The organism is Methylosinus sp. RM1 (assembly GCF_011378635.1).
Classification (GTDB): domain Bacteria; phylum Pseudomonadota; class Alphaproteobacteria; order Rhizobiales; family Beijerinckiaceae; genus Methylosinus; species Methylosinus sporium.
Genome location: NZ_WOVC01000018.1, coordinates 1 through 56477 on the forward strand (window position 1 = coordinate 1; position 56477 = coordinate 56477).

Annotated in this window: 51 protein-coding genes and 1 tRNA gene (1 of these 52 running past the window's edge); 20 read left to right on the forward strand and 32 right to left on the reverse strand. The window is 65.0% G+C overall.

All coding sequences use genetic code 11. The annotated features are described in order from the left end of the window. On the forward strand, positions 1 to 288 hold a 288-nt coding region (locus FMZ75_RS21340), incomplete at its 5' end, for a hypothetical protein (RefSeq protein ID WP_207783435.1). A 62-nt stretch (positions 289 to 350) separates the two neighbouring features. Further along, positions 351 to 581 carry a hypothetical protein gene (locus FMZ75_RS13240; RefSeq protein WP_166143427.1) on the forward strand — a complete coding sequence of 77 codons (231 nt, stop codon included), beginning with the start codon at positions 351 to 353 and terminating at the stop codon, positions 579 to 581. A 21-nt stretch (positions 582 to 602) separates the two neighbouring features. On the opposite strand, the gene FMZ75_RS13245 is transcribed toward FMZ75_RS13240, so the two are convergent. Further along, positions 603 to 968, reverse strand: coding sequence for a hypothetical protein (locus FMZ75_RS13245; RefSeq protein WP_166143429.1), 366 nt, complete (start codon positions 966 to 968; stop codon positions 603 to 605). A 193-nt stretch (positions 969 to 1161) separates the two neighbouring features. After that, positions 1162 to 1238 (reverse strand) — tRNA-His (locus tag FMZ75_RS13250). A gap of 160 nt (positions 1239 to 1398) precedes the next feature. Between FMZ75_RS13250 and FMZ75_RS13255 the strand changes: the two genes are divergently transcribed. Together FMZ75_RS13255 and FMZ75_RS13260 are read left to right on the forward strand one after the other, a co-directional pair. Next, the gene (locus FMZ75_RS13255) at positions 1399 to 2223 is read left to right on the forward strand and encodes a carbon-nitrogen hydrolase family protein (RefSeq protein WP_108916903.1); all 825 of its coding nucleotides are present in this window, start codon (positions 1399 to 1401) and stop codon (positions 2221 to 2223) included. Between the two features lie 228 nt (positions 2224 to 2451). After that, on the forward strand, positions 2452 to 2790 hold the full coding sequence (locus FMZ75_RS13260; RefSeq protein WP_108916904.1) for an integration host factor subunit alpha: 339 nt from the start codon (positions 2452 to 2454) through the stop codon (positions 2788 to 2790). Positions 2791 to 2848: 58 nt separating this feature from the next. Here FMZ75_RS13260 and FMZ75_RS13265 read toward each other — a convergent pair whose 3' ends face one another. Together FMZ75_RS13265 and FMZ75_RS13270 are read right to left on the reverse strand one after the other, a co-directional pair. Beyond that, positions 2849 to 3595, reverse strand: a complete 747-nt coding sequence (locus FMZ75_RS13265) for a YebC/PmpR family DNA-binding transcriptional regulator (protein WP_108916905.1) — start codon at positions 3593 to 3595, stop codon at positions 2849 to 2851. A 151-nt stretch (positions 3596 to 3746) separates the two neighbouring features. Continuing rightward, positions 3747 to 4241, reverse strand: a complete 495-nt coding sequence (locus FMZ75_RS13270; protein WP_166143431.1) for a DUF4265 domain-containing protein — start codon at positions 4239 to 4241, stop codon at positions 3747 to 3749. Positions 4242 to 4578: 337 nt separating this feature from the next. Here FMZ75_RS13270 and FMZ75_RS13275 point away from each other — a divergent pair, with 337 nt between their 5' ends. Then, entirely contained in the window at positions 4579 to 4920 is a 342-nt protein-coding gene (locus FMZ75_RS13275) for a YidB family protein (protein WP_108916907.1), read from the forward strand. A 49-nt stretch (positions 4921 to 4969) separates the two neighbouring features. On the opposite strand, the gene FMZ75_RS13280 is transcribed toward FMZ75_RS13275, so the two are convergent. From FMZ75_RS13280 to FMZ75_RS13290, 3 genes are all read right to left on the reverse strand, one after another. Next, entirely contained in the window at positions 4970 to 6034 is a 1065-nt protein-coding gene (locus FMZ75_RS13280) for a hypothetical protein (protein WP_246728966.1), read from the reverse strand. 155 nt (positions 6035 to 6189) lie between these two features. Then, entirely contained in the window at positions 6190 to 8040 is a 1851-nt protein-coding gene (gene mutL, locus FMZ75_RS13285; protein ID WP_166143433.1) for a DNA mismatch repair endonuclease MutL, read from the reverse strand. Between the two features lie 84 nt (positions 8041 to 8124). Beyond that, positions 8125 to 8835 carry an outer membrane protein gene (locus FMZ75_RS13290; RefSeq protein ID WP_108916909.1) on the reverse strand — a complete coding sequence of 237 codons (711 nt, stop codon included), beginning with the start codon at positions 8833 to 8835 and terminating at the stop codon, positions 8125 to 8127. 358 nt (positions 8836 to 9193) lie between these two features. On the opposite strand from FMZ75_RS13290, the gene FMZ75_RS13295 reads away from it, so the two are divergent. Both FMZ75_RS13295 and FMZ75_RS13300 read left to right on the forward strand, forming a co-directional pair. Then, the gene (locus tag FMZ75_RS13295) at positions 9194 to 9655 is read left to right on the forward strand and encodes a hypothetical protein (protein ID WP_142863635.1); all 462 of its coding nucleotides are present in this window, start codon (positions 9194 to 9196) and stop codon (positions 9653 to 9655) included. Between the two features lie 112 nt (positions 9656 to 9767). Further along, on the forward strand, positions 9768 to 10004 hold the full coding sequence (locus FMZ75_RS13300; protein ID WP_108916911.1) for a helix-turn-helix transcriptional regulator: 237 nt from the start codon (positions 9768 to 9770) through the stop codon (positions 10002 to 10004). A gap of 260 nt (positions 10005 to 10264) precedes the next feature. On the opposite strand, the gene FMZ75_RS13305 is transcribed toward FMZ75_RS13300, so the two are convergent. The 6 genes from FMZ75_RS13305 to FMZ75_RS13330 all read right to left on the reverse strand — a co-directional run bounded on the left by FMZ75_RS13305 (position 10265) and on the right by FMZ75_RS13330 (position 18554). Next, positions 10265 to 10966 (reverse strand): hypothetical protein, encoded by a 702-nt coding sequence (locus FMZ75_RS13305; protein ID WP_166143435.1) that lies wholly within the window; start codon positions 10964 to 10966, stop codon positions 10265 to 10267. An 821-nt stretch (positions 10967 to 11787) separates the two neighbouring features. Next, positions 11788 to 12384, reverse strand: a complete 597-nt coding sequence (locus tag FMZ75_RS13310; RefSeq protein ID WP_108916914.1) for a Yip1 family protein — start codon at positions 12382 to 12384, stop codon at positions 11788 to 11790. A 93-nt stretch (positions 12385 to 12477) separates the two neighbouring features. Beyond that, complete coding sequence (locus FMZ75_RS13315; protein ID WP_166143437.1) at positions 12478 to 13077, reverse strand: hypothetical protein; 600 nt, start codon at positions 13075 to 13077, stop codon at positions 12478 to 12480. Positions 13078 to 13202: 125 nt separating this feature from the next. Beyond that, the gene (gene fixJ, locus FMZ75_RS13320) at positions 13203 to 13856 is read right to left on the reverse strand and encodes a response regulator FixJ (protein WP_166143439.1); all 654 of its coding nucleotides are present in this window, start codon (positions 13854 to 13856) and stop codon (positions 13203 to 13205) included. Continuing rightward, positions 13853 to 16636, reverse strand: a complete 2784-nt coding sequence (locus FMZ75_RS13325) for a PAS domain S-box protein (RefSeq protein WP_166143441.1) — start codon at positions 16634 to 16636, stop codon at positions 13853 to 13855. Before FMZ75_RS13325 ends, fixJ begins: the two co-directional genes overlap by 4 nt. Positions 16637 to 16946: 310 nt before the next feature. Next, positions 16947 to 18554, reverse strand: coding sequence for a globin-coupled sensor protein (locus FMZ75_RS13330; protein ID WP_108916918.1), 1608 nt, complete (start codon positions 18552 to 18554; stop codon positions 16947 to 16949). 234 nt (positions 18555 to 18788) lie between these two features. Here FMZ75_RS13330 and FMZ75_RS13335 point away from each other — a divergent pair, with 234 nt between their 5' ends. Further along, positions 18789 to 21320, forward strand: a complete 2532-nt coding sequence (locus FMZ75_RS13335) for a DUF6165 family protein (protein WP_166143443.1) — start codon at positions 18789 to 18791, stop codon at positions 21318 to 21320. A 4-nt stretch (positions 21321 to 21324) separates the two neighbouring features. Here FMZ75_RS13335 and FMZ75_RS13340 read toward each other — a convergent pair whose 3' ends face one another. Then, positions 21325 to 22656: a TldD/PmbA family protein gene (locus FMZ75_RS13340; protein WP_166143445.1), complete on the reverse strand. Its 1332-nt coding sequence runs from the start codon at positions 22654 to 22656 to the stop codon at positions 21325 to 21327. Positions 22657 to 22863: 207 nt separating this feature from the next. Here FMZ75_RS13340 and FMZ75_RS13345 point away from each other — a divergent pair, with 207 nt between their 5' ends. The 4 genes from FMZ75_RS13345 (at position 22864) to FMZ75_RS13360 (ending at position 27743) form a co-directional block, all read left to right on the forward strand. Further along, the gene (locus FMZ75_RS13345; RefSeq protein ID WP_166143447.1) at positions 22864 to 23229 is read left to right on the forward strand and encodes a hypothetical protein; all 366 of its coding nucleotides are present in this window, start codon (positions 22864 to 22866) and stop codon (positions 23227 to 23229) included. Between the two features lie 90 nt (positions 23230 to 23319). Further along, positions 23320 to 23877 carry an RNA polymerase sigma factor gene (locus FMZ75_RS13350; protein WP_166143449.1) on the forward strand — a complete coding sequence of 186 codons (558 nt, stop codon included), beginning with the start codon at positions 23320 to 23322 and terminating at the stop codon, positions 23875 to 23877. An 85-nt stretch (positions 23878 to 23962) separates the two neighbouring features. After that, complete coding sequence (locus tag FMZ75_RS13355; protein WP_166143451.1) at positions 23963 to 24901, forward strand: FecR domain-containing protein; 939 nt, start codon at positions 23963 to 23965, stop codon at positions 24899 to 24901. Positions 24902 to 25028: 127 nt separating this feature from the next. Further along, on the forward strand, positions 25029 to 27743 hold the full coding sequence (locus tag FMZ75_RS13360) for a TonB-dependent receptor (protein WP_246659887.1): 2715 nt from the start codon (positions 25029 to 25031) through the stop codon (positions 27741 to 27743). 25 nt (positions 27744 to 27768) lie between these two features. Here FMZ75_RS13360 and FMZ75_RS13365 read toward each other — a convergent pair whose 3' ends face one another. Together FMZ75_RS13365 and modA are read right to left on the reverse strand one after the other, a co-directional pair. Then, positions 27769 to 29292: a TldD/PmbA family protein gene (locus FMZ75_RS13365; protein ID WP_166143453.1), complete on the reverse strand. Its 1524-nt coding sequence runs from the start codon at positions 29290 to 29292 to the stop codon at positions 27769 to 27771. A gap of 87 nt (positions 29293 to 29379) precedes the next feature. Next, positions 29380 to 30186 carry a molybdate ABC transporter substrate-binding protein gene (gene modA, locus FMZ75_RS13370; RefSeq protein WP_108916926.1) on the reverse strand — a complete coding sequence of 269 codons (807 nt, stop codon included), beginning with the start codon at positions 30184 to 30186 and terminating at the stop codon, positions 29380 to 29382. 284 nt (positions 30187 to 30470) lie between these two features. On the opposite strand from modA, the gene FMZ75_RS13375 reads away from it, so the two are divergent. Together FMZ75_RS13375 and FMZ75_RS13380 are read left to right on the forward strand one after the other, a co-directional pair. Beyond that, the gene (locus FMZ75_RS13375; RefSeq protein ID WP_166143455.1) at positions 30471 to 31349 is read left to right on the forward strand and encodes a helix-turn-helix transcriptional regulator; all 879 of its coding nucleotides are present in this window, start codon (positions 30471 to 30473) and stop codon (positions 31347 to 31349) included. Positions 31350 to 31415: 66 nt separating this feature from the next. Next, positions 31416 to 31838: a group III truncated hemoglobin gene (locus tag FMZ75_RS13380; RefSeq protein WP_166143457.1), complete on the forward strand. Its 423-nt coding sequence runs from the start codon at positions 31416 to 31418 to the stop codon at positions 31836 to 31838. Positions 31839 to 31860: 22 nt separating this feature from the next. On the opposite strand, the gene FMZ75_RS13385 is transcribed toward FMZ75_RS13380, so the two are convergent. Continuing rightward, the gene (locus FMZ75_RS13385) at positions 31861 to 32703 is read right to left on the reverse strand and encodes a hypothetical protein (RefSeq protein ID WP_108916929.1); all 843 of its coding nucleotides are present in this window, start codon (positions 32701 to 32703) and stop codon (positions 31861 to 31863) included. Between the two features lie 283 nt (positions 32704 to 32986). Between FMZ75_RS13385 and FMZ75_RS21345 the strand changes: the two genes are divergently transcribed. After that, a complete protein-coding gene (locus tag FMZ75_RS21345; RefSeq protein WP_207783436.1) occupies positions 32987 to 33304 on the forward strand; it encodes a hypothetical protein in 318 nt (105 codons plus the stop codon). Between the two features lie 135 nt (positions 33305 to 33439). Beyond that, entirely contained in the window at positions 33440 to 33928 is a 489-nt protein-coding gene (locus tag FMZ75_RS13395) for a TOBE domain-containing protein (protein ID WP_166143459.1), read from the forward strand. Here FMZ75_RS13395 and FMZ75_RS13400 read toward each other — a convergent pair. The 8 genes from FMZ75_RS13400 to FMZ75_RS13435 form a co-directional block, all read right to left on the reverse strand. Next, positions 33843 to 34259 carry a winged helix-turn-helix domain-containing protein gene (locus FMZ75_RS13400; RefSeq protein WP_166143461.1) on the reverse strand — a complete coding sequence of 139 codons (417 nt, stop codon included), beginning with the start codon at positions 34257 to 34259 and terminating at the stop codon, positions 33843 to 33845. The two genes, FMZ75_RS13395 and FMZ75_RS13400, sit on opposite strands and share 86 nt — an antisense overlap. 88 nt (positions 34260 to 34347) lie before the next feature. Continuing rightward, positions 34348 to 35217, reverse strand: a complete 870-nt coding sequence (locus FMZ75_RS13405) for a xanthine dehydrogenase (protein ID WP_166143463.1) — start codon at positions 35215 to 35217, stop codon at positions 34348 to 34350. 168 nt (positions 35218 to 35385) lie between these two features. After that, positions 35386 to 35721, reverse strand: coding sequence for a cupin domain-containing protein (locus tag FMZ75_RS13410; RefSeq protein WP_108916933.1), 336 nt, complete (start codon positions 35719 to 35721; stop codon positions 35386 to 35388). Positions 35722 to 35766: 45 nt separating this feature from the next. Continuing rightward, positions 35767 to 36951, reverse strand: a complete 1185-nt coding sequence (locus FMZ75_RS13415; protein WP_305075991.1) for a site-specific DNA-methyltransferase — start codon at positions 36949 to 36951, stop codon at positions 35767 to 35769. Between the two features lie 142 nt (positions 36952 to 37093). Continuing rightward, positions 37094 to 37720 carry a ribonuclease HII gene (locus FMZ75_RS13420; RefSeq protein WP_166143467.1) on the reverse strand — a complete coding sequence of 209 codons (627 nt, stop codon included), beginning with the start codon at positions 37718 to 37720 and terminating at the stop codon, positions 37094 to 37096. Between the two features lie 81 nt (positions 37721 to 37801). Beyond that, positions 37802 to 38983 (reverse strand): PA0069 family radical SAM protein, encoded by a 1182-nt coding sequence (locus tag FMZ75_RS13425; protein WP_166143469.1) that lies wholly within the window; start codon positions 38981 to 38983, stop codon positions 37802 to 37804. Between the two features lie 270 nt (positions 38984 to 39253). Beyond that, positions 39254 to 40702 carry a HAMP domain-containing sensor histidine kinase gene (locus tag FMZ75_RS21930; RefSeq protein WP_166143471.1) on the reverse strand — a complete coding sequence of 483 codons (1449 nt, stop codon included), beginning with the start codon at positions 40700 to 40702 and terminating at the stop codon, positions 39254 to 39256. Then, positions 40699 to 41376 carry a response regulator transcription factor gene (locus FMZ75_RS13435; protein ID WP_142863364.1) on the reverse strand — a complete coding sequence of 226 codons (678 nt, stop codon included), beginning with the start codon at positions 41374 to 41376 and terminating at the stop codon, positions 40699 to 40701. Before FMZ75_RS13435 ends, FMZ75_RS21930 begins: the two co-directional genes overlap by 4 nt. A 254-nt stretch (positions 41377 to 41630) precedes the next feature. Here FMZ75_RS13435 and FMZ75_RS13440 point away from each other — a divergent pair, with 254 nt between their 5' ends. Beyond that, a complete protein-coding gene (locus FMZ75_RS13440) occupies positions 41631 to 43877 on the forward strand; it encodes a TonB-dependent siderophore receptor (RefSeq protein WP_166143473.1) in 2247 nt (748 codons plus the stop codon). Between the two features lie 8 nt (positions 43878 to 43885). Continuing rightward, a complete protein-coding gene (locus FMZ75_RS13445; protein WP_370464718.1) occupies positions 43886 to 44734 on the forward strand; it encodes a DJ-1/PfpI family protein in 849 nt (282 codons plus the stop codon). 12 nt (positions 44735 to 44746) lie between these two features. Here the strand turns inward: FMZ75_RS13445 and FMZ75_RS13450 are convergent, their stop codons facing one another. Then, a complete protein-coding gene (locus FMZ75_RS13450) occupies positions 44747 to 45193 on the reverse strand; it encodes a cytochrome c (RefSeq protein ID WP_166143475.1) in 447 nt (148 codons plus the stop codon). A 192-nt stretch (positions 45194 to 45385) separates the two neighbouring features. Between FMZ75_RS13450 and FMZ75_RS13455 the strand changes: the two genes are divergently transcribed. Then, positions 45386 to 46900 carry an ATP-binding protein gene (locus FMZ75_RS13455; RefSeq protein WP_166143477.1) on the forward strand — a complete coding sequence of 505 codons (1515 nt, stop codon included), beginning with the start codon at positions 45386 to 45388 and terminating at the stop codon, positions 46898 to 46900. A 28-nt stretch (positions 46901 to 46928) separates the two neighbouring features. Here FMZ75_RS13455 and scpA read toward each other — a convergent pair whose 3' ends face one another. The 3 genes from scpA to FMZ75_RS13470 form a co-directional block, all read right to left on the reverse strand. Further along, positions 46929 to 49094, reverse strand: coding sequence for a methylmalonyl-CoA mutase (scpA, locus tag FMZ75_RS13460; protein WP_166143479.1), 2166 nt, complete (start codon positions 49092 to 49094; stop codon positions 46929 to 46931). 170 nt (positions 49095 to 49264) lie between these two features. Further along, complete coding sequence (locus FMZ75_RS13465; RefSeq protein ID WP_166143481.1) at positions 49265 to 50938, reverse strand: ATP-dependent endonuclease; 1674 nt, start codon at positions 50936 to 50938, stop codon at positions 49265 to 49267. Between the two features lie 145 nt (positions 50939 to 51083). Then, positions 51084 to 51977: a retropepsin-like aspartic protease gene (locus FMZ75_RS13470; protein ID WP_166143483.1), complete on the reverse strand. Its 894-nt coding sequence runs from the start codon at positions 51975 to 51977 to the stop codon at positions 51084 to 51086. A gap of 168 nt (positions 51978 to 52145) precedes the next feature. On the opposite strand from FMZ75_RS13470, the gene FMZ75_RS13475 reads away from it, so the two are divergent. Continuing rightward, entirely contained in the window at positions 52146 to 52727 is a 582-nt protein-coding gene (locus FMZ75_RS13475) for an EF-hand domain-containing protein (protein ID WP_166143425.1), read from the forward strand. Positions 52728 to 52791: 64 nt separating this feature from the next. On the opposite strand, the gene FMZ75_RS13480 is transcribed toward FMZ75_RS13475, so the two are convergent. The 3 genes from FMZ75_RS13480 to FMZ75_RS13490 all read right to left on the reverse strand — a co-directional run. Next, positions 52792 to 54684: a methyl-accepting chemotaxis protein gene (locus FMZ75_RS13480; protein WP_166143485.1), complete on the reverse strand. Its 1893-nt coding sequence runs from the start codon at positions 54682 to 54684 to the stop codon at positions 52792 to 52794. Between the two features lie 240 nt (positions 54685 to 54924). Beyond that, on the reverse strand, positions 54925 to 55266 hold the full coding sequence (locus FMZ75_RS13485) for a cytochrome c (protein ID WP_166143487.1): 342 nt from the start codon (positions 55264 to 55266) through the stop codon (positions 54925 to 54927). 38 nt (positions 55267 to 55304) lie between these two features. Next, positions 55305 to 56477: the 3' portion of an LL-diaminopimelate aminotransferase gene (locus FMZ75_RS13490; RefSeq protein WP_142863374.1), read on the reverse strand. Its footprint extends 45 nt past the window's final position; 1173 of the gene's 1218 nt are visible here — the last part of the coding sequence; its start codon lies off the right edge, out of view — the gene reads right to left on this strand; the stop codon is at positions 55305 to 55307.

A 56477-nucleotide genomic window follows, 5' to 3' on the forward strand; every position in this document is an offset into this window, starting at 1 on the left:
CTGAACCAATCGCTGGCAAAGCTTTGCGCCAAAGGCTTGCAATGCCTTGTCGCAACGAATTGCAAGCTGCTCTTCCATTCCAGCGGCAATGGGACGGAAACGGCGCTTACGTTCATGACTTTCGCACAACGTAAGTCACTGACGAATCGCGGTCAACGCATTTGTGCGAAAGTTAGGAGTTTCGTTCAGGCTGCGGCGCTGCGTCTCGCACGTCCGGCCGGAGCATTGATCGCCCGCGAGAATTTGACAGGGGCCTACCCGGTGCCCCAAAATTCGCCCTGCGACTGAACATAATCCCCTTCGCAGCCCGAAATATAAATTTTCCGAAATTCCGAAGGCGCGGCTAAATCATGGACCCTGCGACAGCCTTTGTCCTCGGAGTCGTGGTTTGTGCGCTATACAATTGGTATAGCCGAACAATCGAGGAGGAAGACCGCCAGCGACGCATCGAACGGCAGGAAGCCTATGAACGCCGCGAGCGCGAATGGATTAAAAGCGAACTTCCAAAGATTGAAGAAGCGGAACGCCTGCAAAAGCTAAAGGACGAGAAACTTTGGCGCGAGCTGTTTCCCGACGACTGACGAAAAGCCTTAAGGTGCGAACTACCGCCGGGATGCCGACTTAGCCGGCTGCCGACAGCGATCGGTTGCAAGCACGGTTAGGAACTGTTGGCGCGCTTGTAATGCCGTGACTTCTTTTCCGGCGGCGTCTTTGAAATCCATGCCGAACCAAACCGGCCAGATTACGACGCCCACAACGCCCGCCGCGACGTTCTGAGCTACCTTCAAGCCTTCTTCGTCCGCGAGTTGATTCGCCCGCATGTTGTTGGCTTCGATTTCCGCCCGAATCATGGTGCAGTCGGAATAAGCGTCCTGCGCTTGCACGCTTGATACAGGTGCAGGATCACGCCCGGCGCAAGCTCCCAAAAACAGCGCCAGCCCCGTAGCAACAAGAACTCCAAAACGCATTGTGCGCCCCTCAAGCGTGAACGCTGCTATTATGTTGCGAGCCGGCCTAAATGCAACCGACGCTTACGCCGAGCGAGACGCCTTCCGCGCCCGACGAATCGACGCGCCGCTTAGACGCTTCGCCGTGGTTGCTAATAGGTAGCCAAGCGGGATGGTCCGGGAGGGGCAGAGCCATCTAAGCTCTTGAATTAAATGGTACCGCCACCCCGACTTGAACGGGGGACCCCCAGATCCACAATCTGGTGCTCTAACCAACTGAGCTATGGCGGCACGTCGGCGGGGCGGAAACTAGAAGCATCGCCGCGCCAATGCAATGCGGAAATGCAGGAAGGGAAGCGAAAATTTCCGCGTTTCGTCGCCGCCGCGCCGGTCTAGAATGCCGCTCCCATGGCGGCGGCGCCGCCCCTTCCAGCCCGTGAGACGTGAAGCGATGAAAGTCACCCTGGTCCAGATGAATTCGGTCAGCGACAAGGCCGCCAATCTCGCCGCCGCCCGGGCGCTCATCGACCAGGCCGTTCGCGAGGAGCGCCCGGACTGGATCTGTCTGCCGGAGGTTTTCGACTTCATCGGCGGCAATCGCGCCGACAAGGCCGCCGCCGCCGAGGAACTGCCCGGCGGCCCCGCCTATTCGCTCTGCAGCGCCCTCGCCCGCGAATATGGCGTCTTCATCCACGCCGGCTCGATCCTGGAAAAAGTCCCCGGCGAGGAGCGCCTCCACAACACCACGGTGGCCTTCGATCGCAGCGGCGCGGAAGTGGCGCGCTACCGCAAGATTCACATGTTCGACATCACCGCCCCGGATGGCGCACAATATCGCGAGAGCGCCGCCTTCAAGCCCGGCGACGCAGTCGTCACCTATGATTGCGAGGGCGTCACCATAGGCTGCGCCATTTGCTACGATTTGCGCTTTCCCTATCTGTTCCAGGCGCTCGCCGACAAGGGCGCGGATATCGTCGCCCTGCCCTCCGCCTTCACCCTCGTCACCGGCAAGGATCATTGGGAAGTGCTGGCCCGCGCCCGGGCGATCGAGATCCAGGCCTATTTCTGCGCCCCGAATCAGACCGGCGCGCATAAGGCCGGGCATGAGACCCGCGCCAGCTATGGCAATTCGCTGATCGCCGACCCTTGGGGCCATGTGGTCGCCCGCGCTTCGGAGGGCGTCGGCCTCGTCTCGACGCGAATCGACCGCGAGCGCATCCGTAAGGTCCGCGCGATGATTCCGGTCGCGAGCCATCGGGTGAGCCTGCCCGGCTGAGCTGGCCGCGGCGCTGCGTTTACGATCTAACCAGCGGAGCCGTCAGGGGAAATCCCAGGCGCTCTTGCGCCGCTCGGCAAAGTGTGGCTACATTATTGTTTAGACTGCCGACAATCCGCAAAACAGGATAGCGCCGCCAAAAGGCGCCGGCAGAAGGGGGGAGCAAAAAATAATGGCCTCGCGAACCAAAAGCCGCGAAGCGGGCAGGCTTGCGCCCGCGTTCGTAGCATGACGAAGAAAATCGAGCCAGGGCGCACTTTGACGCGGGCGTCCCTGCGCGAGGCCGTGTACAGCTGTTGTCCAACGCTGTCGCGCGCCGAAGCCCGCCAAATCCTCGACGCCACATTCGAGGAGATCAGCGAAGCCCTGGTGCGGGGGGAATCGGTCAAGCTGCGCTCATTCGGCAGCTTCAACGTCCGCGCCAAGCGCGAACGCGTCGGCCGCAATCCCAAGACCGGCGTCGAGGCGCCGATCTGCTCGCGCAAGGTGCTGACCTTCAAGGCCTCGCCCGTGCTCATCGCGCAGGTGAACGGGCTGCCGACCGAGCATTTGGAAGAGGCGGACTGACAGCCGCCGCTTCCGGGAGAAGCGCAAATGCGAGCGGGGCCGTCGGCCCGCTCGCCTCTCAGCCCGAGAGCTTGGCGACCAGAGCGTCCGACACCTCGAAATTGGCGTAGACGTTCTGCACGTCGTCATTGTCCTCGAGCGCGCCGATCAGCTTGAGGATTTTCTCGCCCGCCTCATCATCGACAGCGACGGAATTCTGCGGCCGCCAGACCAGCGCGGCCTTTTTCGGCTCGCCGAATTTGGCTTCCAGCGCCTTGGCGACGTCGCGCAGCCCCTCGACCGAGGTGATGATCTCATGCGTCTCCTCGCCGGAGGAGACGTCTTCGGCCCCGGCCTCGATCGCCGCCTCCATCATCGCGTCCTCGGAGGCCGCCTTGCGCGCAAACTCGACGAGGCCGACGCGGTCGAACATGAAGGAGACGGCGCCGGTCTCCGCCAGCGCGCCGCCCGCTTTGGTGAAATAGGAGCGAATCTCGCCGGCGGTGCGATTGCGATTGTCGGTCAGCGCCTCGATGATGACGGCGACGCCGCCCGGCGCATAGCCCTCATAGCGCACCTCGTCGTAATTCTCGGCGTCGGCGCCCGAGGCCTTTTTGATGGCGCGCTCGATATTGTCCTTGGGCATGTTCTCGGCGCGGGCCGCCAGCACGGCGGCGCGCAGCCGGGCGTTCATATTGGGGTCGGGCAGGCCCATTTTGGCGGCGACGGTGATTTCGCGGGCGAGCTTGGAGAAGAGCTTGGAGCGAATCGCGTCCTGCTTGCCCTTCTTATGCATGATGTTCTTGAACTGACTATGTCCCGCCATCGTCCCGGCCCTTGAAAATTCCGCTTTCCTGCCCCGCAGGGCGTCGCCGCGTCATATACGCCGGCGCCGCGCGGAAATAAAGGAAGGCGGAGGCGGCCGCGCCGCGCCCATTGTTCGCCGCTCGAGCTTCGGCGATCCCGCTCGACGGGAGTCACCAGATCGGCAGCATTCCGTCGATGAAGGTGGTGGAGCCGATCTGATAGAGCCAGAAGCCTTTCGATTCGCCTTCGGCGATGATCGCATGAGCCTCGGCGATGTCGACCAGATCCGGAATGTCGACGCTCAGCAGCAGCTTGCGCCCGACCGTCAGATCGACATGCATGCTCTCGTAAGAGCAGCCCATCGCCTTCAGGAGCCGCCAGTCGGAGCCGGCAAGGACCTCTTCGCCGTCGACCAGCAGCATATAAGTCGAATGACCGCTCGTTTCCGCCACGCGCGTGAAATCGAAAATGCCGCTCTCCGCCCGGGGCGTCGCGACGACAATGTCCCTAAACGCCACTCCCATCACGAAATAGGGCGAGTTCAAGAGCCGAAACCGCGTCCAATCGCTTCCTTCGACAGGCTCGGCCCAGAGCGTTTCCGTGCCATGGCCATGCCAATCCTGCGGGTCGAGAGAGAACAAGACTTGCGGCTTGCCATCCACCATGGCCCCTTTCTCGAAACGAAAACTCTGCGAAGATGACGTGAAACGAGCGCGTTTCCGGCCGAAGCGGCTCCGGCTCGGCGTCGGCGACGCCTCGAGACGAGAGCCTGGGCCCCATCCGTGCTTCGAGGAAACACGGATAAATTCTAGCCGAGCGCGCCGCTCCCCGTCAATTCGCCGGCGGCCCGCGCTCGGCCCGCGCTCGGCCCGCTCTTGGCCGCCGCCTCCTCCTCGCGCGGCGCCGCGCCGCATGGAAGAGCCGCCGCCGCGCCCTAAATGATCACCGTCGTCGCGCCCGCTCGAGGTCGCGGCGCTCCGGCTCGCGCCAAGGAGGACGAAAATGGGTCTGCTGGACGGAATCATCGGCGGCGCGATCGGCGTCGAACTCGCCACGCTGATCAACGGCTATATCGAGAAGCGCGGCGGCTTGCAGAACGTGCTCCAGGATTTCGAGAAGAGCGGCTATGGCGAAAAGGTCAAATCCTGGGTCGGAACCGGCCCGAATTTGCCGATCTCCGCGGAGCAGGTGCAGCAGACGCTCGGCTCCGACCGCGTGAAGGAGCTCGGCAATAAATTCGGCATTCCGATGGACAAGGTTTCGGCGGCGCTGGCCGAATATCTGCCCAAGGTCGTCGACAAGGCGACGCCCGAGGGCAAGCTGCCGCCGCAGCAGCCGCACTGAGACCGACCGCCGGGCGGAGCTTGGAAAAGCTCCGCTCAGCTCCGGTTCGTCAGGCGCGTTTCGATTGCGCGGCCTCGCCGGGCTCGACGGCGGTCGCCGCCGCCATCTCCGCCATTCGCGCGCCGAGATCGACGATCGCCTGCCGCAGAACCAGCACCTCGCGCTCGACGGGCGCGGCCTCGACGGGCGCCGCCGCCGGGGGGACGGCCATGGTCTCGCGCAAATGCGCATGGTCCTTGCGCAGCGCCTCGATCGCCCCTTGCAGAATCGCATTGTCGGAGCGCGCGGCCTCCAGCCGATCGGCGTGGTCGCGCTCCTCGGCGCGGGCGACGCGCAGCGCGGCTTCGAGATGCTCGATCTCGGCCGCAGAGCTGCGCTCCAGCGCCGCCAGCCGCGCGCGCGCCTCGTCGCGATCCTTTTTCAGATCGGCCTTTTCCAAAACCGCCGCGTCGAGCTCGCGCGTCGTGCGCGCCAGCACGCCATCGACGGCGGAGAGCCGCGCCGCCACGGCGGAGGCCGCGGCGAAATCGCCCTGCAGCGCGTCGAGCCGCTGGCGCAGCTCGGCGTTCTGCACATGCAGGCTGGCGATGCTGGATTCGTGCGTCTCCACCTGCGCGCGGCTCTCGCTGCCGAGACGGGCGAGCTGCTCCTTGTCCATTTCGACATTGTGCAGATTGTAGATCAGCGTCTCGACGCGATCGGTCATGTCGTGCAGCGCCGTCTCGGTCGATTGCAGCAAAGCCGTGCGCTCTTCGAGAAAACCGCTCGTCTCGTTGAATTTGCGCTCGAATTCGTCGCCGCGGGCGAGCGCTTGCGTGAGCTCGCCGTCGAGCTGCGCGACGCGGGCGGCGTTGCGGCCGATCTCGACCATATCCTGCGTCTTGGTGGAGCGGACCGCCGCCATCTGCTGCTCGAGCCGACGATAGCGCACGGCGAATTCGCCGCGCAGCAGATCGCGCTCGGCCGCCATTTTCTCGATGGAGAGCGGCGTCAGCATATTGAGCCGGCGCAGCGACAGACGCATGGCCCGCCGCCAGAAGGCGGGCAGGAACATCAGCGTGAACAGCCCGGCCGCGAGGAACCCGAGCGCGAAAAACATCGCTTGTTCGATCAAGGCGCGGCGTTCCTTCGCTCTGGCTCGGGCGCTGTCATTTCCCTTCGCGGGCCGAATGTCGCAAAACGACAATGCCACGTCGCCGCCCTGAAATCAAAGCGCTCCGCCGCGCCCGGACTTAGGGGTTTTTCCGCGGCTTCCCGCTCCCTCGGGGCTCAGCTCCGGCCGAACAGCTTTTCTATGTCGGCGAGCTTCAACTCCACATAGGTCGGCCGGCCGTGATTGCACTGGCCGGCGCCCGGCGTCCGCTCCATTTCGCGCAATAGCGCATTCATCTCCTCGCCCGTCAGCCGCCGGCCGGCGCGCACCGAATGGTGACAGGCGACGCGCGCCAGAAGCGCATCGAGCCGCTGCGTCAACCCACGCGCGTCCCCCTCCTCGGCGAGGAGGTCGGCGATATCCTCGATCAGCCGTCCGACATCTATGTCGCCGAGCGCGGCCGGCGTCTCCCGCACCAGCGCAGCGCCTGGGCCGAAAGGCTCCAGCGCCAGACCGAGGGCGGCGAGCTCCTCTTGCGCGGAGAGCAGCGCGTCGAGCCGCGTTTCGTCCAGCTCGACGACGCGCGGAACCAGCAGCAGTTGGCGGGCGACGCCCTCCGCCTCGCGCTGCGCCTTCAATTTCTCATAGACGAGCCGCTCATGGGCGGCATGCTGATCGACGATGACGAGCCCGTCCTTTGTCTGCGCGACGATATAGGTCTCGTGCAGCTGCGCCCGCGCCGCGCCGAGCGGGGTCTCCACAGCGGCGGCCACAGGCGGCGCGGCGGCGGGCCGTGCGTCGGCCGAAGGCGGCCCCACATCGAAAGCCGCTTGCGGCGGCTCCGCAAAGCCGGCCGGGGCGCTGGGCGAGCCGCGCAAATTCCAGTCGAGCGGCCGGCTGCGCGGCGGCCCGCCGAAGGAAGAGAAGCCGCCGCCGCCGGAAGCCGGCGACCAGTCCCGCCCGGACGCCGTTCTGGCCCGCTCGGCCAGAACCTCCAGCGCGGCGCGGGCGGGCGTGTCGGCGCTGCGATGGAGCGCCGAGGCCAGCGCCTCCTTGAGCGCCCCCACCACCAGGCCGCGCGCGCGGCCGGGATCGGAAAAGCGCACCTCCGCCTTGGCCGGATGCACATTCACATCGACGATATGGGGATCGCATTCGAGGAACAGCGCCAGCGCCGGATGGCGGTCATGCGAGAGAAAATCGAGATAGGCGGCGCGGATCGCCCCGGAGAACAGTCTGTCGCGCACCGGACGGCCGTTCACATAGACAAATTGCATCAGCGCATTGGCGCGATGAAAAGTCGGCAGGCCGGCGAGCCCCTCGAGGCGGAACCCTTCCCGCTCGGCTCGCAGCGCGATCGCATTATCGGCGAAATCCGTCCCCAGCGCCTGGCCGATGCGCCGCGCCCGCCCCTCCTCCGAGGCCCCGCAGGCCGGATAATCGAAGGAGGCGCCCATATCGGCGGCGAAGGAGAAGCGCACGGCCGGATTGGCCATCGCCAGCCGTTTGACCACATCGACCACGGCCGCCGTCTCGGCCCGCTCGGTTTTCAAAAATTTGAGCCGCGCCGGCGTCGCCGCGAAGAGATCGCGCGCCTCCACCCGCGCGCCGCGCGGCCAATTGCTGGCTTTGAGCCCGCGCTTTTCGCCCGCCTCCACCCTGATCTGCGCGCCCATTTCGGCGCCGGCGGCGCGCGCGTCGATCGTCAGATCGGCGACGGCGGCGATGGAGGGCAGCGCCTCGCCGCGAAAGCCGAGCGTCGCAATGGCGGTGAGATCGCCATCGGGAATTTTCGAGGTGGCGTGACGCTCGACGGCGAGCGCCAGATCCTCGGCGCTCATCCCGCATCCATCGTCGATGACGCGAATGAGCCGCCGCCCGCCCGCCTCGATGGCGACATCGATGCGCGAGGCGCCGGCGTCGAGCGCGTTCTCGACCAGCTCTTTCACGGCGGAGGCCGGCCGCTCGATCACCTCGCCGGCGGCGATGCGATCGACGAGAATGGGATCGAGACGGCGAACGCGCATGAAGGGAGCCGGCGGTCGTGGATGGAGCGCGGCAATCTATAGGAGGGGAGCGATTCGGTGAAATGAATGCCGGCATATCGCCATTCACCGCGTGATGAAGCGATAGCTCACCTTCAATTTGAGAGAGCTGTTCCCGCCGCGATGGCGCGTGGACAGCAGCGGCAGCAACGGATTGGAGGCTTCACTCGGCGTATAGGTCCCAGAAGCGATGTATTCGAGCCCGACGCTCCAATGATCGTCGATGGCGTATTCCAGTCCGGCGCCCAAAGTGGGCTGGACGGCGACATGATCATATTTCTGATAGGTCGCGAGCGCGTGATAGGCGCGCTCGACATGCGCGAAATTCACGCCGCCCGTGACATAGAGCAACATGCGATCGAAGGCGTAGCCGACCCGCCCTCGCAGCGCGCCTTGCACGTCGGTCCTGCTGGCGACGGCGTAGCCGGCGAAGAGGTCGGCGTTGTTGGTGACGCCGTCCGCGCCGTTGATGTCGCCGACGACGCCCAGTACGACTGGACCGATGCGCCAATCGTAGCCCGCATGAACGCCGCCGATCAGACTGGATCCATGGCTTTTCGTCTGGGTCAGCAAAATGTCGGCGGGCGAGAACAGCGATTGCGTGCGATCTCCAAACCCCGCCCATCCGATTTGGCCGCCCGCGTAGAATCCGTCGAACAAGAGGAAGCTCGGCGGCGGGGCGACCGCAAGTCGGACGTCCCGCGTCGGCAGATCGGCCGCGCTGGCCGCCCCGGCGAACAAAGTGGCGATGGAAACGAAAATCCCGGTTTTCATCATCGATCCTTTCCAGGCGAGGTCGGCGCAGCCGCGGCGGTCCAGCCGACTCTCTACGCATCAATAATTTTACGTTTTACATAAAATTTTTTGTGTGTCAATATAGAAACATGTTGTGAAAGCCCGAGCGGCTGACGCTGGGCCCCAGGTCTCGCCGCCGGAGAGGCGGGTTCGAAAGCGATCGGCGGCGACGTGATGAAGCGCCGTGAGGCGCGATCGCCTCGACCGACGAGAAACAGCGGCCGCGCGACATTCTCAGCGCGTTGCGCGGCCTCGGTTCCGGCCCGATAGGATAGATTTCGATGGCGAAGCGAACGACGAGTCGAAACCCGCTGAATGGGGCAAAGCTACGGAGATCGATATGAGTGACGCGAATTTCGAGGCGAATCTGTCCAACGCGACCGAGCGGTCGGCGGCATTGAGCACGAAGCTACGATCGGCGTGCCGCACGATCCGAATTGCGACCACGCTCTGGGCCATGTGGAATTTCGGCGTTTATGCATGGGTCTGGAGCGATCGGGACGCTCTGCTCGCCCGGCAAGCGAAACTCTATGGCCTCGATCCGACGACCGTGACCGATATTCGCTACTGGTCGGCCTCCGCTCTCGAATTCGTCTCTTGGCTGGTTTCGCTGATCGTCGTCTTCCGGGTCTGGCGGCTGACCCGCGCCTATCTCGATGGTCGCGTGTTCACGATGGAAGCCGCCTCCCGGCTGCGCGACGTGGCTCTCGCGGGTCTCATGGCGACGGCGGTCGATGCGGTCCTCGGCCCGCTGAGCGGAGCTCTGGTGCTGAATGATCTCCTGGGGAGGGTGCCCGTCTAACCCCACCTATCTGCTCTACGCTTTGATGAGCGGCTTCCTGCTGGCTCTCAGCGTCGTCTTCGAATCCGCGGCCGAGGTCGCAAACGAAAACGCTCAGTTCGTGTGAGAAAGAATGGCAATAATCGTCAATCTCGACGTGATGTTGGCGAAGCGAAAAATGCGCTCACGCGATCTCGCGCAACATATCGGCGTCGCCGAAACGAACGTCAGCCTTCTCAAATCGGGCAAGGTGAAAGGCGTGCGCTTCGAGACATTGGACAAAATCTGCCGAGCGCTCGACTGTCAGCCGGGAGACATTCTGGAATACCGTCCAGATAGACCCGAGACGACTTCGGATCGATTGGAATAGCGATAGCTCGCCCGGCGTTGTTTCGCCGAAGCCCGGCGCGCCGCGCGCGTTCAGAGCGAGGATCGATAACCTCGCGAACGACCGCATCGGGTCAGAGATCCTCGCCGTCCCGAATGGGGAGATTGCGCCATGAGCGGGTGTTCGTAGGCAAACGGTCGAACGACCGGAATCGACCGAAGGCGAACTTCGGAACTTTGCTCACTTGATCCGCTTTGGCATCTACAAGCGAATGCGCGGGCGGCCCGTCATCGAGGCCATCCTCAATTCGAAGGCGTCGTTGTGCTTATGTCCCAAGCGCCATTGTCGGCTTGGAAAAGAAACACAGATTTTTGCCCGGAGCTCGTAAAGCTTATCGCTCTGTCATTGACCCAGGCAGCGAATTTGGCTTTCGCCGGCAAGCGTTTCTTACTAGTTTTAGACGCCCATATTTTAATTGGCTTTTTGCCTCGGACATCGAGGATCGCGAAATCAGACTCGGTCACTCCGTCTACATCATATTCGATCGTAAGCGCCCAATTTCCGAGCGGCGAAAAATGGGGGATTGCATACCCGAAATCCAGCGTGCGTCCTGTTCGACCATCGACAGCAATGACGTCCCTGTCGTCTACCCCGAAGTCTGCCACGACGAAAATATGCATTGATGGATAAAAATCAGCGAGTCCATAGCCATAGCCGCCTCCTTCCATCGCGCCAGTTTCATCCTTGTTCTTGAAATTTTTTCTGTCGCCATTGTCCATGCGCAGGACAAGTGTTCCGCCTCGCATTGCCGCCAGTGGGCCAGCCAATGCGATGCATTTTTTGCTGAATTCTTCGGTGGATGTGTTTGGGATAGATTCGCGGCAGGTTCTGGCTCGCGATACAGGCGCAGCGGCCTCTGTTGGTTCGGAAGGCTGCTCCGCCCGAGTTGGCAAAGGCGTGTAGGCCAAAATATGGACTGCAAGCAAAAGAGCAAAAATTCGCATCTGGCGAGCCCTGTTTAACGCGTAACAAACTAATTGCCATGCCCGCGATAGTAGACATGTCGGAATTCGTTGGGAAGTGCTGCTTTGCCACCCTAAAGTGGGCGTTTGGCAGAGTCCTTACGGGTGGCCGCTTCGGGTCAGAGATCTCCCTTCGCCGTCCCGAAGGGGGCCTTCTCCCGCAAGCGGGCTATCCGGATTCACCTATCGCGAAACTCTGCGGCCGTCCTGGCCGGGACGAGCCCGGTCAGGACGCCGTGGGGCGAGGAGAATGTGCCCATGCGATCGCCCTCGAGCGGGAAAAGGAGATGCGCTGGCGTCCTCCACCACGGGTCTTCCATTCTCGGCCCTTGACATATCCTGAAAATATTCCTATCTCTCCCTCGCTCCCGCCGACGCAAGGGCGCGTTTCTCGGGTCAGGGAACGCGGGCGGGAGCCGGCTCCATCCGGGACGGCGACCCCCGTCCCTGGACAGGCGGCGCGTCGCCGGATCGGCGTTTCTCTCCCGTCCATAGGGAAGAGCGAGAGCCGTTCCGTGAGCCCAAGCCTTCGGAAGCGATCGGATCTTGAATGCGAAAGCCCAGGATTCGCGGGTCCGAATGCGCCTCGGGACGTCGACGAGAAGGCGAAGCCGCGTTTCGGGACGCTCCGGAACCGACAGATTTTTATAGCGCTGCGGCCAAAGGGGCCGGAGCGTCCCGAACCGCCCCTCCTCTCCCGCCGCCGCGAGGCGCCGGGCGCTTCGGCGCGGGCGGATGATAATCCTATCTCGAAGCCGCGAGGGAACGAGATTCGACTGCGCGCATCGCGAGACGCCGCGCCGTCACGGCGTCGGCATAGGGACCAGCGTATGGACGATGAAGCCGTGCAGAAAGGCCGCCGCTACGCCCAGCACGAGGCCCGCCGCCGTATAGACGTCGGAATATTCCTCCTTGCTGCGCATCATCCGCGAGACGCCGACATAGAAGAGATAGACGGCGTAGACGCCGAGCACGTCGAGCCAGCGCAGGCCCGGAACGAGGCCGAAGATTTCGGCGAGCCAGATCGGCGTGTAGGAATAGGCGATGAGCTTCAGCGCCCGCAGATCGTCGCGCTTGCCCTCGAAGCTCGGCGCGAGATGCGAGATCGCCAGAGCGACGCCATAGAGCAGCGGCAGGCCGAGCCCATATTGCAGAGCCGAGCGCATGAGGCCGCCGACGAAAGGATAATGAACCACGCTGGAGCCGCGCGAGACGCCGAACAACCAATTGCCCAGGAAATTGGCCACGGCCGGGATCGCCGCCATATAGAGAATGTAATTGCGATAGAGATCGACCGCGGTCGTCGGCTCGGCCTCGATCGCCTGCCATTCCGTCTTCGGCGACACGATGATGCGCTTGGCGCGCTCGCCGATATCCTTCAGCCGCTCCTTGATATCCATCTTTCGCTCCCCTGCCTTCGGTCGTTGCGCCGCGCGGGGAGACTGGCCCAAGGCGCGCGCAGAAACAAGCGCGCCGGCTCGATCGGGCTCCGCTCAGTCGGGCTCCGCTCGATCGGGCTCTGTTCGATCGGGCTCGTCTCGATCCGCCCCGGTCCATTCCCGCGCCAGCTCCTCCGCGCCCATCAGCCGGGCGAAGCAGGAGAGAAGCGGCAGCGTCGCGGCGCGCTTCGACAGCGCCTCCGCCTCGCAGTCGAGCGGAAAGGGCGAGGCGTCCTTGACCACTATGATCGGATGGCCGGCGAGAAAGCCGTCGATCGCCGTCTCCATGCAGAGATCGCCGAGCGTGTCGCCGAGCAGAATCAGCAGCGGGCCGCCGAGACTCTCGAACAGACGCACGAAGCCGGCGTCGCGCAGCAGCGACGGGCCCTCCGCCCGCAGCACCGTCGCCCGCGGCCCGGCCGCCCGCAGCGCCTCGCCGGCCGCGGCGGAAGCGTCCGCGCGCTGCAATGCGAGATCATGCTCGACGAAGACGGTGGGCAGGCCCGCCGCGTCCCATCGTCCCAGAAGAGCCGCGCCCGATCGCTCGAGCGCATTCTGCGATCGCGCCGGCCGCGGCTCGCGCGGCGGGCGCCTTTCGGCGATGCAGACCAATATGGCCCTGGGTCGCTTGTAGACGATAGGCGATCGAAACACGGCCGTGTCCGTTCTAATTGCGCCCTCGGCCGTCCGACGCCATCGCCGGATTTTCGAGGACCCGCGTGAAATCTCACATTTTTCTACTTATGCGCGAATGGTAACAGAACGGATGCGTCGCCGCATCACCCGTCTCGGGGAGCCTCGCTCTGGCTCTCGGTCTCGCGCTCGGCGCGGGGCGGCTGCACGAGCGACATGCGCACGAGCTCCGGCAGGCTGCCGGCCTGCATTTTGGCCATCACATTGGCGCGATGGACCTCCACCGTGCGCACGCTGATGCCGAGCTCATGGGCGATGATCTTATTGGGCTGGCCCTTGAGCAGCGCGGCGAGCACCTCGTTCTCGCGGCTCGTCAGCGTGGTGAGGCGGCGCTGTATCTCCTGCGCCTGGAGATCGCGCGCCCGCTTGCCGCTGTCATAGGCGAGCGCTTGGCGCACGGCGTTGAGGAGAGATTCGTCGGTGAAGGGCTTTTCGAGGAGATCGAGCGCGCCCTCCTTCATCGCCTGAACGGCGAGCGGCACATCGGCGTGAGCGGAAATCACCACGACCGGCAGCGACAGCCCCATGTTCTTCACCTTCAGCAGCAGCTCCATGCCGGTCATCTCCGGCATACGCACATCGGTGACGATGCATCCGGTGCCGGCGCGATCGACTTCGGCGAGGAAGTCGACGGCCGAACCATGCGTCACGACTTCATGTCCCTCTGTCGTCAATAGCAAGCGCAGCGCGTCGCGAACGGCGGCGTCGTCGTCGATGACATGCACGATCGGCTCGCTCACTCTTCCTCCTCCATCGCGGCGAGCGGCAGCGTGAAGCTGAGTGTCGCGCCGCCGTCGCTATTGGGACCGGCCCAGATTTTTCCATAATGCGCGTCGACGATCGAACGCGCGATGGTGAGGCCGACGCCGAGACCGTTCGGCTTCGTCGTGGCGAAAGGCTCGAACAGGCTCGCGCGCGCCTCCTCCGAGAGGCCCGCGCCCGTATCGGCGACGTCGAGCCGGATCATCGACCGGCCCGCGAGCGAAGTCGAGATGGTCATCTTGCGCGTCTGCGCGGCGCCCATCGCATCGCGGGCGTTGCGCATCAGATTGACCAGCACCTGCTTGATCTGCACGCGATCGGCGAGAATGCGGTCGTCGGCGGCGTCGAGCCGGAAGACGACATTTATGTTCGACTGCTTGGCTTCGACGATGACGAGCTCATGCGCCTCGTCGACGATGTCGTGCAGATTTTGCAGCGTCTTGTCCGGCTCGCCGCGCGAGATGAACTCGCGCAGATGCGCGATGATCTGACCGGCGCGCACGATCTGCGTCGCGGCGTTGTCGAGCGCGTCCTCGACATTGGCGGGACGCTGATCGACCGGCATTTGCAAGAGGCGGCGCGCCGCCTTCAGATAGATGGCGGTCGCCGACAGCGGCTGATTGAGCTCATGCGCGAGGCCGGCCGCGAGCTCGCCCACGGCGTCGAGACGCTCGGCGTGCAGCTTCTGCATACGCGCCTCGATCTTGCGCCGCTCGGTCAAATCGCGAACGAAGGCGATGTAGAGGCGACGGCCGTGATAGGAGGCCTCGCTCACCGCGAGATCGACCGGAAAGAGCCCGCCGTCCTTGCGGCGCCCTTGCGTCTCTACGACATTGCCGAGCGTCTCCGGTCCCTCGAAGAAGCCGGCGTCGACGCAGGCCTTGCGGCCGCCGAACAAATGCACGGGAACCAAGGTCTCGACATGCGCGCCGATCGCCTCCGCCTTGGCGTAGCCGAACATGCGAACGGCGGCGGAGTTCAGCGATTGGATCGCGCCTTTCTCGTCGACGGTGAGAATGGCGTCATGCGCGCCTTCCACAGTGGCGTAGAGACGCGCCTCCTTGTCGACGAGCGCCTGCTCTATGCGCTTGCGCTCGGTGACGTCCTGCAGATAGCCGTGCCACAATGTCCCGCCGTCGGCCTCGCGCGTCGGGCGCGATTGCGCCTCCACCCAGATGAAGCCCTTGCGCGGATGATCATAGCGATAGCTCTCGCGCCACACGGTCAAGGCGCGCGCCGATTCGGCGATGCTGGCGAGAACGCGCGGCAGATCCTCGGGATGCACGCGCGCGAATTTGCCCTCGACTCCGCGCCGCAGCGACTCGGCGTCGATGCCGTAGATATCCTCGACATTGGGCGAAGCGTAGGGCATGGAGGCCGTGCCGTCCGGCGCGAGTCGATAGGAGGCGATGAGCCCTGGCACGGAGGCGGCGATGCCGGCGAGCTGATCGGCGAGCCGCGCCTTCTCGCGCAATTCGCGCTCGGTCGTCTTTTTCTCGGTAATGTCGGTGGCGACGCCGATGAGCCGCACGGCGCAGCCGTTCTCGACCAAGGCCTGGGCGCGACATGCGATCCAGCGCAGAGCGCCGTCGCTCTTTCTGTGGATGCGGAACTCTGCCTGATAGCGCCCCTCGCCGTGCGGATCGACCGCCGAGCGCATCGATTGGCGCACCGACGCGACATCATCCTCGTGCACGATGGCGAAGACCACCTCCGGCGAGAGGGGCTGATCGGCGGGAAAGCCATAGATCTCGCGATATTTCTGATCGGCCTCGGTGACGTCCGCTGCGATGTCGTATTCCCAGCTGCCGATCGCGCCGGCCGCGAGCGCGAGACGCAGGCGCTCATTGCTGCGGCGCAGAGAATCCTCGATCTCGCGGCGGTCGGTCACGTCGATGGCGGCGCCGATCGCGCGGGTCGCGACGACGCCGCGCGCGCTGCGGCGAAACTCGATCTGTCCGGCGAGCGCGATCCAGCGCAAGGCGCCGTCCATGCGTCGAATCCGCATCTCATGGCTCCACTCGCCATTCTTGGCGCCCGCGCAGGCCTCCAGAAACTTGCGCTCGAAATCCTTCTTGTCGGCGTCGAGCAGCATGGCGCCCGCCTCGGCGAAGCCGAGCGTCTGATCCGGCGCCAAGCCGAGAATTTCATGCATGGTGACGGAAAAGCGGTTCGCCCCGGTGACGAAATCGACGTCGAAAGTGCCGACGCGGCCGGCCGCCACCGCGAGGCGCGACCATTTCTCGCGCTCGCGCAGCGCCTCGGTCGCGGCGAAAGATCGCTCCATCCATTTCGTCTGGGCGAGATCGGTGACGATGGCGAGGCGCGGCCGCGCCGTCTCGGCCGGCGCGCCGAGCTCTATGCTCACCGGCAACAGCGAGCCGTCGGCGCGGCGGAGCTCGAACTCGCGGCTCGCCGCCTCCGGCGCCGCGAAAAAAGCGGCGAAGCGCTCCGCCTGATCGGGCGCGACATGATCGAAGACGCTGTCGCCGATGAGCTGCGCCGCCGGACGCCCGATCATCTCGCGGAACTGGCGATTGCAATGGAGAATTGCGCCATCGGCGGCGAGCTCGACGGAGCCTTCGCGCATTTGCTCGAGCAGCCGGCGGCAGAAATGCTCGGCCTCGCGCGGCGATCGCGAAGCGGCCGGCGCCGTCGCGCGCGCTCCGAGACGGTCGCGGCTCTGCCCGGCCTCGAAGAGAAGCCGCCGCAGATCCTCGATGTCCTGAAGCCGATCGCCCTGTTCGTCCACTGACATCCTCTCCACTACCCGAGCCGGGAAAGTATTCCCGCCACGGCGCGGCCACGGAACGCGCTCGCGCGAAAGTCGCGTTCGAGTCGTCGGCGACGCGCCTCGGGCGCGATCAGGAGGCGAAAGCTTGCGCCTCGCGAAGGGATGGGTGGCTTGTAAGGCAGGCGCGCGCGGCAAGCTGCCTGTGGAAACTACTTAGCACGCCGGCCGCGATATCGGCGGAGCCCGGCGCGAGAATTCGACGACAAAGCGCGCCAGATCGACGATCTGGCGCGCTTTTGCGCGTGACGGAACGATTTGTTCGAAAGCCGAAGGATCAGAACTCCTCCCAACCTTCGTCGGCGGCGGGAGCCGAGGCGCTGCGTCCTCCGGCGGAGGCGACGCGCCGGCGCGCCGGCGCCGCCTCCATGCGCCGCTCGCTCGCGCGCGGAGCCGGAGCGGAACGCGCGCCCTCGCCATTCTGAAGACGAAACACCGAGATGAGGCTCGAAAGCTCCTCCGCCTCATGGCTGAGGCTGTGACTGGCGGCCGTGGTCTCCTCCACCATGGTGGCGTTCTGCTGCGTCATGCTGTCGAGCTGGCCGACCGCGCGATTGACCTCGGTGAGGCCGGTCGCCTGCTCGCGCGAGCCGGCGGCGATGTCGATCACCACGCGGCTCACCTCGCCGACCTGCGAGACGATGCGCTCCAGCGCCGCGCCGGTCTCCGTCACCAGCACCACGCCATTCTCCACCTGCGAGGTCGAGGCGGCGATCAGCGCCTTGATCTCCTTGGCCGCTTCGGCCGAGCGCTGCGCCAGCGCACGCACTTCCGAGGCGACGACGGCGAAGCCGCGTCCCGCCTCGCCCGCGCGCGCCGCCTCGACGCCCGCGTTGAGCGCGAGAAGATTGGTCTGAAAGGCGATCTCGTCGATGACGCCGATGATCTTGCCGATGTCGCGCGTCGAATTCTCGATGCGCCGCATCGCCTCCACCGCGTCGCGCACGATGGCGCCGCCCTTCTCGGCGTCGGAGCGCGTCACCTCGAACACCTCGCTCGCATGGCGCGTGCTGTCGGCGGTCTTGTTCACCGTGGCCGTGATCTGCTCGAGCGCAGCGGCCGTCTCCTCGAGGTTGGCGGCCTGCGCCTCGGTTCGGCGCGCGAGATTGTCGGAGGCCTTGGCGATCTCGGCGCTCGACGAGCGGATCGCGCTCGCGGAGGCGCCCACATCGGCGAAGGCGGCGGCGAGCTTGACGGCGGCGTTGTTGAAATCTTCCTTGATCTTGTCGAAGCCGCCGTCGAGCTTGTCGACGACGCGGCGCTGCAGATCGCCGCGCGCGAGCTCCTCCAGCGCATGGGCCATGATGTCGAGCGCATGGCGCTGATGCGCCTCCGCCTCGGCGCGCTGCGCCTCGGCGGCGCGACGCTCCTCGCGCAGCACGTCGAGATAGACCGACACGGAGAGATTCATATCGAGGAACACCGCCTTGACGAGCGCCGCCACGCCGCGCGACGTGCGATCGACGCGCGTCTTGCCGGCCAGCATGGAGCCCGCGAGATTGTCCTCGACAATGGCCTGGATCAGACGCTCGGTGATGAGCGCATAGGCGGAGATATAAAAGCTCGGCTCCAGACCTATGCGGGCGTGCGCCTGGCCGACGGCCGTCACCATGCGCACATATTCCGCGCCGAACTCGGCCTCGGTGATCTGCGCCCAATGGCGCATCTGGGCGGCTTTCGCCGCCGCCATATGGCGCTCGTCCGAAAAGAAGCCGCGCAATTTGGCGTCGCCGCGCACCTTCTCGTAAAATGCGTCGAGCGCCGGAGCGAGCGCCTTGGCGATGACCGGCTTGACCTGACGAAGCGCGGCGCGGGCGGACTCGCCCATCTCCATGAACGCCAAACTATCGTCGAGCGACGCGCTGCTCTTCAGAGATCCGGACATCCTCTTCCCCTCGCAATTGGCCGACCATCGGCGCGCCCGTCCCGGATGAAACGAATCGATTCGCGCTGTCCCGATGCTATTGGATTAAGCGATTTGGGAAGTTTCGGCATTACTAACATGTCATAATTCGTCGTTGCGTCGCAATGATGCATACGCTGAAACATTATAACGTCAGTTAGAGACAAGCTCGTCCCGCTAGTCGAAAGCTTCGTCCCTCTGCGCGAGGCTTACTCGTTGAAATCGAAACAGCAGAAACGACATGCAGCCGCCGCGCCGCGGCCTGCCGAGGCGAACGAATTCCTCGCCGGACTGATGGCGAGCCTGAAGGCGGACGATCTTTCGACCGCCGTGCGTAAAATCGACGCATCGCGCGCGCTCGTCGACCGACATGCGTTCGCGAGCTATCTCGCCGGGCTCGTTCGCGTCTCGCTCGGGCAGGACGAAGCGGCGATCGATCATTTCGGCAAAGCGATCGCGATCGATCCCGATCACGCGCAGGCGCTCTACGGCCGCGCGGTGGCGCTGCAAAAATCCGGGCGCGTCGACGCCGCCATCGCCGATCATGAGAAATCGCTGCGGCTCGATCCCGGCAATGTCGAGGGATGGCTGAATTACGGCGACGCTCTGCAAATGGCGGGGCGCGGCGGCGCAGCCGTCGAAGCCTATGGACGACTGCTGGCGCTGGCGCCGAGCCATGCGCAGGGCCTCGCCAATCGCGGCCTCTCCCTGCACGCCATCGGCGAGGATGCGCGCGCGATCGAAGATTACGATCGCGCCATCGCGCTTCTCCCCGCCGATCCCGTCTTATTGCGCAATAAAGCGGTCTCGCTCGCGCGGCTCGCGCGCCATGAAGACGCGCTCGATTGCTTCGCGCGCGCCTTCGCGCTCGATCCCTCCTGTCTCGACGCCGCCGATGGCGCGTTCGCTGCGCTCGTCGCGCTGCGCCTCTTCGAGGAGGCCGTCTCCTTCTGCGACACTGTGCTGAGCCTTTCGCCCGGCCATGTTCCGGCGCTGCTGACCAAGGCCAATGCGCTGCACGAAACCAAGCGCTACGCCGCGGCGCTGTCGATCTTCGACGAAGCCCTCGCGCGCGCGCCGCAGGATCCCAAGCTGCTGACCAATCGCGGCATGTGCCTGTTCGAGCTCGGCCGGCTCGAGGAGGCGCAGTCTTGCGCGCTCGCAGCCATCGCCGCCGATCCGACATTCGCGCTCGCCTGGCGCTGTCGCGGCATGGTGGAGATGCGCCGTTCCGATCTCGACAACGCCCTCGCCTCCTTCGACGCGGCGCTGCGCCTCGCCGATGACGAGCCGGACGTTCATTGCGGCCGCGGCATCGTGCTGAAGGAGCTCGGCCGCTTCGACGAGGCGCGCGTCGAATTCGACCGCGCGCTCGCGATCGATCCGCGCCATGCGGAGACGAAAGCCAATAAGGGCACGCTGCTGCTGCTGCGCGGCGAGTTCGAGCAGGGCCTCGATCTGTTCGAACATCGCTGGGTGCTCGACGACCGCCCCAAGACAGAGATCGCCTATCGCTGGCCGGAATGGCGCGGCGAGCCGCTGGCCGGCAAATCCATTCTCATTCTCGACGAGGCGGGGCTCGGCGACGCGCTGCAATTCATCCGCTATGCGCCTCTGCTGGCGAAGGCGGGCGCGAAGGTCGCCTATCATTGCCGCCCCGCGCTGCAGCGCCTGATGCGCGGCCTCGGCGAGAATGTCGAGATCATCGCCGCTCCGGCGCAGGATGCGGCTTATGATTATTGCGTCACTCTGTGCAGCCTGCCGCGCGCTTTCGGGACGCGCGCGGAGACGATACCGGGCGAATCCTATCTTCGCGCCGAGCCGGAACGCGCAGCGCTGTGGCGCGAGCGCCTCTCGGGCGAAGGATTGAAGGTCGGAATCGCCTGGCATGGCAGCTCGCATTCGCGCTCGGACCATGCGCGCGCCGCGCCGCTCTCGGCCTTCGCGCCGCTCGGCGCCATTGCGGGCGTGCGGCTCTATAGTCTGCAGAAGAATTTCGGCGCCGATCAATTGCGCGACGCGCCGATGCCCGTCATGTCCTTCGGCGAGGATTTCGACGCCGGCGCCGACGCCTTCGTCGATACGGCCGCCGTCATCGAAAATCTCGATCTCGTCGTGACGATCGACACCTCCATCGCCCATCTCGCCGGCGCGCTCGGCAAGCCGGTGTGGATCGCGATCAAGCAGGCGCCGGAATGGCGCTGGCAATTGGAGCGCGAGGACAGCCCCTGGTACAATAGCGCGCGCCTCTTCCGTCAGCGGACGCGCGGCGATTGGAGCGACGTCTTCGCGCGCATGGCGCAGGAATTGGAGGCGCTGGCCGCGCCGCGCGCAAAGGCGGCGGAGGCGGAGGCCATTCTCATTCCGGGCTCGGTCGGCGAGCTCATCGACCGCATCACCATTCTCGAGATAAAGGCCGAAAAAATCGCCGACGCCGCCAAGCGCGCCAATGTGGCGCGCGAGCTCGCGCTGCTACAGGGACTGCGCGCGGAGCGCGGCTTCGCCGGCGGCGCGCTGGACGCGCTGACGCGCGAGCTGAAAGAGACCAATCTCGCGCTGTGGAACATAGAGGACGATATTCGCAATTGCGAGAAGCGCAGCGATTTCGGCCCGCAATTCATCGCGCTGGCGCGCAGCGTCTATCAGCGCAACGACCATCGCGCGGCGCTGAAGAAGCGCATCAACCTCGCCTGCGGCTCTCTGATCGTGGAAGAAAAATCCTACGACGAGGCTCCACGCGCCTCGTGAGGCGTCAAATCCCGCTCGATTTCGACGAGAATTCGAAGCCTTCGATCAGCATGGGCGGCGCGGAGATCGCGGCGCCCCCCATTTCCGTCTTCACGCGCTCGCTCGCGCCGATGGCCGCTATGCGCGAGAAGACGCCATCGAGATTGTCATTGAAGCGCATATTGCGCGCCGGCGCGACGATCTCGCCATTCTCGACGAGGAAATTGCCGTCGCGCGTCAGCCCGGTGAGCAGCAGGCTGCGCGGATCGACCATATTGGTGTACCAAAAGCGCGTCACCAAAATGCCGCGCTTCGTTTGCCGGATCATCTCCTCGAGGCTCGCCGCCCCGCCCGCCACTGTGAAATTGCCCGCCGTCGGAACGGCCTCCAGACCCGTCTTCTGCGCCCAGTAGCGCGGGCGGGCGAGGCTCTTCAGCACGCCCTTCTCCACCCAGAGCCGCGGCTCCTGCGCCAGCCCCTCCTCGCCGAAAGGAGCCTCCGGCGCCGTCGCGTCGCGCGGATCGGAACGGATCGAAAAATCCGAGCCGAACAGCGCCTCGCCGAGCTTGGTTCCGCCGCCGGCGCGCGAGAAGAAGCTGCGGCCCTCGTCGGCCGGACGCGCGCGCAGCATCCACATCAGCCATTGGGCGAGCTCGCCGACCGCTGTCGGCTCCAAAATCACCGTATAGCGTCCGGGCTCGAGATCGAGCGGCTCCTCGTCGCGCGCCGCCTTCCGCGCGGCGCGGCGGCCGATCGCGGCCGGATCGAGATGCGCGACCGCGAAATAGCGCGCTCCCGCCCAGCCGGACCAGCCGTCGTTCGCATGGCGCGCCGTGGTCGAGAGATCGACGAAGCTCTCTCGATCATAAGCGAAGAGGCCGGCGCTGGAGGCCAGCGCCGAAAAGCGGCGGCCGGCAGCCGCGCAGCCGAACATATTCACCTTGCGCTCGGCTCCCTCGGCGACGACGCGCGCGGTCGCCTCGGTGAGGAAGCGAAGATCGAGCGCCGCGGTCGCCTCGTCATAGCGCGCGCTCTCCAGATAGTTCTGCGCGCCGAGCGGCGGCAGAAATTCGGGGTCCTCCGGCAGGAGCCGCGCGATCTCCTCCGAGCGCGCCACGGCGCGGGCGAGCTCTTCCCGATCCAGCCCGCCGACCGAGACCGAGCCGACCCGCCCGCCGATATGGGATTCGACGCGCGTGCTCACACGGGCCGCGGCGACATTGGTGGTCACGCCGCCGCCCGCGAAACGCAGGCTCTGCGCTTCCTCGCCCTCGATCAGGATCGAGCAGGACTCCGCCCTGGACGAAGCGCGCAGACGATCGGCGAGGGCGAGGGCGTCGTCTCGCGTCAAGAACATGATCGATTTCTCTCTCTTCGGCGGCGCCGGCGGCCGCCGGCGGTCGCATGATAAGATGGACGGCCCCCGCCCGAAAAGCCTTCCGGCGCGACCGGCACTGTGTCCGCCGCGCAACAGCCGGCCGATATTCGGCCGCGCCCGCGCCCGATCATTGACCGGGGAATTCCCGCGGACCTATTTTTGCCGCCGATGAGGACATTTTCCTCCATGCGCCGCCAGCCGCGCCGGCTCCTCGCCTGCGCCACGGTGTTTCTCGCCCTCTTGCAGGCCGTCGCGCTCTTCGGCTCGATGGCGCGCGCGCATGGCTCCGCCGGCCCGGGACTATCGGCGAGCTCTCTCTGCGCCGCCATCCGCGATAGCGACGGCCGGCCCATCGCCCATCATATAGGCGAGCATCATTGCGTCCTGTGCACGGACCGGAGCGTCGAGCCCCCCGCGCTCGCACCCATCGCCGCGCCGCTCCCGCTGCGGCCCGACGGAGTCGCCAGCATCGGAGCGCGCGCGCTGTCGCCGCGCGCGCCGCCGCTCGGCTGGGCGAGCTCCTGGTCCTCGCGCGCGCCGCCATCGGCTTAGAAAATTAGAATGCCGCCGCCCCTCTCGGGCGGACGGCCCCGCTCGACTTTTCGGATCAATCGCGTTCGCGCGCCACCAGGGCGTTCCACTTTGTCTCGATCGATCTCGTCGCGCGGCGATCCGCCTGCGGACGCCGAGCCGGAATCCGTGGCTCGGCGGCTTCGCGAGCTGTTCCTCGCCCATAAGCGCGATCTCTTCGGCTTTCTCGTGCGCAAGGTCGGCGCAGTCGATGCGCCCGATCTGCTGCAGGAGACCTTTCTGCGCATGGTCCGCCACGACCGGCCCGAGACCATCGAGGACCCGCCGGCCTTTCTCAAGCAGATCGCAGTCAATCTCGCCCGTGATTTCGCCCGCCGCCGCAAGACGGAGGCGGGCTGCCTCCAATTCGGCGACTATGTGATCGATCCGCCGGCGCCGGAAACGCCGATCGAGGAGCGGCTCGACTACGAGCGGCGCTCGGCGCTGCTGAAGGCGGCCATGGAGACATTGCCGCCGCGCTGTCGCGAGGCCTTCGATCTGCACATCTATAATGACGTCCCGCTCGCCGAGGTGGCGCGGCGGATGGACATATCCGACCGCATGGCGCGCAAGCACGTCAGCCTCGCGCTGCGCGCCTGCCGCGCCGCGCTGCGGAGCGAGGCCGAGTGATTTTTTCCCGTTTCGAGGTTCCGCCTCGCGCCGGGGCCGCGTCATCTATACTGTCGCGCGCGGCGCCTCGAGGACGGATGGAGAGATGACCGGGCATAAGGCGAGAGAACCCGCGCCGGACGAAGCCGGGGACGCCGCGATCGAATGGTTCGTGCGCATGCGCGAGGGGAGGCTCTCGGCGCAGGAGACGGCCGCCTTCGAGGCTTGGCGCGCCGCGCCGGCCAATGCCGCGGCCTTCGACGAGGTGCTCCATATGTACGGCCATCTCGCCGGCATGAGCCCCGCCCGCCGCACGCCGCCGGCGCCGCGCGCCACGCGCGGGATGCGGGCGGCGGCCCTCGCCTTCGCGGCGGCGGTCGCGGTCTTCGCCTCTTACGATGAAATCGCCCTGCGGCTGGAAGCCGACCACTTCACCGGCGTCGGCGAGAAGCGTCTGGTGACGCTGGACGACGGCTCGCATGTGCTGCTCGACTCGCGCTCCGCCATCGCTTCGCGCTATTCGGCTGGCGAGCGGCGGCTCCGGCTGCTCTCGGGCGAAGCCTGGTTCGATGTGGCGCCGGACGCTTCGCGCCCATTCGTGGTCGAAGCCGGCGACGGCCGCGTGACCGCGCTCGGCACCGCCTTCGATGTGGCGCTGGAAAAAAGCGGCGCGCGCGTCACTGTGACGGAGCACCGCGTCGGCGTCGCCAACGGCGGCAAGACCATGATCGTCGAAGAGGGTCAGCAGACCGCCTTCGAGCGCGACGCGCCGGCGCGCGCGCCGGAGGCGGTCGAAATCGACACGGCCACCGCCTGGCGGCGCGGCAAGCTCATCGTCAATCGGCAGCCGCTCGGCGATGTGCTCGCGGCGCTCGGCCGCTATCATCGCGGCTATATTTATTGCGTCGACCGCGCGATCTGCGCCCGCCGCATCTCCGGCGTCTTCGGCGCGCAGGAGAACGCCCTGCAATCCTTGGCGGAGATAGAGGCGTCGCTCGGCCTGCGCGCCATCCATGTCACCAGCTATCTGATCCTGCTGTATTGAATTCGAACGCTCGATCGGCGCGCGAATTTTTTCGAGCGTAGGAGGTTCCGCTTTTTCCGCCTGCCGCGTCCTGTTCCCGAGAGCCCGAACTCTATGGCGGGCGTTACGACGGCGGGACGAAATGGCCATGGCGAGGAAGAAGTCGGTCGGCGAGGGCGTGAATATGAGTTCGACGGCGATCGCCTTGGCGCTGAGCGCCATGACGCTCGGGGCCGAGGCTCCGGTGACGAGCGCGCAGGCCTCCATCTCGCCGCAGGAGCGCGACGGGACGCTGCGCGACTACCGCATTCCCGCCGGAGCCATGGAGACCGCTCTCAATTCTTTCGCCGATCGCAGCGGCCTGCACATCGTCTTCGACGTGCGCCTCACCGACGCCATGAAAACGCGCGGCGTTTCCGGCGCCTATTCGGTGCGCGAAGGGCTCGACCGGCTGCTCTCCGGCAGCGGCCTCTCCTATCGCCTGTCGGAGAACGGGCGCTCCGTCTCCATCATCCTCGCGCAGGCCGCGCGCGGAACCATGACCGACGCCAGCGGCGCCGAGTTGCCGCCGATCGACATAGGCGCCGAACAAAAGCGCGCGAGCGGCTCCTCCAATGCGCCGGGTTTCGACGCCGAACGCGCCAAGGAGCCGATCTACCGCGATCCGCCCGGGCAGACGGTGACGAAGGTCGATCACAAATTCCTCGAATCGACGCCGATGTATTCGTTGCAGGAGATGCTGCAATATAGTCCGGGCGTCGCCGTTCAGTCCGGCAATCTCTCTCGCGAGCTGAACATCTCCATTCGTGGCTCCGGCAGCCGATATGGCGTCGGCTATCCGCTCGGCGTTCGCAACATAATGATGTATGAGGACGGCTTTCCGATTGTGACCGCGGACGGCACGGGTCGCTCCGACATTCTCGATCCACACGCCTTTCGCGGCGTCGACGTCTATCGCGGCCCCTCTTCCGCGCTGTTCGGCAATTACGCCTTCGGCGGCGCGCTGAATTTCCGCACCTTCTCCGGCGCCGATATCGACGGTCTCGAGACCGGATCAGAATTCGGAAGCTTCGGCTATATCAACAATTACATCCGCGCCGGCAAAGCCTTCTCCACAAAGGAGGCGGGCGATTTCGACATTTCCTTGTTCGCCTCCGACGCGCGCGGCGACGGCTATCTGGCGCGCAATGGATATGAGATGGATCAGGCGAAAATTCTCGCGAAATGGTCCCCGACGCCGAACGACCGCTTCACGTTGAAATTCAGCTTCAACGACAGCTTCTCCAGCTTCATGAACAGGCTGTCGCAGAACGCCTATTACCTCAATCCCTTCGGCAAGAATTACGGATGCCAATTCCCGACCGCGCTCAATGCGGCGGTGTGCAATAATCTGAACGTTCCCGGCAATGGAATTTCCTCCGCCTCGACGCGGCAGAGTGTCTGGCAGCTCGGCTCGCATTATCATGGCGTGCGCGAGATCGCCGGCTTTCGCTACGAGCATGATTTCGACAACGCTACGACCTGGCGCTCGCAATTCACCTTCGACTATTTCGATTTCATCAACGGGACCTGGCCGCCCAATAGGATCGCGCAAGGCGGGCCGATCGGCATAAGAGGGCCGTCGGTCGGCATCAGCGCCTCGACCGACATAACGAGCCGCGGCGTTTTGTTCGGCCTGCCGGCGACGCATTATCTCGGCTTCTTCTACGACAATGTGAAAATCACCAACCCGCTCTACAATCAGATTCCCAATGTCTGGAACTATGGCGCGACCGGCGCGCAGGTCGGCAAGATCGACACTTATCAGTCGAACATCAGCCTCAGAGCGCGCGAGGAGATCGCGCTGACGCCGGCGCTCACGGCGGCGGTCGGCTTCAGCACGAATTGGAATCGCGTGTGGGGCGTCAACAGCGTCTATAATTACGGGGCGAATGGAACATGGTCCTCGCCGCCGCAAGCTCTCGCCGTCGACAATGATTATTGGAACACGGCGCCGGAGGCCTCGCTCACCTACCGCCACAGCCCGGAATGGCAGTTCCGCGCGCGCTACGCGGCCGGCTATGGCACGCCCTCTTTCATGTTCCTCACCACGACGCCCAATGGCGCCGGCAATAACTCATCGCTTCAGGCGCAAACCAACATGGGCGTCGACGTCGGCGTCGATTGGACGCCGAGCCGCGACGTCACGGTGAGCCTGACCGGCTTCCACGAATGGTTCCGCAACGAGATCCTCACGCAGTCGAACGGTCTCGTAAGCTTCCAGACCAATGTCCCGGCCTCGATCCATCGCGGCGTCGAGGCCAATGTGGACTGGCGTCCGTTCGACGGCTGGCGGCTCATCGCCGCTTACACCTTCAACGATCAAATCTTCACTGATTTTCAGGATTATCTGACCGGAGACATCAACTTCCTCACCGGCCAACCCAAAACCAAGGTCTATTACAATCGTTCGGGCAATAAGATCCCCAATGTCGCGCCGCACACGCTGACAACGCGCGTCGGATATGATCAGCCGACGGGCGATTTCAAAGGCCTCGGCGCCTATGTCGAATATGTGTTCCGCTCGGCCTACACGATCGACAACGCCAATCTCACCAGCATTCCGAGCTCCGGCGTCGTGAACGTCAATCTCCATTACAACCGCGACATCGCCGACTCCTTCGTGAAAAACATGGAGGTGTTCTTCGACATCAAAAACATTTTCGATCGGACCTATGTCGGAGGCTCCTTCGTGATGACGAATTCGCTCGTCGCGGGGACAACCATTCAGACGCCGGCGGCCTTCCTCCTGACTGGGCAAGGCGCGGGCATAATGGCTGGACAGCCGCGAGCGTTCACGGGAGGCGTGAAGTTCAAATTCTAAAGCCAGGCTCCCCACGCGCGAGGAATCATCCTTCGCGCGCGGTGTTCAGCACGGTCACGCCGCGGAAGCGCGCCGCCGGCGCGCCATGCGACACGGGCGCGAGCTGCATCGGCTCCGCCTTGCCGCAAGTGAACGTGCCGCAGAGCCGATAGGTGGAGGCGTCGCCGAGTCCGTCGAGCGAATTCCAGAACGAAACCGTGCGGCCCTGATAGGCGGCGTCGCGCACCGGCTCGCCGAGCTTTCCGTCCCTTATCTCGTAGAACATCTGCCCGCCGAATTGGAAATTGTCGCGCTGCTGATCGATGCTCCAGCTTCCCGCGCCGACGATATAGAGCCCCTTCTCGACGCCGCCGATCAGCTGCTCGAGCGCGCAGGCTTCAGGATTGGGCGCCAGCGAGATATTGGGCATTCGCTGAATGGGAAAGGCGGTCGGGTCGTCCGCATAGGCGCAGCCATTGGAGCGCTCGGCGCCGATGAGATGCGCCTGGCCCATCGCCATTTGATAATTGCGGAACACGCCTTCGGAGACGATCTCGAATTCGGCGCATTCGCGCGGCGCGCCATCATCGTCGAAAGCGATGCTGGCGAGCCCGCCTTCCTGCGAGCGATCGGCTTTGATCGTCATCAGCTCGCTGCCGAAGCGCAGATTGTTCAGCATATGCGGCTTGACGAAAGAGGTGCCGGCGAAATTCGCCTCCCAGCCGAGCGCGCGATCGAGCTCGGTGGAATGGCCGACGGTCTCGTGAATGGTGAGCCAGAGATTGGTGGGGTCGATGACGACATCCGTCACGCCCGCCTCGACGGGCTTGGCGTAGAGCTTTTGGCGCGCATCCTCGACGGCCTGCCGCGCCTCGCCGAGAAGATCGCAAGAGAGCGCATAGTCCCAGCCGGCGGCGCGCGCCGGCGCGAGGCTCTCGCGCGTCGCGAAGCGGCCGGAGGCCTTGTCGATCAGCGTGACCTCGAAAGAAGGCTGCGTGCGCGTGCGCGATTGGAAGATGCGGCTGCCGCGGCTGTCGGCGAAGAGCCGCTCCTCGGTGGCGAAAGAAAAGGACGAGACGCAATAATCCGCGCCCGCCGCCAGCGCTGCGGCGTTGATGGCGACGAGGCGCTCGACCTTCGACGTAGCGTCGACCGCGAAAGGATCGACGCCGACCGGCATGATCCATTCGGCGACATGCGGCTGCGTCTCCTCGAGACGCACAGGCGCGACGCGAATGGGCGCGACGGCGCGGGCGTTGTGAATGGCGCGCTCCACCGCGGCGTCCAGGGCGGCCGGCTCCAGCGAGCGCGCGCCATAGAAGCCCCAGCAGCCGTCGACGAGCACACGCAGGCCGAAGCCCGGGTCGGCGCTCTCGAAGAACTCGTCGAGCCGCTCCTCCTTGGCCTGGACGAATTGGCGGCGCGTTTCGCCGATGCGTATGTCGGCATAGGCGGCGCCCGCCCGCAGAGCGGCGGCGAGCGCCCGCTCGGCGAGAGCGGCGAGACGGCCGCGATCGAGGCGACACGGCGCCCCCCGGCGAATCGACAAGAAATCTTGCGCTACGGTCATGGGTCCCTCGCCGCCCGAGGATAACCTCGCGGCGGCGGCGAGGGAAAGGCGAAAGCGCCGATGACGCCCTCGACCTGTTTTTTTGCGTCAATGCAAAACGGAGAAGCCCTGCTTCTTATAGGAACCGGCGGCTTCCGGGCCCTTCAGAAAGGCGAAGAATTTCGCTGCGGATTCGCTCGTCGAAGAGGCGGTCATCGCGAAAGGATAGACGATCGGCGGGTGGCTCGAGGCCGGGAATGTGGCGACGACCGTGGTCTTCGGCTCCGAATTCGCATCTGTCAGATAGACGATGCCGAGCGGAACCTCGTCGCGAGCGACGAAGAGCAGAGCGGCGCGCACATTCTCCGCAAAAGCGAAGCGCGGCTCGAGATCTTCCCAAAGCTTGAGCTGCTGCAAGGCCGCCTTGGCGTATTTGCCGACCGGCACCGAGGCCGGGTCGCCGGTGGTGATGCGGCCGCTTTCGCCGAGCGCGCCGAGCAGCGAGGCCTTGTCCAGCGCGAGCTTCTTTATGTTGGCGATCTTCGGCGCGACCAGCACGAGGCTGTTGCCGAGGAGATTGGTGCGCGTGCCTTCCTTCAACAGGCCGCGCGAGGAGAGATAATCGGCGGAAGCGACATCGGCCGAGATGAAAATATCCGCCGGCGCGCCCGATTCGATCTGCTTGGCCAGCGGCAGAGAGGCCGCATAGCTGATCGACACTTCGACGCCCGTCTTCTTCTTGAAGGTCGCGGCCGCCTCGTCGAGCGCATTTTTCAAGCTCGCGGCGGCGAATACGGTGACTGTCTTGGCGCCGCTCGCCTTGTCGGCGCTCGCCGCCGGAGCCTCGGCGCGGACTTGCGGAATATTCAGCGACAGAAAAGCGGCGACGAGCGCCAGACTTGCCATTTTGACCATGAGAACGTCTCCGATGATCGGCCCGATGTGTGAGCCTGACCGTAGTTATGCATATATTTTGCCTAACGGAGAGTCTTTTGCATAATTTCGCATGAAAAAGCAGATCCAGAATCGCGAGGACCAGGCGGAGGGAGCGGCGTTCGCGCGGCGGCGGCTTCGATCACAAAGCCCTGCGTTTCGCTCGGACAGCTCGAATCGGAGGCCGGATCGCGGCGGCTCGGCTCGCGCGATTGTCGGCGGCCGGATGACATGTTATTTTTCCGCATCTCGGGAAAAAACACACAATGTCTGAATTTCTCACGACGCGCGAACTCGCCGCCCTTTTGCGCGTCAAGGAGCGCAAGGTCTATGATCTCGCCGCGGAAGGCGCGCTGCCGGTCCGCCGCGTTACCGGGAAGCTGCTGTTTCCACGAGCGGAAATCGAAGAGTGGCTGACCGCGGGCGCGAGCGGCCGAATGGCGCGCGCCGAGGCCGCGACGCGTCCGCTCGTCGTCGCCGGCGGCCATGATCCGCTGCTCGAATGGGCGTTGCGCGAATCGCGCTGTGGCGTCGCCGCCCTGCTGGATGGCGCGCTGGACGGGCTGGAGCGCGCCGCTGCGGGCGGCTGCATCGCCGCCGGCCTGCATATTCCCGAAGACGATGGCGGCTGGAATATCGAGACCGCCGCCAAGCGACTGGCCGGCGAGCCGGTGGTGGTCATAGAATGGGCGAAGCGCCGCCGCGGGCTGATGTATCGCAAGGGGCTTCCCCGACGAATCGCCGAGCTCGCCGACGCGCGCGACCTCTCCTTTCAATCGCGCCAGCCGGAGGCCGGCAGCGAGCTCATCCTCTCCGTCTTGCTCGAGCGCGCCGGAATGAAGCGCGAGCACCTGCGACTCGTTCCCGCAGTGGAGCGCTCGGAGACCGACCTCGCCTCGGCCATCGCCGCAGGCCGCGCCGACATCGGCCTCGGCCTCGAGGCCTCCGCCCGCCAATTCGGCCTCGATTTCGCGCCGCAGATCGTCGAGCGCTTCGATCTCGTGGTCTGGCGCAAGGCCTATTTCGATCCGCCCTGGCAGACGCTCATGCGCTTTTGCGCGAGCGAGGCGTTTTCGGAACGCGCCGCGCAGCTCGGCGGCTATGACGTCTCGCAATTCGGAGCCGTGCGCTACAACGCCGATTAGCGCCGCCGAAGCGGATGCGCGCCGGCGCCCGCCTTGCTGTATCACATAGGGAACAGGAGGACAGACATGTCAGCATCCACCGTCTCGACCGCCGACGCCGATCACACAGCGATCGAAGCCGCGATCGCAACCTGCGTTCGCTCCTTTTATGACAAGGGCCTCGCCGATCCGCTGCTCGGCCCCATCTTCGGCGCGATCCCGGAGCTCGACCAGCATCTCGACGTCATCGCCGCCTTCTGGTCGAAATCGCTGCTCGGCACCGAGCGCTATCAGGGCCATCCTTTCGCGGTTCACATAAATCTGCCGGTCGAGCCCGAGCATTTCGCCCGCTGGCTGGAGTTGTTCACGCAATCGGTGCGCGAGAACCTGCCCTCCGAGCAGGCGGAGCAGGCCGTCGCCAAAGCGACACATATGTCGCAATGTTTCCAGGGCGGGCTGTTTCCCTTCACAGGCGCGGATGGCAAGCCCTCGCGGCTGCCGCCGCGCTGAGGCGAGCGCGCCGGCGCGGCCTTCAGATCGAGAGGCCGCCGCCGCCTTCGAGAAAAGCGTCCCAGGAAAAGGGCGTCCAACCTTCCGCCTGCATCTCGATCGCGAAAGAAACGCCGCGGGCGATGAGCCGATTGCGCGCGCTCATGCCGGCGACCTGCGCCCCGCTGGAGGCGGCGATATCGGCGAGCGGCGTGCCGACGGCCACCGCCCGGCCCTGCTTGACGATGCCGCGAATGCGGCCGCCATAGGGAGCGGGAACCGGAACGCCGTCGATCGCGCCGAAAGCTTCGCCGGCCTCGACGACATTGCCGATATCCTTGAACATTTTGAACAGTCCGGCGATCGGCGCGCGCACCGGCTCGGCGTCCGGCGGGTCCGCCTCGCAGCTCGGCCCGGGCCCCTCGTCGGGGCGCCTTATCGCGCCGGGATCCTTGCCATAGCCGTCTATTGCGAGATCGCAATTCTCGCCGGGGATCGATCCGGGGGCCACGCCAATGGTGAGGCCGGCGAGATTTTTGATGGAGAACGGCTCCTTGCGCGGCGTCATCTCGGCGTCGACGACGACTTCCCAGGGCCATCGCTCCAATATTTCATTGAGCGGATGCGTCAGCACCGGAACGAACATGCGGCTTCGCAGGCCGAGCATGAATTCGGCGACGAGATCGGCGCGGCGCGCCTCCACCCCCTCGAGCACGCTGGAACCGTCGAACCAGGCGTCCGCGAAGGTCATCTTGCGGCGGAGATCCGGCGGCGGCGCCGCCTCGTGGAGAGCCACGATATGATCGGCGAGGAACAGCTCACGCGCGATGGCTGAGGCCGTTTCGCCGATGCCGAGAACGAGAACGCAGGAATGTCTGTCGGACATGACGGCTCACTTCGGCTGAGGTGATACGGATTTTTGAGACTAGCAAGAATCTGGCCCTTCGCGCGGAAAGGGCGCCGATCGCGCGACGTCGGCGTTCGCGAGGCTCGTAGCGAGGGTGACCTTATGCCGCAGGCGAAGACGCGCCAGCTTGGAAGCTTTGCAATATATTCTGGTATACGGCTCGCATAGAAAGGAGCGCCTCGGAACGAGACGTCGGCTCGCCGATCCGTCGAAGCCCGGGAAACAGAGAGCGCCGCGCAACACGGCGAAGATGGAGGACGATGTGCAACCGAATGTTTCTTCAGAGGTCTCGACGGAAGTCGGCCATGTCGCGATTGTTCCCCCGGCTGCCGAGCCGGCGGAAAAGGACGTCTCCGTCGCGACCGCGGTCGGCGACAACGTTATAATCATGGTGCGTTTCCGCCCCGATACGACCGTCTGGGAAATCAATGGCCTTCCCGCCCATCTCGACAAGCAGGCCTGGTTCAAGCTGCTGTGCGAGCGCGCCGGCTCCAAATTCGAGACGCGCGCCGGCGGCCGCGGCTATTTCCGCCTGACGCGCGTGGAATATGAGGCGATCGCCGCCCGCAATCCGAACTGAGCATTCGAAACGGACGCCGCCGCGCGGCGTCCGTATCCCGGCGAAAAAGCCGCCGGATCGCGCATTTTCATCGCTAAAACGCGCATTTCCCCCATAAAATATGAGATTGGCGTATTTCTCGCTAGTTCGGCGATCATGCTGGACAAGAAGACGCCGCTCTTTGCGCAGACCCACGATTACGTATCGATCTTCCCGGCGCGCGTGCTGCGGCACGAGCCGGACGTCGGCCTTTCCACGCTGTTTTTCGCCGGCGGCGAATTGCGCGTGCCCTTGGTCGACGCCGCCGTCGGAGCCGCGATCGAGGTGGAGATCGACGCCCTCGACGTCTCCCTCGCCCTTTCGCGGCCGATGGATGTCTCCATCCTCAATCGCCTGCCGGCCGAGATCGTCGAGCTGGATTTTCTGCCGCCGCCCTTCACGCGCGCGAGCCTGTCGCTCGGCGGCACCCGCATAGACGCGCTGATCACCCATGAATCGGTGGAGCGCCTGGCGCTGGTCGAGGGACTCTCGGCCTGGGCCATGATCAAGGCTGTCGCGATCAGCGGCCGGACGCTCGATCCCGACGAGGCTCCGTTTCCGCGTCACTGGCCGTCTTCTGATAGGACCAATCGAGCGCGCCGATGATCTCGTCCAAGGTGCGCTTGGCCGAATTGGCGGCATGGCGCTCGATCGAGCGATAGACGCTCACCAGCCGCTCGCCGAAGGGCGTGATCTCCGCCCCGCCCTCGCGTCGTCCTGGAAACGTCGCCACCACCGGACTTTCGAAAGTGCGGTTGAGCGCATCCACCGACAGCCAGCATTTGCGATAGGACACGCCGAGCGCGCGGCTCGCCCCGATGATCGATCGCTCCTTACGCAACGCGTCGATCAGTTCGAGGTCCGTCGGAGCGAGAACTCCGCCATTGGGCAGCTTCAAAATCACGCCGACCTGCGGCGCATCCGCGTCTGTTCGCATCGTCCCGGGCCTCCTTAAGACGCCGCGATCTGTATCGAACAAAATATAGCTGAAATACGACGCCGCTGTCACATACGGGACAGGATTGTCAGTGGGCGACGAAGGGCCCCTCGATCCGCGTCGCATTCTGCTTGGCGAGTTCGATGCGGATCGCCCGGCTGACGCCGCTCGCGACCAGCGCCGAACGCTCGTCTATGCCGGTCCATTTGGCCGAGCGGCCGCGCGGATCGATCTCGAGCAATTTGACCCCGGCGGGAATATGCAGCCCGTCGCGGACGACGCCGCGCAGCACGCCGTCGAGCGGCGCGGTCACCGGCTCGCCGTTCAAATGGCCGACGACGAAATCCTTGAACACGCGGACGCCGATATCGACGGCGGAATGCCACAGGCCCGGCTTTTGGGAATAGGCGAAGCGCTCCTCGCCGACATCGCCGAGACGATTGGGGACATGGTCCGCCGGCTCGGTGGCCCCCTCCTGGATAATGAGGCCCGCCTGCGCAGGCTTGGTCTCGATCGCAATGTCGCAATTGCGGCCGACGGCGAAATTGGGCCCGAGGCCGACCGCCACTTTGGCCAAATGGCGCAGATCGGGCGTGGCCCGATATTTCTGCATCCGCGCGTCGACCAGCGCATGGGCCGTCCGAATGGCCACGAGATCGTGGAACTGCAGCGGCGTCACGGCGACCTTGGTCGTGTAGTCGAGAATTTCGACGAGTTCGATCGTCGAATCGGCGCGTTCGGCCTCTACCTCTTCGAGCGTGATGCGCTCGCCATAGAGGCAGTCGTTGAACGCCATCTGGCGGCGGATGACCGGCGGAAACGCATCATGGCTGAGCACGCAGGCCCAGCCGATCCGATTCATATGCACGGCGACCGCCGAGGCGATCTCATTCGTTCCTAAAATGACGGCCAGCGGTCGTTTCCGCCGCGGCGTCGCAATTTCGTGTCGAGGGCGCATCGCTCACTCCTGATCTGGGCAGTCGGAAGCAAGCGGCGCGCCAGCGCTAAGGCGGATATATTATTATTATTTTTCAATATGATAAAAAAATTCACAGCGCCCGATCACGCGACGCACCTATATTGTAGCGTATATAACAGTGGCGGTTTCCGACCGTTTGTCGGGCGCTCAGGCGCCGTCGGCGCGAAAATGTGCGGCGAGCCAGACGGTCGGCAGCGTCGCATCGGTCCATTCGACGCGATGGCGGCGATGCGCGGGGATTTCGAGATAATCGCCGGGCGCGAGGGTCAGAACCTCGTCGCGATCGGCGAATCGAAGACCGGCGGAGCCAGCGAGCAGGATCACCCATTCGGCCTCCTCCTGATCGTGCCAGAAGCCGGGCGGACTGGCCTGGCCGAAGGAGACGATTCGCTCGAGGCGGACGCCCGGCGCGGCGAGCAAAGGCAGAAACTGCTCCTGCTCCGCCTTTTCCGGCAGATCGACGAAAATATTCCCGAGGCGCATGTGACCTCCGCTGCGGGCGTTGGTCCGCGCATCGCCGCGATGCGACTATTCCGCGGCGTCGCGCAGACGTGCGCGCGCCACCGCGCGCAATTCGTCGATCGGCGCGAGACCGGCGCCGGATTCGAAATGCCAGAAGGTCCAGCCGTTGCAGGCCGGCAGGCCCTGAACCAGCGCTCCGGTCTTATGGATCGAGCCGACGATCGGGCCGATCGCCAAAGCGCCGTCGGCGCGCACGACGGCCTTGTGGCGCCCCTTGGCGTCGGTGAGCGTCACGCCGGGGGCGACGAGCCCCGCCTCGACGACGCTGGCGAAAGCGATGCGCGGCTCATTGCGTTTGGAGGGCGCCGGCGCCACCGCCTCGGCCGGAAGCGGCGTGATCGCCGCAATTCGCGCCCGCGCCGCCTCGGCATAGGTCTGCTCGCGCTCTATGCCGAGATAATCGCGGCCGAGCAGCCGAGCGACCGCCCCGGTCGTGCCGGAGCCGAAGAAGGGATCGAGCACGAGATCGCCGGGATTGGAAGCGGCGAGCATGATCCGGGCGAGGAGAGCCTCGGGCTTTTGCGTCGGATGCGTCTTGCGGCCGGCCGAATCCTTGAGGCGTTCTCCGCCCGAGCAGATGGGCAGCAGCCAGTCCGAGCGCATCTGGCAATCCTCGTTGCCGGCCTTCAGCGCCTCGTAATGGAAGGTGTAATTGCGCGCCGAAGCGTCGCGCGCCGCCCAGATCAGCGTCTCATGCGCATTGGTGAAGCGACGGCCGCGGAAATTGGGCATGGGATTGTTCTTCCGCCAGACGATGTCGTTCAATATCCAGAACCCGAGGTCCTGCATGATCGCGCCGACGCGGAATATATTGTGATAGGAGCCGATGACGAAAATAGTGGCGCTCGGCTTCATCGCCCACCGCGCCGCCGCCAGCCAGTCGCGGGTGAAGGCGTCATAGGCGGCGAAATCGGCGAATTTGTCCCAATCGTCGTCGACCGCGTCGACGACGCTCTGATCCGGCCGGGTGAGCCGGCTGGCGAGCTGGAGATTATAGGGCGGGTCGGCGAAGACGAGATCGACGCTCGCCTCCGGCAGGCCGAGCATCGCCTCGACGCTGTCGCCGACGACCACCTCGTTACGCGACATCGCGCGCTTCGGCGCGCGAGGCGACCCGAAATTCGACATCCCAGTACGCGAGACCTTTATCTGGGACTTGGGGCGGGCCGCCCCGACGCGCGCGCTACTCATGGACAATCACCGGCTACGCAACCAACGCTGCGAACAATGCCCGATCGCGGTAAAAGCCGGGTTTAGAGAGCCCGTGCGCGGCTGTCTCTTTTCCGCACGCCTTCGTTAAGAAATCGCAAGTTCACCAGTTATTTACGAAGTATCATGACACGCCGGCGCCGCCGAGGCGCGGCTCCCGCAGCGGCGCGAAGCTCATGCGATGGAAGGGCGTCGGGCCATGTATGCGCAGGGCTGCGAGATGCTCCGCCGTGCCATAGCCTGCGTTGGTCTCGAATCCGTAATGGGGATAGAGCGCGGCGAGCCGGCGCATCTGGCGGTCGCGCGCGACTTTGGCGACGATCGACGCCGCCGCGATAGAAAGCGACAGCGCGTCTCCTTTGACGATCGCCTCGCCCGGGCAAGCGAGCTTCGGCAAATCGCGGCCGTCGACGAGGACGTAATTGGGCGTGACATGCAGCGCCGCCACCGCCCGCGCCATGGCGAGCAGCGTCGCCCGGCGGATGTTCAGCCGGTCGATCTCCTCTACGCTGGCGAAAGCGACGCCGATCGCCAGCGCGCTCGCGGCGATGCGCTCGAAGGCCGCCTCCCGCGCCTTGGCCGACAGCGCCTTCGAATCGTCGATCCCCTCCGGCAGGCGGCGTGGATCGAGAATCACCGCCGCCGCCGCGACCGGTCCCGCGAGCGGGCCGCGTCCGACCTCGTCGACGCCGGCGACCGGCCGAGCGCCGTCGCGCAGAATGCGCGTTTCGGTGAGAAAATGTGGGGGCATATGCGCTCGGCTCGGTCGAAAAGGGGGCGGCTGAAAAAAACACAGCGGCGGGATCGAGGCAATCGATCGGCGAGCGGGCCGTCAAAAAAGGCTGAGCTGCTCGGCCCCGCAGCTGGGCTGCCGAAAAAGATCGGCGCGCAGCCGCGTGCGAGAGAAGCCGAGCCGCGTCGAAGCGAGCTCGAAGCGGCGGCCGATCATCCATGCGTAGGGGCCGTCCCCCGTCATGCGCTTGTCGAAGGAGGGATCATAGAGCTTGCCGTCGCGCGCCGAGCGCACCAGCGACAGCACATGCCGGGCCTTGGCCGGGAAATGGGTGACGAGCCATTCGCTGAACAGCTCCCGCAGCTCGAGCGGCAGGCGCAGCATCACATAGCCGGCCTCGCGCGCGCCGGCGGCGTGGGCGCGCGTCAATATGGTCTCGATCTCCGCGTCATTGACCGCTGGAATGATCGGCGCGACCAGAACCGCGACCGGAATTCCGGCCTCGGCCAGCCGCTCGATCGTGGCGAGGCGGCGCTCCGGCGAGGCGGCGCGCGGCTCCATCGCCCGCGCCAGCGCCGGATCGAGCGTCGTCACCGAGATCGCGACCTTGACGAGGCCCTTGCGCGCCATGGGCGCGAGAATGTCGATGTCTCGAACGACCAGCGAGCTCTTCGTCACTATGCCGATCGGATGATCGGCGCGGCTCGCTACTTCGAGCAGGCCGCGGGTGACGCGATAGCGCTTTTCGAGCGGCTGATAGGGATCGGTGTTGGCGCCGATAGCGATGGTCTTCGGCGAATAATTGCGCGCCGACAATTCGCGCTCCAGCAATTGCGCCGCGCCCTCCTTGACGAAAATCTCCGTCTCGAAATCGAGGCCCGGCGAGAGGCCCATATAGGCGTGGCTCGGCCGCGCATAGCAATAGACGCAGCCATGCTCGCAGCCGCGATAGGGATTGATGGAGCGATCGAAGGAAATATCCGGCGAGTCGTTGCGCGTGATGATCGTCTTCGCCCGCTCGGCATGGACATTGGTGCGGAACTCGCCGAGCTCCTCGATCGCGCTCCAGCCGTCATCGGTCTCGACGCGCCGCTCGCGTTCGAAACGGCCGCTCTCATTGGAGAGCGCGCCGCGCCCGCGCCGCCGCGCCGGATCGACGATCGGCCGCTCCTCGGAGGTGAAATTCACCACTGCGCCGATCGCCTCCCGGCTCAGCTGCGCCGCTTGGCGCCAGTCGCTTTTTTCCGATTTTTCGATCAGACGTTTCGCCGAGCTCGCCATGGCGACAATCTCCTTGCCGGCCTACTCCGCCGGCCTTTCGCCGGCTCGCGGCGTCGCTTCGGCTCGCGGCGCGACACGCCCATGCGCGACACTGGGGCGCCTCGCGACCGCGAGCCTCGATGCGACGCTTACAACTCGAGGGGACTTGTTTACCGACGCAAAGAACATTTACCGAACAACAGAACATATATGGAACATTTTTGGAGCCGTCAAGCCTCCTCGTCTCGTTCGATCGCGCCTCTTCGCGCAGCCGAGCTCCGGCCGACTATTTCAGGCCGCATCCTCGGATCGGCGCCTCGCGTCGGCGACGTCCGCGAGCGGACGGCCGGGCGCCTCGCTGCTCTGGGCGGCTCTTCTGCGCAGCGTGATGCGAAAGGTGGCGCCGCCGCCGCTGGTTTCGTCCACGCCGATCGATCCGCCCATCTGCTCGACGAGCGTCTTCGAAATGGCGAGACCGAGGCCGATTCCATTGCTCTTATTGTCGCGCCGCCAGAACGGCTCGAAAATCTTCTCGCGATCGGCGCGCGGAACGCCGGCGCCATGATCGACGACCTCGACGACCGCGGTCGACGACGCGCGGACCAATATGAGGCCGCCGCGCGGTTCGGCGCGCAGCGCATTGTCGAGAAGATTGGCGACGACGCATTCGAGCGCCCATCCGTCGCCCGTGACGATCGTCGGCTCGCGTGGCGGCTCGAATTCGATGCGCCGGCCGTTCTCGATGATGAGCGGCGTATGATCGGCGACCATTGCGAGAACGACGGCGCCGAGATCCATGTCGACATCGGCGCGAGCGTCGCGCATCGAAAATCGCGCGCTCGCCAATAATTGCTCGACGATCGTCTGCACGCGGCGAATGTCGCGCTTCATATCGCGCCGAAACGCAGCGTCGTCGGGATTGTCCGCATGGGCGCGCATGATCGCGATCGGCGTGCGCAGCTCATGCGCCGCATTGGCGGTGAAGCGACGCTGCGCCGCGACTCCCGCATTGAGGCGCGTCAGCGCGTCATTGACCGCTTCGATGAAGGGCGCGATCTCCTTCGGCGCGTCATCGGCTTCGATGCGCTTGTGCAGCGTGTTCACATCGATCCCCGCCACATCGGCGGCGGCGGCGCGCAATGGCGAAAGACCGCGCCGCACGACGATCCATGCGATGGCGAGCGCGCAGAGCACGGCGGGCGCGACGACAGCGGCGCTGTGCGGCGTCAGGAACAAGGCCGCCACGGCAAAAAGATCGTCCCAGGCGAAACGATAATCATAGGCTGCGATCGCGCAGGCGCCGACGGCCGCCGGCGCGCGCCGCAAAAAACCACGGGCGCGAGGATCGGCGTCGCCCGGAATGCGGAACTTCAGCGTCGTCGCGCCGATGCGATCGAGGCCGCCGAGCGCTTCGACCAGTTCCGGCGCCGAGCCGCTCAACGCCGCGCCATTGCAATCGAAGGCGGCGTAACGCGCTTGCGGATTGACCTCGCGATAGGCGCGCAGCGCAGCGCTCGGCGCGAGAATGGCCTCGCCGGTCTCGGTTTTCGTCACCGAGCGCGCGACCAATCCATAGATGCGATGCTCGCCCCAATCGTCGGGCGCGACCTGCCAGCCCGGCGCGAGGCCGGAGGCGGAGATCAGAAAATCGGTGATCGGCACCAGAAGCAAAATGCCGACCATCTGTACGACCGCGAGAGAAACGATCAAGCGCAGCGCGAGCGAGCGACGGCGCCTCACGAGGATGCTCTCGCCAACATATAGCCGATGCCGCGCGCCGAATGAATCTCGACCTCGGCGCCGAGATCGCCGAGCCGCTTGCGCAAGCGCGACACCAAAATGTTCAGCGCATTGACGTCGACATTGTCGTCGAAGCCATAGACCTCCTCGACGAGCCGCGCGCGCAGCACGATGCGGCCGGCGCTGCGCACGAGCGTCTCCAGCAGAGCGAGCTCGCGCCGGTGCAGCACGGCGGGCGCGCCATCGACGAAAACTTCGCGCGCCGCGAGATCGAAGGAGAGTCGGCCGATGACGACGGGCGGAGCGACGGCGCCCAGGGCGCGGCGCAGGCAGGCGCGCACGCGCGCCATCAATTCGTCGAAGTCCACCGGCTTGGCGAGATAATCGTCGGCGCCGGCGTCGAGCCCGCTGACGCGCTCGCTCACCGCCTCGCAGGCGGTGAGAATGAGAATGCGTGCGTCCGGCTGCAGACGACGCAATTCGGGCAGGAGCTCGAGACCATCGCCATCCGGCAGACGGCGATCGAGAATGGCGAGCCCATAGCGATGGCAGGCGAGCGCCTCGCGCGCATCCTCCAAAGTGCCGACATGATCGGCGATGAAGCCCGAACGCCCGAGCCGCAGCGCGAGCGCATGGGCCATCTCCGCTTCGTCCTCGACGAGCAGCACACGCATCAGGGCGCGCCCTCGCTCGCCGCGCGCTCGGGAGACGCGCCGCTCGGCAAGAAAATTCGTGACATTGTTTCGTCGCTCCGCCGCACGCGAAGGCACAGAGCATAGGACAAAGCGCGCATCGAGGGCAACCGGCGGCGGCGAGCGGAAATCGACGTCCTCGCCCGCCCATGTTATCTCCATGAAAGGTTGGCTTCCTACGCCCGGCGGCGATGCGGCGTGTCCTTCGGGACGAATTGAGCGACAAAGGAGGCCCTATGCTCGATCGCGATCTTCTGCGAAGCGTCGGCGCGAATGCGTTGGCCATTGTTCTTCTCGGCGGCGGGGCGCTCGCGCAGGAAGCGCTGCCGCCGATCGACATAGACGCGGCGCGGCAAAGACGCAGCGCCGAAGCGGAGCGGCAGGGACCGGCCACAGTGCAGACCACGGCCGGCCCGGTGCGCGGATATCGGGCGGAGACCGCGACGGCGACGCGCCTTCCGACGCCGATCAAAGAGCTGCCTTTGTCGATAGAGGTGATTCCGCGCAAGCTCATCGACGACAGCCAGGCCGTTTCGCAGAGCGAGGCGTTCCGCAATGTCTCGGGCCTGATTGCGATCGATCCGCGGTATCCCGGCGGCATAGGGCCGAGCCTGCGCGGAATGCGCGCCGAGCGCTATGTGGACGGATTGCCGAACTATTACGATCTCGGCGTGCGCGATCTTCTCGCCAACGTCGAGCGCATAGAGGTGATCAAAGGCCCGGCGAGCATTTTGTTCCAGGGCGGCGCGAGCCCCGTCGGCGGCGTCGTCAATATCGTGTCGCGAATGCCGACGGCGGAGCGTTTCGCGGAAGCCGGCGTGCGCGCCGGCGGCTATCGTTTCGTCAGCCCCTATATAGACGTCAATCAGCCGCTCACCGCCGATAAGAGCGTGCTGTTCCGCGTGACGGCGCAATATGAATCGACGCGTTCCAACATAGACGTCGTGCATCGCCGCAGCTATTCGATCGATCCGACGCTGAAATTCGCGCCCAACGAAGACACCTCGCTGACGATCCAAGGCCATGTGTCGCGGCGCGACCAGCCCGATTACCCCGGCCTGCCGGCGACGGGGACGATCGACCGCTCTTTCTATTCGCTGCGGCCGACGAGCTTCCTCGCCAATTCGCGAATTCCCGATGCGACGACGGAATCCTCCGGCGTCACCATTCGCTTCGATCATCGTTTCGACGAGACTTTCTCGACCTTCACCAGCGCACGCTGGACATCTTCGCGAATGTACGAACCTTCGCAGATTCCCTTCGGCGGCAATCAGCCGAATTATTCGGTCGATCCTTTCTTCGGCGCCTATGGCGGGCCCAGTCAATTCGTCATGCTGAACACGATACTCGCGCAGCAGCTCGAGGAATTCGCCATCACCTCCAATGTCGTCGCCAAATTCGACGCCGGGCCGACGCAAAACCGGCTGCTCGTCGGCGGCGATTTCAATCGCGTCTGGGAGCGCGGCCAGCTTGCCGCTTCCTACGCCGCCGGACCGGATTCGAGCATTTACGGAGCGTTCGGCTTTCCGCAGCCGACGGATTTCCGCTCCCCCGTCTTTCCGCTCTACGCCTATCCGCTGCCCGGACAGTCCGGCTATACGGTGTTCAATCGGAGCAATAATCAATATCAGAACGCCGGCGCCACTGTGCAATTGCAGTCGACGATCTTCGATCGCCTGCATTTCCTCGGCGCCTTGCGCGTCGCAATGATCGACATCGACAGCTATGAGGGCGCTTATTCGCCGCCGCAGACTTTCTCCACCAGCGAGACCAAAGTGCTGCCGCGCGCCGGCGCGACCTATGATCTGCTCGATTGGCTGTCGATCTATGGAAGCTATTCGCAGGGCCTGCGCGCCGTCACTTTCTTCAACAGTCCGAATGGCGCGGCGCCCAAGCCGGAAGGCTCCGAGCAATTCGAGGCGGGTGTCAAGCTCGACGGACTCTATGGCCTTTCCGGCACGCTCGCTTTTTTCGATCTGAAGCGCACCAATGTGCCGACGACGGCGCCCGGCGGCCTCACGCAGACGCAGGCCGGCGAATGGCATTCCTCCGGCTTCGAGGCCGATCTCGTCTGGCAGCCGACCGCGGAATTTTCCGTGCTCGCGAGCTACGCCCATATCGACGCGAAAATCTCGCGCAATGCGAATCCGAAGCTGCAGAATGTGCCGCTCAATCTGGCGCCGGCGGATTCGGGACGACTGTGGGGCAATTACGCCTTCACCGGCGCGCTCGCGGGATGGTCGCTCGGCGCCGGCCTCTATGCCTCCTCTGGACAAGTGATCGAGCTCGGCAAGCCGTGGATGACCAGCGGCTATGTCGTCTTCGACGCGGCGCTCACTTACAAGCACGAGAATTTCACCTTCGCGCTCAACGCCAAGAATCTCGGCGATCGGCGCTATCTCACCGCCTATCCCTATCTCTCGGGAAATCTCGCGGCGGCGGAAGGACGAACCTTCTTCGCCACACTCTCCGCGCGCATGTAGGAGCGACGATGAGCGACATGGACAGCCATATCGATCGACGCCGTTTCGGCGAAGGAATTGCGGCTTTCGCGGCATTGCTCGCGAGCGCCGCGCCCACGTTTCGCCCGAGCGCTGCGCGAGCCGCAGCATCCTCGCACGACATGTCCTCCATGCCGGCGCATTGGATGGGCAAGGAGAAGATCGCCTTTGTGATCTATCCCGGCTTCACCGCGCTCGACATGGTGGGGCCGCAATATATGCTCGCCAATCTGATGGGCGCGAAGATCGAGATCGTCGCCAAGACGAAGGAGCCTGTGCGCAGCGACACAGGCCTCGTCTTCACCCCCTCGGCGTGTTTCGAGGATGTGAAAGAAATCGACATTCTCTGCGCACCCGGCGGCTCGAATGGCACGCTCGCGGCCATGCGCGACGAGGCGACTCTTGCCTTTCTGCGCGAGGCGGGACGCAGAGCGAGCCATGTCACCTCCGTCTGCACGGGCTCCATGCTGCTCGGCGCGGCGGGATTGCTCGACGGCTATCGCGCGACCTCGCATTGGGTGACGAAGCCGCTGCTGCCGATTTTCGGCGCGACGCCCGCCAATGGCCGCGTCGTGCAGGATCGCAATCGCATAACGGCGGAAGGCGTGACGGCCGGGCTCGATTTCTCGCTGGCTCTGGTCGCGCAGCTGCGCGACCGCACTTACGCGGAAGGCGTGCAGCTATTGGCGCAATATGCGCCGGAGCCGCCCTTTTCCGCCGGCGAGCCGGAGACGGCGCCGCGCGCGGTCACCACGATGATCGAAGGAATGTTCGTCGGGCTGAGGCAGGACATGAGCGAAGCCGGCAAAGCCGCCTTCGCCAAAATGCGCGAGCGCTGATATGCGTCGCGCTCAGTCGCGCGCGTCGACGATCCGATAGGATTCGTGGCAGGCGACGCAATTGCGCATCAGCTCGCCGAGACGCGCGAGCGAGCGCGTCTCTTTCTCGCCTTCCGTGAGGCCCTTGGCCAATTCGTCGAAGCCCTTGCGCATCGGTTGGCCGAAGCTGCGCCATATCTCCGGAAATTTTGGTCCGAGCGCAGGCGGCATGGCGTTTTCCGCCTGAAAGCGCTGCGCGCCGCGCGCAGCGGCCGCCTCCGCGGCCGTCACTCTATCGCTCACGGCGAGCGCCGAGACGATCTGCTCGACGCTCTTTACGAAAAGGCGCATCTGGCCGAGAACGAAAGCCTTCTCCGGCGCCGTCATGGCGACGGCGACGCGCTGATCGGACTCGTCGCCGCGCGCGGCAATCGTCGAAAAAGACAGGCAGAGCACAACTCCCGCTTCACGCCAGCGCATCGCGACCCCTTGTCGACCTCAGCTATATACTCACAGTATATGTCGAGATCCTGTCGAGCGACAGGCCAAAATCCAGGCGCCTTCGAGCGCTCTTGTCCACAGGCGCCGCGGTGTGGTTGAACGGGCGGCGCGAATCGATGTTTAACTCTGCGCCATGATCTTTCCCTCCTTCACGGCCGGAGCGGCGCCGCGATGACGGCGCCCGCCAAGGTTTCCATCGATCTCGGGACCCGCGCCGATGGCGGCGTCGCAACGCTCGATCTCGAGGAGCTGCTGGCGACGCGCCTTCTGGTGCAGGGCAATTCCGGCTCCGGCAAATCGCATCTGCTGCGCCGCCTGCTGGAGCAGAGCGCGCCCTGGGTGCAGCAGGCGATCATCGATCCAGAAGGCGACTTCGTCACGCTGGCCGAGCGCTATGGCCATGTGGTGGTGGACGCCCGCTGCGGCATCGCCGATCTCACGCGCATCGCCGCGCGGGCGCGGCAGCACCGGGTCTCCGTGGTGCTCGATCTCGAGGGGCTGGACGCCGAGCAGCAGATGCACGCCGCCGCCGCTTTTCTCGGCGGGCTCTTCGACGCCGAGCGCGACCAATGGTATCCGCTGCTCGTCGTGGTGGACGAGGCGCAGCTCTTCGCGCCCGCCGTCGCCGGCGAAGTGTCGGACGAGGCGCGCAAGGCCTCGCTCGGCGCCATGACCAATCTGATGTGTCGCGGCCGCAAGCGCGGCCTCGCCGGCGTCATCGCCACGCAGCGGCTCGCCAAGCTCGCCAAGAATGTCGCGGCGGAAGCGTCCAATTTTCTCATGGGACGTACCTTTCTCGACATTGACATGGCGCGCGCCGCCGATCTGCTCGGCATGGAGCGACGGCAGGCGGAAATGTTCCGCGATTTGCAGAGCGGCAATTTCGTCGCCCTCGGTCCGGCCATGGCGCGCCGGCCGCTGCCCGTGCGCATCGGCCCGGTGGAGACTTCCGCGCGCAATGTCAGCCCCAGGCTGCTGCCGCTGCCGGAGGCCGGCGCCGACGACGCGCATCTCATTTTCACGCCCGGCGCCAATGAAGCGCGCTTCGAGGCGCCGCGCCGGCCGCCGCCGCCCGCGCCGACCGCCGATGTGCTGGCGCGGCTCGCCCGCAGCGCGCCGCCGGCGCCGCCCGCCGCCGAGCCGCCGCCGAGCATCTCGCCCGAGCAGCGTCAGGCCGCGATCGATTCGGCGCTGCGCGAGATTTTGAGCGACAGCGACGCCAATTTCCGCACCATCGCCGTGCTCTATCAGGATTTTCTGGTGCGCTGCCGAATTCGCCGCATCGGCGGCGAGCCTTTGAGCCTGCCCGCCTTCCGCCGTCGCCTCGCCGTGGCCCATGCCGGCATCGAGCTCGCCGAAGCCGAATCCGAGGATTCGCCCTGGGCCGAGGTGCTCGCAATGGCGGGCGCGCTGCCGGAGGATATGCAGGGCGTTTTTCTGTCGCTGGCGCGCGCGGCCTTCGACCGCCGCCCCTGCCCGTCCGACGCCGATGTCGCCAGCGCCTATGGCACGCGCTCGCCCGGGCGGGCGCGGCGGCTGCTCGCCTATATGGAGGAGCGGCAGGCGATCGTGTGCAGGCTCGACCAGCGCGGCTGGCGCATCGTCGCCATTCCCGGCGTCGCCTGGGAGACAGAGCCCGGCGATCCGGGCGCCGCAGCGACGACGACCGAGGCGAACTCGGCCTGATAGCTTTCGAGGCTGTCGCGATGCGAGCCTACTGCCGAACCGTCTCCCGCTGCGCATAGCCGAGGCGGATGTTCAGCTCTTGCAGCACTTTCTCGGCGGCTTCCGGAATATTGGTGCCGGGCGGGAAGATCGCCGCGGCGCCGGCGTCGTAGAGCGCCTGGAAATCCTGCTCGGGAATGACGCCGCCGACGACCATCATCACCTCCTCGCGCCCGGCCGCCTTCAGCGCGTCGCGCAATTCCGGCGTCAGAGCGAGATGGCCGGCGGTCATCGTGTTCACGCCGACGATATGCACTTGTTCTTCCGCGGCGCGCTTCGCCACTTCTTCCGGCGTCGCGAAGAGATCGCCGATGACGACCTCGAAACCCAAATCCGTGAAGGCGGAAGCGATGACCTTCTGGCCGCGATCATGTCCGTCCTGGCCGAGCTTGGCGACGAGAATCTTCGGCTTGCGCTTGTCGTTCTCGGCGAAGGCCGCCGTCATGCTGCGCACGCGCGCGACCTTGTCGCAATCGGCGCCCGCCTCGCGCGCATAGACGCCGGAAATGACATTGGCCTTGGGCTTGTGGCGGTCGAAGACCTTTTCCATCGCGAAGGAGATTTCGCCGACGCTCGCCTTGGCGCGCGCGGCCTCGATCGCCAGCGCCAGCAGATTGCCGTCGCCCTTGGCGCCTTCCGTCAGAGCGTCGAGCGCTGCTTGCGTCTTCGCCTCGTCACGCTCGGCGCGCAGGCGCTGGAGCTTGGCGATCTGCGCGGCGCGCACGGCGGAATTGTCGACCTTCAGCACATCCGGCGCGACGTCGCTGTCCGGGCGGAACTTATTCACGCCGACGACGACCTGCTGTCCCGTGTCGATGCGCGCCTGCGTCTTCGCCGCGACTTCCTCGATACGCTGCTTGGGCAGGCCGGCGGCGATCGCCTTGGCCATGCCGCCGAGGCTCTCGATCTCCTCGATGTGCTTCCACGCCGCCTCGGCGAGTTCGGCGGTCAGCTTCTCCACATAGAAGGAGCCGCCCCAAGGATCGATGATGCGCGTGGTGCCGCTCTCCTCCTGCAAAACAATTTGGGTGTTGCGGGCGATGCGGGCGGAGAAGTCGGTCGGCAGCGCCAGCGCCTCGTCCAGCGCATTGGTGTGCAGCGATTGCGTATGCCCTTGAGTCGCCGCCATCGCCTCGACGCTGGTGCGGATGGCGTTGACGTAAACATCTTGCGCGGTGAGCGACCAGCCGGAGGTCTGGCAATGAGTGCGCAACGTCATGCTCTTCTCGGTCTTGGCGCCGAGGTCCTTCATCAGCCGCGCCCACAAGAGGCGCGCGGCGCGGAGCTTCGCCACCTCCATGAAGAAATTCATGCCGATGGCGAAGAAGAAGGAGAGCCGCGGCGCGAAAGCGTCGATATCGAGGCCCGCGGCGACGCCGGCGCGCACATATTCGACGCCATCGGCGAGCGTGTAGCCGAGCTCCAGATCGGCGGAAGCGCCGGCCTCCTGCATGTGATAGCCGGAGATGGAGATGGAGTTGAACTTCGGCATATTCCTGCTGGTGTAGGCGAATATGTCCGAGACGATGCGCATCGACGGAAACGGCGGGTAGATATAGGTGTTGCGCACCATGAATTCTTTTAAAATATCGTTCTGAATCGTGCCGGTGAGCTGCGCCGGCGGCACGCCCTGCTCCTCGCCCGCCACGATGAACAGCGCGAGAACCGGCAGAACGGCGCCGTTCATCGTCATCGACACGCTCATCTGCTCGAGCGGAATGCCGTCGAAGAGCGTGCGCATGTCATAGATGGAATCGATGGCGACGCCCGCCATGCCGACGTCGCCGGAGACGCGCGGATGATCGCTGTCATAGCCGCGATGGGTGGCGAGATCGAAGGCGATGGAGAGGCCCTTCTGCCCGGCGGCGAGATTGCGGCGGTAGAAGGCGTTGCTGTCCTCGGCCGTTGAGAAGCCCGCATATTGGCGGATCGTCCAGGGCTGGGCGACATACATGGTCGGATAAGGCCCGCGCACATAGGGCGCGACGCCGGGGAATCCATCGATGAAAGAGAGCCCGTCTATGTCCTGCGGGCCGTAGGAATTCTTGACTTCTATGCCCTCAGGCGTTCTCCAGCGGCGCGGCTCGGCGGCCTCGGCCGGGGTCGCGGCGACGGGAGCGAAGGCGATTTTGCTGAAGTCGGGAATTTGGGACATTTCTTTCCTCTGACGGCTCCGTCAGTCTATTAGCGAAAAGCCGCGGCTGGCGCAAAGGGCGGAGCAGACGACAAGTTGGAGATTGTGGCGGCCCAGAGCTGCTGAACTTGAATCGGGTCGACCAACGGTTCCGTGACTCCAAGCCGACGTTGGCCCACTGCTATCTCGTTTTACTCAGAAGGAATTCCTTTCCTATGGGAGTTTGTCATCCAGTCACGTATTTCAGAAACGAACTTCCATACATCATCCCTACCTGGTTTCAGGTAATTATCTGCATCCGGGTCTTCTCCCATGGCCGCGAATATCTTGATCAACCATTGTGGGCCGTGCCCCGTCAATTCCAAAGCCGAAAGCCACGATTCGAGTTCGCCCCCAGGAACAACGAACATCCCATATTCCGAAAGCTTCTTCAGGAGATTTTCGCCGGCTTCTTTGTTCGACCCAGTCAATATCGCCAAACCACCGTCTCGTTTCATGTCCTTCCCCGTTGCGTCCATGGCCGCCTTTAAGGCGCTGCGCGTGGTGGCAAGCGGTTGGCGTTCTAAGTCAGGGATCCCCGCAACCTCAAGCAATCCCGTCCAAACCGAACCGCCTTCCTTCAGAACATCCACGTCGACGATGCCCGCCGCGGGAATGCCGAGCTTCCGCAGCGGCTTGATAATCGTTGGAATGGTCTGCTTGTTTTGCGCGTGGAGGAACAAACAGTTTGGAATTCCCCACTCGGGTTTCGACCGAAGCAGTCTTTCGTTGACCTCCTGGTAGAATGCTCTGTCTGCATCCGACTCTGTAACGATGACGGACTCATAGAAAAGACCCGAAAGAACGTTAGTTGAACGCAGCAGCGGATTACGCATAAGGCTTATAATTTCAGCGCTTGGAAGTGCTCTAGCCGTAGCGACCCCGCCCCGATAGGTCAGACGCACAATATTAACCGGAGCACCAGACTGAATACACCCCATCAAAAACGCTGCGCTGTGTGTCGAAACGAATACCCTCTTATCTGACTTATTTGCGGCAGTTGACAGCTCTAACCCGAGCTTATAGGATAACGACGGATGAAGGAACGCTTCTGGCTCGTCAATAAGAAGAATAGAAGGGTCGCCAGCAACTACCTCAGCAATAATTCCGGTAAATGCCTTTACTCCGTCACTTGCCTCAGCGATCAAATTTGCTTCAGAGTGGAATTTGACTGCAACCTGATCAATACCACGCTCTTCGGCCGCGTTGGATGGAGCGCGAGTAGATAGCCTTATCCGCAGGTGGCCCAAGTTTGTTGGGTCGACGACTAGGTATATACCAAAAGCTTCATATACGATCCGTCTTACCTCGGAACGCTTCGTGTCATCTGTGAACAGGAGACCTAGCGTTTGGTGCTGTGTCCCCTGCAGATCTTGCGTAGCCTGCTCGCTCACGAGATTGATTCGGTTCGGGCCGTTAAGTTTCAATAGTGTATGGCGAAGGAAGGAATTACAGAACGGACGCTTGTTATTTTCCGGTGCGAGCATCCATTCTTTTAGCTGCTCACAATTAACACTTTGTCGCCCTCTTTTGCCGCCGACGATCACATGACCGATCGGAATATTTTCACCTTGGATCGGTTTTACAGTGATTTCTGCGATCAGTTTCTCTATTCGTTCAGCCTCAATTGGAAAGAACGTCATCCCTGCTAACACGACATTGTCTTGAGAGATCGAGCCCGTCGAGCAAAATTGCTCTATCTCATTCAGGACGCGGCTCTTCCCCGAATTATTCGGCCCTACAAAAATGGTTATAGGGGTCGTCTGAATCTTTAAGCTCGAAGCGTTAGGAGTCGATCCGGCTTTCAATTCAAGTCCTGAAATCATCTGCCATCCCGAGTTCGGTGTTCCATCTTACGCGAACGGTATTAAACCGTTCTTCGGAGCTTTGGAAGGAACTCGATAGGCGGACGATGGACCAAGAGGCACGATTGGACCAAAGTCTTGCGGGCACCCGCCCATACTTGGCCCCCTACCTCCCCACGACCCTCCACCGCGGCCCCCCCACCCCGAAATCCAGCTCCCAACGAAACCGGCTCAATATATCGAAGCCGAGGATGATCGGCGCCTCGCCGCCGAGCGCCTCGCGCAAAGGCCCAAAATCATAGGAGACGAAGACGACGTCCTTCAGCACGCGTCCCGCGCCTATGTCTATCTCCTTGGCCTTGTAGACTTTGGCGTCGATCTTCTTGCCGGAGGCCTCGCTCACCTTGGCCTTTTTCTTCACCGGGACGAAAAGCGCTCTGTGCCGTTCCAGAAAGCGGCGATCGACGGCGGAGATTTCGGCCCCGGTGTCGAAGAGGCCGAGCGCCGCCGTCTTGCCGAGGCGCGCCTCGAGGCCGACGAGCTTTTGATCCGGCCACAGCCTTCGGAAGGGCCGCCAGCCCGCGCCGTCGCCCTGCGGGAAAAAGACCATCTCGCCGCTCTCGAGATCGAGCGAGAAGCGCGCGCCTTGGAAGAAATCGAGCCCGAGCAGATCGTCCCCGTCCGAGGTCGCGCAGCGGGTGACGCGATATTTGGCCCGGCCGATATTATTGCCCTGCGCGGCCTTCAGCTCGACATTGGCCGCCTCCACATCCTCGCAGCGGGAAGCGACGCCCGAGGCGCTGGTGGATACGCTGGCGCCCAGCGCCGGAAAGCCGGCATTCCAGGGCGCGAGCTTGATGCGGCTGGTGGAGGCGGCTGTGTCGAGCCGCATCGGCCCCATCACATTGCCGAAACGCATTGTGACATAGGCGCGCCCGCCGCCATCGGCGCCATGGATAACATTCAGCGGAACGATGGAGCGCTCCTGACCTCGCGCGGGAAGGAGACCGATGAGGCCGAAGAGAAGGAAAATCGGCAGGCGCGAAAGGATTTTCGTCATGGCGCGGCGACTCCGTCCCGGCGGGCAGAGCGTCTATAGCGCGACGCGAGGCTTTCGTCTGCCCGCGGAAATCGAGCAGAGACCGGGCGCGGCGATTTCGTGATATTGCAGAGCTGTCGGCTCTCTCGCGGCGCGCGATCGACCGACGAAGACACTGGAGGTCATCCCATGGGACGTGCGGCGGTCCGGCTGGCGGCCGGTCTATTGGCTTTGGTTTCGAGCGCAGCGCTCGCGCAGCAGCATCGACCGCGCGGCGTTCCGATCGACGCGCCGCGCGGGCCGACAGGCGGCGGCGGGGCGGATGACGTGCTCGCCACATCGAGCGAATGGGGCGGCGCCGGCGGCGTCTATACTTGCGAGCAATGGAAGCAATATCTCGAGCGCATGTTCCGCCTCGCCGACAAGCGTAAGCGCGGATTCATCGACGCACAGGATTTCGAGATCATTCCCCGCGCGAGCGTCGTGTTTCGCTCCGCCACATTCGATTATTTCGACATGGCCGGAAAGGGCCGCGTGACGCGCGCGGAGTTTCTGGCCTTTCCGAGCCCCTTCTTCGCCCGCTACGACAGGAAGAAGAGCTGCCGCGTCTTCCAGGAAGAGCTGGCGCGGGCGCAAGCGCCGAGCGGGGGATCGCAATCGCCGGCGCCGCAATCGGGCGGGGGCTTCCCCGGCCGGGGCGGCGGAGGCGGATTCGGCGGCGGCTATGGCGGGGGCGGCTTCGGCGGGGGCGGCGGCGGCTTCGGACGCTGAGTCGGGGGCGATGTGAGCGGGGAGCGGCCCGCTCCCTGCTCGCTATTTCGCGCGCCCGCCGCGCTCAGAACTCCGCCCATTCCTCCTCCTGCACAGCCTCCTTGCGGAGGGCGGAGCCGGAACGCGCGGTCGCGACGCGTTTCAGCATGGGCCTCGACGGCGCGCGCGTTTCGATCGCGCCGATCTTGAAGCGCGAGACGAGCTGAACCAGCTCGGCGCTGTCCTCGGCGAGCGAGCGGGTCGCCGCATTGGTCTCCTCAGACATTGCCGCGTTCTTCTGCGTGACCTGATCGATCTCCTGCACCGCCGTGTTCACCTCGCGCAGGCCGGTCGATTGCGTCTCCGCGCTCGACGCTATGCCGGTGACGACGACATCGATGCGATTGACCTGCTCGACGATGCGATGAAGCGAGGCGCCGGTCTCGGCCACCAGCGCGACGCCATCCTGCACGCGCGCATTGGAGACGGCGATCAGATCCTTGATCTCCTTGGCGGCCTCGGCCGAACGCTGGGCCAGCGAACGCACCTCCGTCGCCACCACGGCGAAACCGCGGCCGGCTTCGCCCGCGCGCGCCGCCTCGACGCCGGCGTTGAGCGCGAGAAGATTGGTCTGAAAGGCGATCTCGTCGATGACGCCGATGATCTGGCCGATCTGCTCGGAGGACTTCTCTATGCCGCCCATGGCGTCGATCGCCTCGCCGACGATCTTCTCGCCCTTGACGGCGTCGGTCTTGGCGTCGCCGACGATCTCGCGCGCTTCGACTGCGCTCTCGGCCGCCTTGCGCACCGTGTCGGTGATCTGGCCGACGGCCGCGGCCGTCTGCGCCAGCGTCGCCGCCTGCCGCTCATTGCGCTGCGACAAATCTTCCGCCGCGCGGGCGATCTCGCGCGTGCTGGAGCCGATCGCGCCGCTCGTCGTCACAATGCCGCGCAGCGTTTGCTGCATACGCTCCGCTGCGGCGTTGAAGCGCGCGCGGAGCTTCTCATAATCCTTGATGAACTCCTTCTCGAGGCGGACCTCGAGGTCGCCCTCGGCGAGCCGCTCCATAGCGGCCGTATATTCGGCGAAGAAGAAGTCGCGATTCTCTATGTACCATTTGGCGCCGGCGGCTTTTTCTTCCAGCTTGGCGGCGGCGGCGGCGTTCTGCTCGGCGGCGCGCGCCTCGGCGAGGCGCACCTCCTCGAGCTTGTCGTGAACCACGGCGATGGCGTCGCGCAGCCGGCCGATCTCATCGTCGCGCCCCGCGAAGGGCGGCTGGCCGAGCTTGTCGCCGCGCGCGAGCTTGGCAGAGTAATCGGAGAGCGCGACGATCGGCTTCACGACGCGCCGATGCGCCAGAAGCGAGGCGCCGGCGAGCATGACGAGAGTGGCGAAGGTCGCCGCGAGGCTCGCGAGATCATAGCGCCCGACCAGCGAGATCGCGTTACTCTCCATCGACGCCGCAAAACCGTTCGCCTCGTCGACCTGCCGCTCGACGAGCGCGCGATGCGCCGAAAAACGCTCGTCGAGACGCGCCAGCGACGCGCTGACTGCGGCGCTGTCGCCACGCTCGACCGCGGGGAGGAAAATATCGATCTCGCGCCAGAAGGCGTCGGCCTCCTTGGCGGCGGGTCCATTGGCGAGCGCGACGAGGCTCGCGGGCAGAAGCGTCGATTTGGACCAGAAGCCGCGACGCTCGTCGAATTTCTCGCGCAGCGTCCGCAGCCGCGATTTCGCCTCGGCCGCATCCAGCTTGAAGGAGGCGGCGAGCTCCGCGTCGAGATAGGCTTCCACGAGGAAGAGCGGAGGCGGCAGGAGGTCGGCGTTGAAATCCTTGCCCGCGCCGATTTTCTCATAGGCGCTTCCGCCGATGCGCAGCTCGTCGAGAATGTAGCGCCCGGCGCCGGCCGTCGCGAGGAAAGCGAGAAAAGCGACGGCGGCGAGCAGGCTCGCGGCGCGGGAAATGGACAGGCGCATCGACAGTGCCTCGAATGGAATGGCCGCTCGGAGACGATCTTAGTCCTGGCGGCGAAGATGTGATGGGAGAGAGCGGGCGTCGGCCCGCGGAGAATCTCCGCGGCCGCAGACAGCCGGATCGGCGCCGGAATGAAGGAGCGGCGTCATGCCTTCGCGCACATGCCGCCACATGCGCCCGATCCTCCATGCGACAAAATTACGCGGGATCGATTAAGAAATCATGCGCACCGCTCGGCGGCGTCATTTACGCTGGATCGACGCAATATAGCCGAGCAGCGCCTCTATTTGCGCCGGCGAGAATTCGAAGCGCGGCATATCCAGCCCGCCATGGCCGACGACTATGCCTTCGGCCAACGCCTCCTCGAGATTTTCGAGCGGATATTTCTTGGTCAGCGTGCGGAAGGGCGGCGAGGCCGGATTCGGGCTTTTTCCCTGCGCCCCAATCGCATGACAGCGGCTGCAATTGGCCTTGGCGATCGCGCGGCCGCGCTCGATCTGCCTATCCTGCGGCTTATCCAGCGCGAAAGCCGCGCTCGCCGCGAGGACGCCGGCGCTGACGCTGGCCACAAGAATGAAACGCATGTCGCCCTCCCCTCCCCTCGCTGCGGCGGTCGCGCGCGTCAGCCGCGCGCCTGCAGCGGCACGACATTGTGCAGCGTCGTTTCCGCGCCCTCGAAGAAGCGGCGCAGATTGCGCGCCGCCTGGCGAATGCGCTGCTCGTTCTCGACCAGCGCGAGACGCAGATAGCCCTCGCCATGCTCGCCGAAGCCGACGCCCGGCGCGACCGCGACATCCGCCTTCTCGATGAGGAGCTTGGAAAATTCGAGGCTGGTCAGGCCGGAAAAGCGCTCTGGGATCGGCGCCCAGACGAACATGGAGGCGGAAGGCGCCGGAATCGGCCAGCCGGCCTGCGCGAAGCTCTCCACCATCACGTCGCGGCGCTTCTTATAGATGGCGCGCATCTCCTTGATGCAATCGTCCGGCCCGTTCAGCGCCGCGGTCGCCGCCACCTGCACCGGCGTGAAGGCGCCATAGTCGAGGTAGCTCTTCACCCGCGCCAGCGCCGCGCAGAGCCGCTCGTTGCCGACGGCGAAGCCGATGCGCCAGCCGGCCATGGAGAAGGTCTTCGACAGCGAGGAGAACTCCACCGCTATGTCCATCGCGCCATTGACCTGCAGGATCGACGGCGGCGGATTATCGTCGAAATAGACCTCGGCATAGGCGATGTCGGAGAGCACGAATATGTCGTGCCGCTTCGCGAAGGCGACGAGATCCTTGTAGAAATCGAGCGAGGCGACCGTCGCCGTCGGATTGGCCGGATAGCAGACGACAATGGCGATGGGCTTAGGGATGGAATGCGCGACCGCCTTCTCCAACGCGTGGAAGAGTTCCGGCGTCGGATCGGCCGGCACGGAGCGGATGACGCCGCCCGCCATCAGAAAGCCGAAGGCGTGAATCGGATAGGAGGGGTTGGGCGCGAGGATCACATCGCCGGGCGCGGTGATCGCCTGCGCCATATTGGCGAAGCCCTCCTTGGAGCCGAGCGTCGCCACCACCTGCGTCTCGGGATCGAGCTTCACGCCGAAGCGGCGCTCGTAATAGCCGGCCTGGGCGCGGCGCAGCCCGGCGATGCCTTTGGAGGCGGAATAGCGATCGGTGCGCGGACGGCCGGCCGTCTCGACCAGCTTCTCGATCACATGGCGCGGCGCGGGCAGATCGGGATTGCCCATGCCGAGGTCGATGATGTCGGCGCCGCCGGCGCGCGCCTTGGCCTTGAGCCGATTGACCTGCTC

What these genes read in the sequence shown, in the direction of transcription:
- FMZ75_RS13470 (WP_166143483.1), bottom strand. Translation starts at nt 51,977, where the DNA reads ATGACGAAAATCCTTTCGCGCCTGCCGATTTTCCTTCTCTTCGGCCTC.
- FMZ75_RS13270 (WP_166143431.1), bottom strand. Translation starts at nt 4,241, where the DNA reads ATGGTGGATGGCAAGCCGCAAGTCTTGTTCTCTCTCGACCCGCAGGAT.
- FMZ75_RS13455 (WP_166143477.1), top strand. Translation starts at nt 45,386, where the DNA reads ATGACGGCGCCCGCCAAGGTTTCCATCGATCTCGGGACCCGCGCCGAT.
- FMZ75_RS13445 (WP_370464718.1), top strand. Translation starts at nt 43,886, where the DNA reads ATGAGCGACATGGACAGCCATATCGATCGACGCCGTTTCGGCGAAGGA.
- FMZ75_RS13465 (WP_166143481.1), bottom strand. Translation starts at nt 50,938, where the DNA reads ATGATTTCAGGACTTGAATTGAAAGCCGGATCGACTCCTAACGCTTCG.
- FMZ75_RS13255 (WP_108916903.1), top strand. Translation starts at nt 1,399, where the DNA reads ATGAAAGTCACCCTGGTCCAGATGAATTCGGTCAGCGACAAGGCCGCC.
- FMZ75_RS13425 (WP_166143469.1), bottom strand. Translation starts at nt 38,983, where the DNA reads ATGGCGAGCTCGGCGAAACGTCTGATCGAAAAATCGGAAAAAAGCGAC.
- FMZ75_RS13240 (WP_166143427.1), top strand. Translation starts at nt 351, where the DNA reads ATGGACCCTGCGACAGCCTTTGTCCTCGGAGTCGTGGTTTGTGCGCTA.
- FMZ75_RS13245 (WP_166143429.1), bottom strand. Translation starts at nt 968, where the DNA reads ATGCGTTTTGGAGTTCTTGTTGCTACGGGGCTGGCGCTGTTTTTGGGA.
- FMZ75_RS13475 (WP_166143425.1), top strand. Translation starts at nt 52,146, where the DNA reads ATGGGACGTGCGGCGGTCCGGCTGGCGGCCGGTCTATTGGCTTTGGTT.
- FMZ75_RS13415 (WP_305075991.1), bottom strand. Translation starts at nt 36,951, where the DNA reads ATGAGTAGCGCGCGCGTCGGGGCGGCCCGCCCCAAGTCCCAGATAAAG.
- FMZ75_RS13360 (WP_246659887.1), top strand. Translation starts at nt 25,029, where the DNA reads ATGGCGAGGAAGAAGTCGGTCGGCGAGGGCGTGAATATGAGTTCGACG.
- FMZ75_RS13435 (WP_142863364.1), bottom strand. Translation starts at nt 41,376, where the DNA reads ATGCGTGTGCTGCTCGTCGAGGACGAAGCGGAGATGGCCCATGCGCTC.
- FMZ75_RS13260 (WP_108916904.1), top strand. Translation starts at nt 2,452, where the DNA reads ATGACGAAGAAAATCGAGCCAGGGCGCACTTTGACGCGGGCGTCCCTG.
- FMZ75_RS13440 (WP_166143473.1), top strand. Translation starts at nt 41,631, where the DNA reads ATGCTCGATCGCGATCTTCTGCGAAGCGTCGGCGCGAATGCGTTGGCC.
- FMZ75_RS13295 (WP_142863635.1), top strand. Translation starts at nt 9,194, where the DNA reads ATGAGTGACGCGAATTTCGAGGCGAATCTGTCCAACGCGACCGAGCGG.
- FMZ75_RS13450 (WP_166143475.1), bottom strand. Translation starts at nt 45,193, where the DNA reads ATGCGCTGGCGTGAAGCGGGAGTTGTGCTCTGCCTGTCTTTTTCGACG.
- FMZ75_RS13310 (WP_108916914.1), bottom strand. Translation starts at nt 12,384, where the DNA reads ATGGATATCAAGGAGCGGCTGAAGGATATCGGCGAGCGCGCCAAGCGC.
- FMZ75_RS13485 (WP_166143487.1), bottom strand. Translation starts at nt 55,266, where the DNA reads ATGCGTTTCATTCTTGTGGCCAGCGTCAGCGCCGGCGTCCTCGCGGCG.
- FMZ75_RS13325 (WP_166143441.1), bottom strand. Translation starts at nt 16,636, where the DNA reads ATGTCAGTGGACGAACAGGGCGATCGGCTTCAGGACATCGAGGATCTG.
- FMZ75_RS13375 (WP_166143455.1), top strand. Translation starts at nt 30,471, where the DNA reads ATGTCTGAATTTCTCACGACGCGCGAACTCGCCGCCCTTTTGCGCGTC.
- FMZ75_RS13330 (WP_108916918.1), bottom strand. Translation starts at nt 18,554, where the DNA reads ATGTCCGGATCTCTGAAGAGCAGCGCGTCGCTCGACGATAGTTTGGCG.
- FMZ75_RS13420 (WP_166143467.1), bottom strand. Translation starts at nt 37,720, where the DNA reads ATGCCCCCACATTTTCTCACCGAAACGCGCATTCTGCGCGACGGCGCT.
- FMZ75_RS13395 (WP_166143459.1), top strand. Translation starts at nt 33,440, where the DNA reads ATGCTGGACAAGAAGACGCCGCTCTTTGCGCAGACCCACGATTACGTA.
- FMZ75_RS13275 (WP_108916907.1), top strand. Translation starts at nt 4,579, where the DNA reads ATGGGTCTGCTGGACGGAATCATCGGCGGCGCGATCGGCGTCGAACTC.
- FMZ75_RS13365 (WP_166143453.1), bottom strand. Translation starts at nt 29,292, where the DNA reads ATGACCGTAGCGCAAGATTTCTTGTCGATTCGCCGGGGGGCGCCGTGT.
- FMZ75_RS13480 (WP_166143485.1), bottom strand. Translation starts at nt 54,684, where the DNA reads ATGCGCCTGTCCATTTCCCGCGCCGCGAGCCTGCTCGCCGCCGTCGCT.
- FMZ75_RS13290 (WP_108916909.1), bottom strand. Translation starts at nt 8,835, where the DNA reads ATGATGAAAACCGGGATTTTCGTTTCCATCGCCACTTTGTTCGCCGGG.
- FMZ75_RS13380 (WP_166143457.1), top strand. Translation starts at nt 31,416, where the DNA reads ATGTCAGCATCCACCGTCTCGACCGCCGACGCCGATCACACAGCGATC.
- FMZ75_RS13265 (WP_108916905.1), bottom strand. Translation starts at nt 3,595, where the DNA reads ATGGCGGGACATAGTCAGTTCAAGAACATCATGCATAAGAAGGGCAAG.
- FMZ75_RS13340 (WP_166143445.1), bottom strand. Translation starts at nt 22,656, where the DNA reads ATGTTCTTGACGCGAGACGACGCCCTCGCCCTCGCCGATCGTCTGCGC.
- FMZ75_RS13300 (WP_108916911.1), top strand. Translation starts at nt 9,768, where the DNA reads ATGGCAATAATCGTCAATCTCGACGTGATGTTGGCGAAGCGAAAAATG.
- modA (WP_108916926.1), bottom strand. Translation starts at nt 30,186, where the DNA reads ATGGTCAAAATGGCAAGTCTGGCGCTCGTCGCCGCTTTTCTGTCGCTG.
- FMZ75_RS13400 (WP_166143461.1), bottom strand. Translation starts at nt 34,259, where the DNA reads ATGCGAACAGACGCGGATGCGCCGCAGGTCGGCGTGATTTTGAAGCTG.
- FMZ75_RS13345 (WP_166143447.1), top strand. Translation starts at nt 22,864, where the DNA reads ATGCGCCGCCAGCCGCGCCGGCTCCTCGCCTGCGCCACGGTGTTTCTC.
- FMZ75_RS13410 (WP_108916933.1), bottom strand. Translation starts at nt 35,721, where the DNA reads ATGCGCCTCGGGAATATTTTCGTCGATCTGCCGGAAAAGGCGGAGCAG.
- scpA (WP_166143479.1), bottom strand. Translation starts at nt 49,094, where the DNA reads ATGTCCCAAATTCCCGACTTCAGCAAAATCGCCTTCGCTCCCGTCGCC.
- FMZ75_RS13355 (WP_166143451.1), top strand. Translation starts at nt 23,963, where the DNA reads ATGACCGGGCATAAGGCGAGAGAACCCGCGCCGGACGAAGCCGGGGAC.
- FMZ75_RS13405 (WP_166143463.1), bottom strand. Translation starts at nt 35,217, where the DNA reads ATGCGCCCTCGACACGAAATTGCGACGCCGCGGCGGAAACGACCGCTG.
- mutL (WP_166143433.1), bottom strand. Translation starts at nt 8,040, where the DNA reads ATGCGCGTTCGCCGTCTCGATCCCATTCTCGTCGATCGCATCGCCGCC.
- FMZ75_RS13305 (WP_166143435.1), bottom strand. Translation starts at nt 10,966, where the DNA reads ATGCGAATTTTTGCTCTTTTGCTTGCAGTCCATATTTTGGCCTACACG.
- FMZ75_RS13385 (WP_108916929.1), bottom strand. Translation starts at nt 32,703, where the DNA reads ATGTCCGACAGACATTCCTGCGTTCTCGTTCTCGGCATCGGCGAAACG.